The 55,906-nt window shown below is 45.7% G+C and carries 48 protein-coding genes, 1 tRNA gene and 1 pseudogene; 23 read left to right on the top strand and 27 right to left on the bottom strand.

The window, feature by feature from the left end; genetic code table 11:
• A partial coding sequence (locus NDA06_RS15090) for a UPF0758 domain-containing protein (protein ID WP_348251764.1) occupies positions 1-152 on the bottom strand: 152 nt, incomplete at its 3' end.
• 135 nt (positions 153-287) lie between these two features.
• Positions 288-1,238 carry a phosphoribulokinase gene (locus NDA06_RS15085; RefSeq protein ID WP_190986661.1) on the bottom strand — a complete coding sequence of 317 codons (951 nt, stop codon included), beginning with the start codon at positions 1,236-1,238 and terminating at the stop codon, positions 288-290.
• Between the two features lie 188 nt (positions 1,239-1,426).
• Here NDA06_RS15085 and NDA06_RS15080 point away from each other — a divergent pair, with 188 nt between their 5' ends.
• The 3 genes from NDA06_RS15080 (at position 1,427) to NDA06_RS15070 (ending at position 3,787) form a co-directional block, all read left to right on the top strand.
• Positions 1,427-1,594 (top strand): hypothetical protein, encoded by a 168-nt coding sequence (locus NDA06_RS15080; RefSeq protein ID WP_190986660.1) that lies wholly within the window; start codon positions 1,427-1,429, stop codon positions 1,592-1,594.
• 477 nt (positions 1,595-2,071) lie between these two features.
• The gene (locus NDA06_RS15075) at positions 2,072-2,554 is read left to right on the top strand and encodes a hypothetical protein (protein WP_190986659.1); all 483 of its coding nucleotides are present in this window, start codon (positions 2,072-2,074) and stop codon (positions 2,552-2,554) included.
• A gap of 75 nt (positions 2,555-2,629) precedes the next feature.
• Positions 2,630-3,787, top strand: a complete 1,158-nt coding sequence (locus NDA06_RS15070; protein WP_190986658.1) for an AIPR family protein — start codon at positions 2,630-2,632, stop codon at positions 3,785-3,787.
• 94 nt (positions 3,788-3,881) lie between these two features.
• On the opposite strand, the gene NDA06_RS15065 is transcribed toward NDA06_RS15070, so the two are convergent.
• Both NDA06_RS15065 and NDA06_RS15060 read right to left on the bottom strand, forming a co-directional pair.
• Positions 3,882-4,076, bottom strand: a complete 195-nt coding sequence (locus tag NDA06_RS15065; protein WP_190986668.1) for a type II toxin-antitoxin system HicB family antitoxin — start codon at positions 4,074-4,076, stop codon at positions 3,882-3,884.
• 280 nt (positions 4,077-4,356) lie between these two features.
• A tRNA-Val gene (locus NDA06_RS15060) sits at positions 4,357-4,429 on the bottom strand.
• Between the two features lie 91 nt (positions 4,430-4,520).
• Here NDA06_RS15060 and NDA06_RS15055 point away from each other — a divergent pair.
• The gene (locus NDA06_RS15055) at positions 4,521-5,135 is read left to right on the top strand and encodes a metal-binding protein (RefSeq protein WP_190986657.1); all 615 of its coding nucleotides are present in this window, start codon (positions 4,521-4,523) and stop codon (positions 5,133-5,135) included.
• 28 nt (positions 5,136-5,163) lie between these two features.
• Entirely contained in the window at positions 5,164-6,021 is an 858-nt protein-coding gene (mazG, locus tag NDA06_RS15050) for a nucleoside triphosphate pyrophosphohydrolase (protein WP_190986656.1), read from the top strand.
• A 4-nt stretch (positions 6,022-6,025) separates the two neighbouring features.
• Here the strand turns inward: mazG and NDA06_RS15045 are convergent, their stop codons facing one another.
• From NDA06_RS15045 to NDA06_RS15035, 3 genes are all read right to left on the bottom strand, one after another.
• Positions 6,026-6,307: a hypothetical protein gene (locus tag NDA06_RS15045; RefSeq protein ID WP_190430758.1), complete on the bottom strand. Its 282-nt coding sequence runs from the start codon at positions 6,305-6,307 to the stop codon at positions 6,026-6,028.
• A 210-nt stretch (positions 6,308-6,517) separates the two neighbouring features.
• On the bottom strand, positions 6,518-6,721 hold the full coding sequence (locus tag NDA06_RS15040) for a tetratricopeptide repeat protein (RefSeq protein WP_190986655.1): 204 nt from the start codon (positions 6,719-6,721) through the stop codon (positions 6,518-6,520).
• Positions 6,722-6,923: 202 nt separating this feature from the next.
• Complete coding sequence (locus NDA06_RS15035) at positions 6,924-7,604, bottom strand: hypothetical protein (protein ID WP_190986654.1); 681 nt, start codon at positions 7,602-7,604, stop codon at positions 6,924-6,926.
• Positions 7,605-7,862: 258 nt separating this feature from the next.
• On the opposite strand from NDA06_RS15035, the gene NDA06_RS15030 reads away from it, so the two are divergent.
• The 5 genes from NDA06_RS15030 to NDA06_RS15010 all read left to right on the top strand — a co-directional run bounded on the left by NDA06_RS15030 (position 7,863) and on the right by NDA06_RS15010 (position 12,425).
• A complete protein-coding gene (locus NDA06_RS15030) occupies positions 7,863-9,164 on the top strand; it encodes a glutamate-5-semialdehyde dehydrogenase (RefSeq protein WP_190527153.1) in 1,302 nt (433 codons plus the stop codon).
• A gap of 256 nt (positions 9,165-9,420) precedes the next feature.
• The gene (locus tag NDA06_RS15025; RefSeq protein ID WP_190440463.1) at positions 9,421-9,801 is read left to right on the top strand and encodes a group 1 truncated hemoglobin; all 381 of its coding nucleotides are present in this window, start codon (positions 9,421-9,423) and stop codon (positions 9,799-9,801) included.
• A gap of 51 nt (positions 9,802-9,852) precedes the next feature.
• Positions 9,853-10,776 carry a bestrophin family ion channel gene (locus NDA06_RS15020; RefSeq protein WP_190986653.1) on the top strand — a complete coding sequence of 308 codons (924 nt, stop codon included), beginning with the start codon at positions 9,853-9,855 and terminating at the stop codon, positions 10,774-10,776.
• Between the two features lie 29 nt (positions 10,777-10,805).
• Positions 10,806-11,177: a dihydroneopterin aldolase gene (folB, locus tag NDA06_RS15015; RefSeq protein ID WP_190410036.1), complete on the top strand. Its 372-nt coding sequence runs from the start codon at positions 10,806-10,808 to the stop codon at positions 11,175-11,177.
• 72 nt (positions 11,178-11,249) lie between these two features.
• Positions 11,250-12,425 carry a patatin-like phospholipase family protein gene (locus NDA06_RS15010; protein ID WP_190686716.1) on the top strand — a complete coding sequence of 392 codons (1,176 nt, stop codon included), beginning with the start codon at positions 11,250-11,252 and terminating at the stop codon, positions 12,423-12,425.
• A 41-nt stretch (positions 12,426-12,466) separates the two neighbouring features.
• Here NDA06_RS15010 and NDA06_RS15005 read toward each other — a convergent pair whose 3' ends face one another.
• From NDA06_RS15005 to NDA06_RS14995, 3 genes are all read right to left on the bottom strand, one after another.
• Positions 12,467-15,451 carry an EAL domain-containing protein gene (locus NDA06_RS15005; RefSeq protein WP_348251763.1) on the bottom strand — a complete coding sequence of 995 codons (2,985 nt, stop codon included), beginning with the start codon at positions 15,449-15,451 and terminating at the stop codon, positions 12,467-12,469.
• A gap of 278 nt (positions 15,452-15,729) precedes the next feature.
• Entirely contained in the window at positions 15,730-16,437 is a 708-nt protein-coding gene (locus NDA06_RS15000; protein WP_190986775.1) for a hypothetical protein, read from the bottom strand.
• 339 nt (positions 16,438-16,776) lie between these two features.
• Positions 16,777-22,461, bottom strand: a complete 5,685-nt coding sequence (locus tag NDA06_RS14995) for an alpha-2-macroglobulin (protein WP_190986778.1) — start codon at positions 22,459-22,461, stop codon at positions 16,777-16,779.
• 305 nt (positions 22,462-22,766) lie between these two features.
• On the opposite strand from NDA06_RS14995, the pseudogene NDA06_RS14990 reads away from it, so the two are divergent.
• The 3 genes and pseudogenes from NDA06_RS14990 to NDA06_RS14980 form a co-directional block, all read left to right on the top strand.
• Positions 22,767-22,856, top strand: a pseudogene (locus NDA06_RS14990) (Uma2 family endonuclease); the annotation flags it as partial.
• A gap of 132 nt (positions 22,857-22,988) precedes the next feature.
• Positions 22,989-23,219, top strand: coding sequence for a hypothetical protein (locus NDA06_RS14985; protein ID WP_190986774.1), 231 nt, complete (start codon positions 22,989-22,991; stop codon positions 23,217-23,219).
• A 34-nt stretch (positions 23,220-23,253) separates the two neighbouring features.
• Positions 23,254-23,796: a GNAT family N-acetyltransferase gene (locus tag NDA06_RS14980; protein ID WP_347277057.1), complete on the top strand. Its 543-nt coding sequence runs from the start codon at positions 23,254-23,256 to the stop codon at positions 23,794-23,796.
• Between the two features lie 235 nt (positions 23,797-24,031).
• Here the strand turns inward: NDA06_RS14980 and NDA06_RS14975 are convergent, their stop codons facing one another.
• Positions 24,032-25,345: a glycosyltransferase gene (locus NDA06_RS14975; protein ID WP_190986773.1), complete on the bottom strand. Its 1,314-nt coding sequence runs from the start codon at positions 25,343-25,345 to the stop codon at positions 24,032-24,034.
• A gap of 274 nt (positions 25,346-25,619) precedes the next feature.
• Between NDA06_RS14975 and pbpC the strand changes: the two genes are divergently transcribed.
• Positions 25,620-28,028 (top strand): penicillin-binding protein 1C, encoded by a 2,409-nt coding sequence (gene pbpC / locus NDA06_RS14970; protein WP_190986772.1) that lies wholly within the window; start codon positions 25,620-25,622, stop codon positions 28,026-28,028.
• 9 nt (positions 28,029-28,037) lie between these two features.
• On the opposite strand, the gene NDA06_RS14965 is transcribed toward pbpC, so the two are convergent.
• Positions 28,038-28,259 (bottom strand): hypothetical protein, encoded by a 222-nt coding sequence (locus tag NDA06_RS14965; protein ID WP_190986771.1) that lies wholly within the window; start codon positions 28,257-28,259, stop codon positions 28,038-28,040.
• A gap of 359 nt (positions 28,260-28,618) precedes the next feature.
• Between NDA06_RS14965 and NDA06_RS14960 the strand changes: the two genes are divergently transcribed.
• A complete protein-coding gene (locus NDA06_RS14960; RefSeq protein ID WP_190986770.1) occupies positions 28,619-29,056 on the top strand; it encodes a hypothetical protein in 438 nt (145 codons plus the stop codon).
• A 115-nt stretch (positions 29,057-29,171) separates the two neighbouring features.
• On the opposite strand, the gene NDA06_RS14955 is transcribed toward NDA06_RS14960, so the two are convergent.
• Positions 29,172-29,672 carry a GNAT family N-acetyltransferase gene (locus NDA06_RS14955; protein WP_190986769.1) on the bottom strand — a complete coding sequence of 167 codons (501 nt, stop codon included), beginning with the start codon at positions 29,670-29,672 and terminating at the stop codon, positions 29,172-29,174.
• A 215-nt stretch (positions 29,673-29,887) separates the two neighbouring features.
• Here NDA06_RS14955 and NDA06_RS14950 point away from each other — a divergent pair, with 215 nt between their 5' ends.
• Positions 29,888-31,339, top strand: a complete 1,452-nt coding sequence (locus NDA06_RS14950) for a YdiU family protein (protein ID WP_190986768.1) — start codon at positions 29,888-29,890, stop codon at positions 31,337-31,339.
• A gap of 142 nt (positions 31,340-31,481) precedes the next feature.
• Here NDA06_RS14950 and NDA06_RS14945 read toward each other — a convergent pair whose 3' ends face one another.
• Complete coding sequence (locus NDA06_RS14945) at positions 31,482-32,183, bottom strand: alternative oxidase (protein WP_190986767.1); 702 nt, start codon at positions 32,181-32,183, stop codon at positions 31,482-31,484.
• A gap of 287 nt (positions 32,184-32,470) precedes the next feature.
• On the opposite strand from NDA06_RS14945, the gene NDA06_RS14940 reads away from it, so the two are divergent.
• Positions 32,471-32,833 carry a helix-turn-helix domain-containing protein gene (locus NDA06_RS14940; protein WP_190410050.1) on the top strand — a complete coding sequence of 121 codons (363 nt, stop codon included), beginning with the start codon at positions 32,471-32,473 and terminating at the stop codon, positions 32,831-32,833.
• A 43-nt stretch (positions 32,834-32,876) separates the two neighbouring features.
• Positions 32,877-33,782, top strand: a complete 906-nt coding sequence (locus NDA06_RS14935) for an ion channel (RefSeq protein WP_190986766.1) — start codon at positions 32,877-32,879, stop codon at positions 33,780-33,782.
• A 99-nt stretch (positions 33,783-33,881) separates the two neighbouring features.
• On the opposite strand, the gene NDA06_RS14930 is transcribed toward NDA06_RS14935, so the two are convergent.
• From NDA06_RS14930 to NDA06_RS14900, 7 genes are all read right to left on the bottom strand, one after another.
• Complete coding sequence (locus NDA06_RS14930) at positions 33,882-35,861, bottom strand: TolC family protein (protein WP_190986765.1); 1,980 nt, start codon at positions 35,859-35,861, stop codon at positions 33,882-33,884.
• A gap of 108 nt (positions 35,862-35,969) precedes the next feature.
• Positions 35,970-37,133, bottom strand: coding sequence for an ABC transporter permease (locus NDA06_RS14925; protein ID WP_190428460.1), 1,164 nt, complete (start codon positions 37,131-37,133; stop codon positions 35,970-35,972).
• 135 nt (positions 37,134-37,268) lie between these two features.
• Positions 37,269-38,795: an efflux RND transporter periplasmic adaptor subunit gene (locus NDA06_RS14920; RefSeq protein ID WP_347277064.1), complete on the bottom strand. Its 1,527-nt coding sequence runs from the start codon at positions 38,793-38,795 to the stop codon at positions 37,269-37,271.
• Between the two features lie 30 nt (positions 38,796-38,825).
• Positions 38,826-41,525, bottom strand: a complete 2,700-nt coding sequence (locus tag NDA06_RS14915; protein ID WP_190986852.1) for a glucosidase — start codon at positions 41,523-41,525, stop codon at positions 38,826-38,828.
• Positions 41,526-41,582: 57 nt separating this feature from the next.
• A complete protein-coding gene (locus NDA06_RS14910) occupies positions 41,583-42,143 on the bottom strand; it encodes a sugar O-acetyltransferase (protein ID WP_190986853.1) in 561 nt (186 codons plus the stop codon).
• 211 nt (positions 42,144-42,354) lie between these two features.
• Positions 42,355-42,720, bottom strand: a complete 366-nt coding sequence (locus NDA06_RS14905) for a response regulator (protein WP_190410056.1) — start codon at positions 42,718-42,720, stop codon at positions 42,355-42,357.
• A gap of 106 nt (positions 42,721-42,826) precedes the next feature.
• The gene (locus NDA06_RS14900) at positions 42,827-43,090 is read right to left on the bottom strand and encodes a hypothetical protein (protein WP_190410057.1); all 264 of its coding nucleotides are present in this window, start codon (positions 43,088-43,090) and stop codon (positions 42,827-42,829) included.
• A gap of 137 nt (positions 43,091-43,227) precedes the next feature.
• Here NDA06_RS14900 and NDA06_RS14895 point away from each other — a divergent pair, with 137 nt between their 5' ends.
• Positions 43,228-43,401 (top strand): hypothetical protein, encoded by a 174-nt coding sequence (locus tag NDA06_RS14895; protein ID WP_190428456.1) that lies wholly within the window; start codon positions 43,228-43,230, stop codon positions 43,399-43,401.
• A gap of 20 nt (positions 43,402-43,421) precedes the next feature.
• Here the strand turns inward: NDA06_RS14895 and NDA06_RS14890 are convergent, their stop codons facing one another.
• A complete protein-coding gene (locus NDA06_RS14890; protein WP_190428367.1) occupies positions 43,422-43,655 on the bottom strand; it encodes a hypothetical protein in 234 nt (77 codons plus the stop codon).
• Positions 43,656-43,661: 6 nt separating this feature from the next.
• Here NDA06_RS14890 and NDA06_RS14885 point away from each other — a divergent pair, with 6 nt between their 5' ends.
• Positions 43,662-44,372 (top strand): gamma-glutamyl-gamma-aminobutyrate hydrolase family protein, encoded by a 711-nt coding sequence (locus NDA06_RS14885; RefSeq protein ID WP_190428368.1) that lies wholly within the window; start codon positions 43,662-43,664, stop codon positions 44,370-44,372.
• A gap of 251 nt (positions 44,373-44,623) precedes the next feature.
• Positions 44,624-46,276: a hypothetical protein gene (locus NDA06_RS14880; RefSeq protein ID WP_190986854.1), complete on the top strand. Its 1,653-nt coding sequence runs from the start codon at positions 44,624-44,626 to the stop codon at positions 46,274-46,276.
• Positions 46,277-46,478: 202 nt separating this feature from the next.
• Here NDA06_RS14880 and NDA06_RS14875 read toward each other — a convergent pair whose 3' ends face one another.
• Together NDA06_RS14875 and NDA06_RS14870 are read right to left on the bottom strand one after the other, a co-directional pair.
• Entirely contained in the window at positions 46,479-46,865 is a 387-nt protein-coding gene (locus tag NDA06_RS14875) for a nuclear transport factor 2 family protein (RefSeq protein ID WP_190533823.1), read from the bottom strand.
• 39 nt (positions 46,866-46,904) lie between these two features.
• Complete coding sequence (locus tag NDA06_RS14870) at positions 46,905-47,279, bottom strand: nuclear transport factor 2 family protein (RefSeq protein ID WP_190410063.1); 375 nt, start codon at positions 47,277-47,279, stop codon at positions 46,905-46,907.
• Positions 47,280-47,894: 615 nt separating this feature from the next.
• On the opposite strand from NDA06_RS14870, the gene NDA06_RS14865 reads away from it, so the two are divergent.
• A complete protein-coding gene (locus NDA06_RS14865; protein WP_190986855.1) occupies positions 47,895-51,398 on the top strand; it encodes a PAS domain S-box protein in 3,504 nt (1,167 codons plus the stop codon).
• Complete coding sequence (locus NDA06_RS14860) at positions 51,370-51,750, top strand: response regulator (protein ID WP_190410137.1); 381 nt, start codon at positions 51,370-51,372, stop codon at positions 51,748-51,750. The genes NDA06_RS14865 and NDA06_RS14860 overlap by 29 nt, the downstream gene beginning before the upstream one ends.
• 177 nt (positions 51,751-51,927) lie before the next feature.
• Here NDA06_RS14860 and NDA06_RS14855 read toward each other — a convergent pair whose 3' ends face one another.
• From NDA06_RS14855 to NDA06_RS14845, 3 genes are all read right to left on the bottom strand, one after another.
• Complete coding sequence (locus NDA06_RS14855; RefSeq protein ID WP_190410065.1) at positions 51,928-52,512, bottom strand: peptidoglycan-binding domain-containing protein; 585 nt, start codon at positions 52,510-52,512, stop codon at positions 51,928-51,930.
• A gap of 691 nt (positions 52,513-53,203) precedes the next feature.
• Positions 53,204-54,244 (bottom strand): M23 family metallopeptidase, encoded by a 1,041-nt coding sequence (locus NDA06_RS14850; protein ID WP_190986856.1) that lies wholly within the window; start codon positions 54,242-54,244, stop codon positions 53,204-53,206.
• Positions 54,245-54,741: 497 nt separating this feature from the next.
• A protein-coding gene (locus tag NDA06_RS14845) for an IS5 family transposase (protein ID WP_242047552.1) occupies positions 54,742-55,577 on the bottom strand; the annotation gives its coding sequence in 2 pieces (ribosomal slippage) (positions 54,742-55,187 and positions 55,187-55,577; 837 coding nt in all).
• Positions 55,578-55,906 lie beyond the last annotated feature (329 nt).

Raw genomic sequence — 55,906 nt, 5'->3', positions numbered from 1 at the left:
CCGACAGCGGAAAGTTTCCCGGCCCCTTGACCTGTGCCCAGCAAAATCGCAATTAGCTCAGCGGTTGCAAGATTTTTGGCTCCCTGCGCCATTAATCGTTCGCGAGGACGTTCGCTAAGGGGTATATCTGCAATTCTGAGGCAATAGGTCATAAATGCACCGGGAAAGACTATATCTAGTTTTCCCGATAGTGCCGTGAGAGTTGCGATCGCGCCAAGAACAAAACAATTAAGAATTAAAAATTAAAAATTGAGAAATTCAACTTTTAATTTTGCATTTTTAATTTTTTAATTCTTTACTGTGTGGATATTTGCAGCTTTGAGCATATGATAGGCAACTAGTAGCTGAGTCAGTGCCAGAGGGTAACTTTGGAGCGTTTCCCCAGTTGTCCCGACGAGAGTACCCAGATTGGGGGTGCCGTCCAAGCTACAGAAAGGCAGTAAATCGGGGATGTCGTTACACAGCATCCGCTCTAAATCTTTGACTTGTTCGCTGGTTGCTTGACCGTCAATTTCTAGCACATCAACCGGCTTGCCCATATCCCGCTCAAGTTCCAGGCGAATTGCCGGTTTGTAATTAGGACTGCTTGGGTTCAAAATCTCGGTCAAGCTTGGATGTGGAATCGTCGGTCTGAGTACCAATTGCACATTCAGGTGTGAACTGCTCTCCTCTGGCGCGTCTGTAGGTGGGTAGAAACTCACCACGATATCTGCCCATTGGCGCTGGGGACGGATGAATTCCTCTGAGTCTGGTTCGCGCTTTCTCAATTGTTCGCGAACCTGTTCTTCGTTATAGCCCCGTTTCATCGTATCTCGCTTGATCTTCCACTCAGCGCGTAGAGCTTCAGGCGGTGCTAGATAAACTTTTACATCGTGATAGTCACGGGTTTTCATGGTTGAATAACCGAGAAGCCCTTCAACAATCACAAACTTGCTCGGCTTGATATACTCAGGCGGATCGAACATCCCCGTGTCGTGGTTGTAAATCGGCTTCAGGATGGGCTGTCCGTTTTGAAGCAGGGACAGGTGTTGCTCCATAATATCCAAGTAGTTGCAGTCAGGATGCAGTGCTGAAATTCCCTTCTCTGCACGCTGAATTCGGTCGTACTTGTGATAATCATCGGTACAGATAATGGTGACATTGTCTTCACCTAATATCTGAGCAATTCCTCGTGTTAGTGTTGTTTTCCCAGCGGCACTGTCACCAACAATGCCTAGAATAATCGGACGATGGCTCATTTTCCCTCTCGCGCAAAAGCAAGTCCTGCTGGACATTCTGAATTGTTCAATTGTAGAAGGAATAGGGATCAACTCGATCGCAAGAATGCCTGCTGTTTGGGCGTTGGTTCTCAGTGCAGGTTGCGCCAAGCGTGTCCTTTTATCGGCACCCGCTGAGTAAAGTATTGTAAATTAATCGCGATGCCAGATTGCGATCGCAATCTTCAGCAGTCTCTTGCTGGATTAACTGCGATCACACTCATCAGGCAAAATGCGATCGCGCCCTCATCTCATACAAAACGCGATCGCCCAAACAGCAGTTACAGCAGATTGAGGAGTGGCAAGCATTGAGGTTAAAGTTGCGAGGGAGTGAATGAGCCATTCGCTAGCGCGATAGCTTCGCTTTACACTTCTCCATATGCCGAGTCGCCTTGCCATCGGATGGAGTGCCAGTTCAAGTCAACGCAGGGTGTGAGAGGCATAGGTTGAGGTTGTTATCGAGGTGTCCCAGGTATGAGCAAGATTTAAGATCCTGGTGTTGTGGGAGGATAGGTGTTGCAACTGGTGTCAGTTTCCCTTTAGAGGGATGACCGCCTATCAGAAAGCTCTTCAATAAAAGGATTTCTATTAATTAAAGTTGCCACTCACGAAACGCAGATGTTCTTCGCAATTTAGCGAAAAAGAAAATTTCGCTCTGATGAAGTGCGTTGGTTAGCCCATTCAGCACAAGGATTGTCAGTCAAAGACTGTAAACATTCTTAACGAATGTCCAAAGCGGTGGAAGCAACCTAAGACAAGATTCTAAAATGTAGCAGAAGCATAGAGTAGTTGTTATCAAAGCAGAATTCGGATTTATGGCAATGAATAATGGCGATAACAAATTCATAGTTAAGCAAATTCAAGGAGAAGTCCGAAATCTGTTTAAAAATTTGATTGATTTATCAGATTTAGATGGAACACGAATTGACAAGGATATTGCCTTATTAAGCCGAGGTCTTGCAGCATATAGTCTACACCTTTTAGCCGATATAAGTCCCAATGAAGCAGCACAATCAATTGTTGATGGAAACGGTGATAATGGAATAGATGCAATTTTTTGGCATAAAAACAATAATGTGCTTTGGTTGATTCAATCTAAATGGATTCAAAAAGGAAGTGGGCAACCAGACTATAGCGGGATAAATACATTTGCAACTGGTGTTAGAAATCTCATTAACGAGAATCTGGATAGACCTAATATTAAAATTATTAAGAAAAAGCACGAAATAGAAAAAGCTCTTTCAAGCATTGGGCTAAAAGTAAAACTTGTTATAAGCCATACTGGGCAGGGTCTTTAAAAGACAAGTCGAACATGCTTAGAAAATGTAGTTAAAGACTTAAATGAGAATGACGAAGGTGCTTTTAGTTATGAAGTGTTTGACAAAGATATAGCCTATCAGGCTGCTGTAGAAAATGCCAATAGGCTAAATATAGAAGCTGAGTTTAATTTATCAAATTGGGGAAAAATAGACGATCCACATACAGCTTTCTACGGACAAATAAATGCTTTAGAACTAGCTGAATTGTGGTTAAAGCACAAAAACAAATTATTTGCTAAAAATCTTAGAGACTTTATAGATCAAACTCAAGCTAATGATGAAATCATCCGAACTATAAAAGAAGAGCCATCATTGTTTTGGTACTTCAATAATGGTGTGACTGTTTTATGTCAAGAGTTGCAGAAGAAAACTAAGGGAACAAAAAGGCTGAGCGATGATTTTTTTGCTAAAGGTATTAGTATTATTAATGGCGCACAAACTATAGGTAGCATTGGTAGGGCTTATGAAGACGACCCAGAAGATTTAGAAGAAAAGTTAGAAGAAGCACAGATATTTATTAGATTAATTTCTCTTGAAAAGTGTTCTGATGACTTTGGAATGAAGATAACTAAGGCAACTAATACTCAAAATACTGTAGAAAGTAGAGATTTTGTAGCTTTGGACCCAACTCAGCAAAGATTAGCGCAAGAACTAAAAGCTTGGGATAAAGATAAAATTTATTTCTATAAACGTTCAGCGGAAATGGTTAGTAATGAAAACTCTTGTACGCTAAGTGAAGCTACAATAGCTTTGGCTTGTTTTAATCCAGACTTAGGACTATCCGTTATTGCCAAGAAAGATATCTCTGAAATTTGGGGAGATACATCAAGTACCTTGTATAAAATTATATTTAATAATAGTATTTCCTCTATTCAACTTTGGAGAGTTGTAGAAGTATACAGAATAGTTGAAAACGAATTGAAAGTCCGAAGTAAAGAGTCAAAATCATTTGATAAGATTGCAAATCATGCAAATTTATTTATTTTACATCTTGTTTTTCAATCCCTGGAAGAACAAAAAATTAATATTTTCAATCCGGACTTTAAAGCTGAAGACTACGAACTATTTTTACCTAAGATCATTACCAATATAACAAATGCAGTTCATGAGTTTATGCAGAAGGAACATCCTTCTACTAGGATAGGAATATTTTTCAAAAGTAATAATAAGTGTCAAGAATTAAAGCAAAAGATATACAACCGTTATAAATAAGTAGATACAAAGAAAGAAACTACCAATTAGCTTAACCCAGTGCAAAAGTGAGCGCGACGTGTACCTAAAGCATGCTCTCTCAACAAGGTTCAACCTATTCAGACAGAGTAGTTGCTTCGGGAATGGGTAAACCCTCACCTCGCAAACCATCTAAGTTAAAAACGCTCGCTTCTTTGATCTGCTGTTCCATCTCTTCAAGAGTTACACCTATTGCAACACATCCAGATAAATCTGGAACATAAGCTGAATAGTTGCTCTCCAGCTTTTCAATCACAATCGCATAGCGCATTACTCTTCTTCTCATACATCTTTGGAGTTCCTTCATGCTGACTCTTTACCGCTCAAAGCTTCTGATGTTCTTAAGGCAAGCACGAAGTGTGCGCGAAGCACATTAGCTCCAAGACAGCACAACCGACGACTCCAATCGCTCGATTCCATAATGTGCTATTGTGGTTCCGAAGTTCTCGCATCCCTTCGCTTCTCCAAAGGAATCTGGATGAAGCTGAATTTGGCTCAATGACATTCATCTGTCACCAACGACAGATAATTAGTCACTATACAATTTTTAATGGGCAGTACTGGACTCGAACCAGTGACATCCTGCTTGTAAGGCAGGCGCTCTACCAACTGAGCTAACCGCCCAAATTCAGACACTTTTTAGATAATAGCAGATTACGCTGCTGCTGCTACTATTCAAACAGAATAAATTTTAAAAAATCTCAAATTTTAACGGATGCCCTCTGGTCGGACGCACGATCGCATTACTTTATGGTGCCTGCCTTGGGTGGCTGGCATGACGTTCGGGCTGACTCGCAGTGGCGATCTGACGTTAATTGTTTCCGGAGGATTTTTATTCAGCGGGCTGATGTTTAGCCCAGACTTGGATCTAAACTCCCGTCCTTATCAGCGTTGGGGCTGGTTGCGGTGGATTTGGATACCCTACCAGAAGTGTTTACGTCACCGCTCGGTTTTTTCCCACGGGTTGGCAATTGGGACAATCGTGCGATCGCTTTATCTCTCCTGCTGGCTCTTTCTCGTGGGATTGTTGATATTAGGGATGCTACAGCTAGTCTGGGGTGTCGGGTGGACTTGGCAGGTGATAGCGAATCAAGTAGAGAGATCGCTTACTCAATACCCAGCTGAATGGATAGCGCTGTTTGTGGGTTTGGAGTTGGGTGCAATGAGTCACTCGTTCAGTGACTGGGGGGGTTCTGCCTACAAGCGGTTTAAAAAAAGTGGATTGAAGGCGGTGATGCCTAAGCGAGTGAAGACTCGGAAGCGAACCGGCAAAGTGAGTCAGCGTAGAGTCAAGAAACCAACCGCCAAGACGCAGAGGACGCGAAGGTAAGATCGAAAGACAAACTGAATTTTCGTTTATGCCAAATTCCCCAGAATCTGCTCATCCCATGCCTCAAACTGCACTAGAAGCCCTGCAACAGTTGATTGAGATTGTTGCCCAGTTGCGATCGCCCAATGGAGGTTGTCCGTGGGATTTAGCGCAGACTCCCCAAACCCTTACCCCGTATGTCATCGAAGAAGCTTATGAAGTCGTAGATGCGATTCGCACTGGGGATAAAGATGCGATCGCTGAAGAACTGGGGGACTTATTGCTACAGGTGGTGCTGCAAGCGCAGATTGCCAGCGAATCCGGGCAATTTAGCTTAACCGATGTCGTTCAGGGGCTTACTCAAAAGCTGATCCGCCGTCATCCTCACGTCTTTGGAGAGGTTGAAGTCGAAACTGCGGAGGAAGTCCACGAAAATTGGCAGAAAATCAAAGCCGCAGAAAAAGGAGAAACGACTCAAGACGCGCAACAGCTAAGTCGCAAACTGACTCGTTATTCCCGCACATTGCCGCCACTGATGGCAGGGATGAAAATTTCTCAAAAGGCAGCTGCGGCTGGGTTTGAGTGGGAGAATATTGAGGGCGTGTGGGCGAAGTTTCACGAAGAGTTAGCAGAATTTGAAGAGGCACTGCAACAGGAAGACGAAGCCCATCAGCAAGCGGAACTGGGAGATTTATTATTTACGGTGATTAATCTTGCCCGTTGGTACGATCTCGATCCTTCAGAAGCTTTACAGGGAACGAATCAGCGATTTATTCAGCGTCTGAAAAAAATGGAGGCTTTTGCCGACCGTCCCCTCTCTGATTACACATTAGATGAGTTGGAAACGCTTTGGCAACAAGCGAAAGCTCAGTTAGCAGCTTCGGGCGAATTAAACAAGGAACGCTAAATTTTTAAGCCGCGATTTGGGAATCCTGAATGAGGATGCGATACAGTTCTTCTTCCAGCCAGCACTCATCTTCTTCTGCTAGCACCAACCGTGCCTGCCGCCATATCCCAGCCATCTCTGAATCTGTGTACTTTGAAGTCAGTTTCTCCGATAGCTGTTCCAATGCTCTTGAATTCCGAGCGATCGCGATTGATGCCATTCTCCAGGAATCCCACCCATTTTTTGAAACTGCACTCATTTTCTGAAGCCCACTTCCTGACTGTTCTTTACCTAACTTAGAGGTCATTGGATTCGATTATCTTCCGTCAAAATACTGAATCTATGTAACTTCATATACTCTTCATAGGAAAACAATACTTATATAAATTTGCGATGAAATTTTCTAGCACCTGGTTTGCCGGTTTGAGTTCCTCAGCACCAAGAAGAAGGCGAACCGTGCGCTTGCAGTGTTCGCCCTTTTTGAAACTACAGGTTGGATGAAGAAAATTTCCGAAATTTAGAACAGGGATGGGAAGACAAAACCAAGCGCGATCGCTTTTTGGGTCTGCCCGCTCCCTTGATAAGCTTTCGCTAGCCCCATCAAACCTCTCAGGTAGTCTTTAGCGCGAGCATCGGAACAATGGCAGTATTGCCTGAGCAACGGAACTGCCTCTTGATATCGTCCTTGTTTGAGCGCGTCAAATCCGGCTTCGAGTGACATAATGCATCTCCCTGAAGAAGGAGCAGCGGTATTGGTTGACCAAATACTCGCTAGATACACGGTTTGTCACAGTAGTTTCGGAAAATTTCAGAAATTCATCTACCAAAAGATAGAACCATTGAAATGAAAAACCCGCTTTCTCGAAGAAACCGGGTTTATGGGGATGAAACTAAATAAAAAATTTAATCGCCGCCAGCAATACTCAAAGAGTATTGCTGGCGGTAGATTCATCATCTTCTGAGTAATCTCCGCTTAAATATTGAGCAAGAAATTTGTCAATAACTTTTACAATTTCTCCGCACTCAGGGCTATCGGAAGACTCTTGGAGGATATCTCTATCTAAGACATCTAGCTGCTGATTTTCTATCAACAGCTCTTCTTTCAGCAGAGATTTACCTAAATCAAGTGGAAATTGCTGAAGGGAGTCCTCAAGCGATCGCAAACTTTCTACTAAGTCTAACTGCAATCGATCTACCATTTGGAGACGAGTCTCTACGTCAGACTGCGATTGCACAAGCGCGTCGAAATACTCTAATGAATCTAAGGGCAAGTCTATCGCGGGGAGGCGTTCATCTAAATCAATGTCTAAATCAATGTCTAACAGCTCGACCGGAACACTTCTAGTTGAACTAGCCCGTAACTGCTGCGACTTTTGGCACTCTTCAGCACTATTAGCCAACAATTGCTGTAATTTTTGACAGGTTTTAGGCAAATTAGCTAGCAACTGCTGGGATTTTTGGCGCTTTTTAACGCCATCAGCTCGTAACTGCTGGGATTTTTGGCACTCTTGAGCCAAATCAATCCGTAACTGTTGTCTAGATTGCAACTGTTTATCTGCGGGTGGGCTAGCAGAAACTAACAGTTTTTTTTGATGTATACTCATTTAAGTTATATTTTGTAATTTTTCTGAAAATTTTATTTTCATACTACTTATATATTTTACAAACAACAATTAAGAATTTATTAAAATGAGCTAAAATCGAGCTAATAAATTTAATTTATAAATCAATTAAAAAGTAGTAAACCTATCTCTAGCCTTAGGTTCATCCGATTTAAACTCAGGCATCCCATCTATTAGAATTTAAACAGAAGCCACATTTTGCTAAACTTTGGCTTGAACGTAGGCGTTTGATTCAGAGCCATGACTTCCCAGATTGCTTCCATGTCCTTAAGTGCGATCGCTCAAAAAACTCGTCAAGCAGCGCGAAGCTTGGCAGTGTTGTCCGCAGAGGCGAAAAACCAAGCGATTGAAGCGATCGCGCAAGCGCTAGAATCCTCAGCATCAGAGATTGTGGCGGCGAATGCGGCAGATTGCAAGGCAGCGGAGGCGGCAGGAATTCCCAAACCGCTTTACGCTCGCTTGAAGTTAGATGAAACAAAGCTAAAAGGCGCGATCGCGGGGGTGCGAGATGTGGGGCGTCTGCCCGATCCCGTGGGCGCAGTGCAGGTTCACCGGGAACTGGATGAGGGATTAATTCTCAAGCGCGTTACCTGTCCTCTAGGCGTTCTGGGAGTGATTTTTGAAGCGCGTCCCGATGCAGTGATGCAAATTTCCACTCTTGCCATCAAATCTGGCAACGGTGTTATCCTCAAATGCGGACAGGAAGCGGTGCGTTCTTGTGAAGCGCTGGTGAAAGCGATTCGCCAGGGATTAGCGAAGACTGAAGTAAATCCAGATGTAGTGCAATTGCTGACAACGAGAGAGGAAACCTTAGAACTGCTGAAATTAGATCAATTTGTAGATTTAATTATTCCTAGAGGTTCTAACTCTTTTGTCCGTTTTGTGCAAGAAAATACTCGCATTCCTGTTTTGGGTCATGCCGAAGGGATTTGTCACGTCTATGTGGACAAAGCGGCGGATCTGCAAAAAGCTATCTCGATTACCGTAGATGCCAAAACCCATTACCCAGCCGCCTGCAACGCTGTGGAGACTCTGCTAGTGCATCAAGCGATCGCATCGGAATTGTTACCGCAAGTTGCGAATACTTTGCAATCAAAAAATGTAGAATTGCGAGGAGATGAAAGCACTTGCGAAATCCTGAACATTACACAGGCGACTGAAGCCGACTGGGCGACAGAATACAGCGATTTAATTCTCTCAATCAAAATTGTGGATTCTCTCTCAGAAGCGATTGACCATATTAATACCTACGGTTCTCGGCATACTGATGCCATCGTGACAGAAGATACTGCTGCTGCAACTAATTTTCTGGCACAAGTCAATGCTGCTGGAGTCTTTCATAACTGTTCAACTCGCTTTGCCGATGGCTTCCGTTACGGATTAGGCGCAGAAGTGGGAATCAGTACTCAAATGATGCCTCCTCGCGGCCCTGTAGGCTTAGAAGGACTGGTGACATACAAATATCAAATCGCAGGCGATGGGCATATTGCTGCCACCTACAGCGGTGCAGATGCCAAACTCTTTACTCATCGAGATTTGTAGACACCGAATCTAGGTGTAGTAGAAATACTCGGCGGAGAATCTCCCTAAATTTTCTCACCCCCGAAAGCAGCCCAGTGAAGGTCGAAGATAAATTTTTCCAACAGAAGCCCAGGAAAAATTTTATTCGCGAGTGCTGGGGTGTACTTTAAAGTAGGATTGAGGTTTTTTAAAACCTTAAAATGCTTACCGAGCGATCGCTAACCTTGCCAGTTGCCAAGGAGAATTCAGGAATTATTTAATTCAAGAAGAAGCCATTATGAACTCACAACTATCACTTTATGAGCGCCTGGGCGGTGTTTACAATATTGCAGCCGTAGTCGATGATTTCATTGACAGAATCATGGTTGACCCGAAATTGAATGCAAATCCTCTTGTAGATGAAGCACATCACCGAGTGTCAAAAGCAGGTTTCAAGTATCTGGTTACAGAAATGGTTTGCTGGGCGACAGGTGGTCCGCAACAATATACGGGTCGTTCAATGCACGATTCTCATGCTCACCTAAAAATTTCTCCTGAAGAATGGGAAGTATTTCTGGCGGATTTTCAACAAAGTTTAGATAAGTTTGAAGTTCCTCTGACAGAACAGAAAGAGCTATTTGATATCGTTGCCAGCACTCGGCAAGATATTGTTGAATGAAGGCGATAACGATGATTTAATCTTTTTCTGCTTCAGTGAATAAACAGCAGCATGACGATTGAGAATAAAAACTGGTTTGCAATGGCTTTACAGTTGAGGGGATCGGTCGCACCGACTATTTTTCCCCGCGTTCTTTTGTGTGGAGGGTTTGGTTTTTTCGTTTCTATTCTCGATTATTTTAAATTACCGATCGCTGGAAACCTTTTAGATAATCTGGTTACTAATGTTGTTTATAATCTGGTTTTAGGCTTATTATTGGTTTTCCGGACAAATACGGCTTACGAGCGGTTTTGGGAAGGGCGCAAATCCTGGGGGCTTTTGGTGGTGAACGTCCGCAATTTAGCGCGGCAAATTCAAGTATCGGTTGCGGAACGAGAATCAACAGATAGAGAGGATAAAGCAACAGCGATGCGGTTATTAGGAGCCTTTGCGATCGCAACTAAGTTACAGTTGCGACAAGAGGCTTTAAACGACGAGTTAGAAGAGATAGTAACTCCATCGCAATTTCTTCAGCTCAAAAGCGTTAAAAACCCTCCGCTAAAGATAGCATTTTGGATTGGGGATTACCTACAGCAGCAACACGAGCGGAACTCCTTAAATAATAATCAGTTAGCTGCAATGAATGGATTGCTAGATCAAATGGTAGAAGCTTTAACTGGCTGCGAACGCATTTTAAAAACCCCCATTCCTTTAGCTTATGCGATTTACCTAAAGCGACTGTTGCTGATCTATGGCTTCGCACTACCTTTTCAACTTGTCGATACTTCCGGCTGGTGGACAGGGCTAGGTGTCGGTATAATTAGTTTTATTTTATTTGGGATTGAAGAAATCGGTAATGAAATTGAAAATCCTTTTGGACGAGATCCGAATGATTTACCATTAGATGATATTTGCACCACAATCATTGAGAATCTTGAAGATTTAACGAAGATACCGGAGCAAAGTTTAGGAGAAATTTTGGCTCCTCAGGTTTGAAGTAGCAAGGAAATTAAGTTTTTGACAAAATGGATAGCATTCAGCTAACAGGAATTCGCTGCTACGGCTACACTGGTTACTTACCAGAAGAACAGGTATTGGGGCAATGGTTTGAAGTAGACGTAACTTTGTGGCTAGATTTGGCACCAGCAGGCATCAGCGATGCCATAGAAGACACTCTGGATTACCGCGCGGTGATTTCGACAGTGAAGGATTTGGTAAAAACCGCTAAGTTTGCCCTCGTAGAAAAGTTAATCAGCGCGATCGCAGATGCCATCTTAGAATTCAAACAAGTGTCACAAGTCCAAGTGCGGTTAACGAAACCGGGCGCACCGATTCCAGACTTTGGCGGCAAAATTACGATTGACATTACGAGGGCGAATCAAAAGGGCAATGGGTAGAAGACCCGTAAACAAGGAAGGATGAGCAATTAGCGATTAGATTTGACAGCAATTTTTTGTGGGGAAACAAGCGTGACTTTTCGCATTTTGAGCTTTGACGGGGGCGGTATCCGGGGTGTCATTTCGGCAACGATGCTGACGGAGATTGAGAAAATTATCGGTCAGCCCTTAAGCCAATACTTCCACTTAATTGCAGGAACCTCTACCGGGTCAATTTTGGCGGCGTCGATTGCTAGCGATCGCACAGCCCAGGACATCGTGGATGTGTACCAGAACAAAGGGACTCGAATCTTTCCCTACCGAAACCTTTGGTCGGCGCAACGGGTAGGGTTGCTTCTTCAGTACGGCCCTTCTGCCCCTAAATACTCAAACAAAGGTTTGATTGAATCTCTTAAAGAAGAATTTAAATACAAAAAACTGTCGGATATCACTTCAACAAAACTCTTAATTACTGCCTACGACACAATTAAGCGAGAACCGATTATTTTTAAAAGCTGGCGCAAAATATTTGCTGAACTTCCCTTATGGGAAGCGTGCCTCTGTTCTGCTTCTGCCCCAACTTTTTTTCCTGCCTATAGACTGGATAAAAAAGAAGAAGGGATTGCCCAAGGCGGAGATACAAACTCGATTACGTTAGGGCAAGAAGCCGCAGAAGACAATGGTGATTACAATCAAATGCAAATTGAAATCATCGGCGGGGCGGGACGCGGTCAGATTCGTAGCATCATTGGTTACAGAGGCGGGACTCGGATGGCGCTTGTGGATGAGCCGTGGAACGTAGTGCCTAATAATACTTCTGCTTACCGGATTACTAACGTATACTCGGTGATTGACGGTGGTGTTGGGGCAAATAATCCCACAGCTTGCGCGATCGCTGAAGCCCTGCGGTTAGGTTATAAACCCCACGAAATTTCAGTTTTATCCCTCGGTACGGGAAGTCTTACCCGCGCAATTCCGCTTGAAAGTGCCCAACAATGGGGTGCGATTCAGTGGGCACTCCCGATTCTTGATGTAATTTTTGATGCTTCGTCAGATATTAATAGTTACATTGCTAAACAGGTGATTGATGAGGATAGTCGTTACTTGCGCTTGCAATTTAAACTCGATAGCAAGTTGACTGGGAAACGATTGAGTGACGATATCGATGATGCGAGTCCGGCAAATGTCATGAATCTAATTGAAGCCGCCAAAGTCTACATCAACCTACCACAAGTGCAAAGATCGTTGAGGGATTTTATAAATAGTTAGCAGACTCAGAAAAATTAAAAATAAGATGATTTTGAATGGTCTTACCATTGGGGCATTGCGGCGATTAATGCTCTAGCAGATTCGCTATCTAGTGGCTTGGAAAAGAAGAATCCTTGCCCAGCTTCGCAGCGTAGCGATCGCAGTTGTTCCATCTGAGCCGCCGTTTCTACACCTTCTGCGATCACATCTAATCCCAGATGATGAGCCAGCGTAACAATCGTTTTTACAATCTCAGAATTTTCGCCTGCATCCATCCGGCTAACAAAGGAGCGGTCAATCTTCAGAGTATTGAGCGGAAAGCGGTGCAAATAGCTCAAAGAAGAATAGCCGGTTCCGAAGTCATCAATACTAAGTTGAATTCCGGAGTTGCTTAGTTGCTCTAAACTAGCCGTAGCGGCGGCAGCATTTTCCATCACCACACTTTCGGTAATTTCCAGTTTTAGACTTGGTGCTGGTAACTCGGTTTCTTGGAGAATTTGCTGAATTTGCTCGACTAAATTAGGTTTGGAAAACTGCCTGCCGGAAAGATTAACGCTGATGGTTAATGGCGCTAAGTCAGGAAATTCTTGTTGCCAAAGCCGCATTTGACGGCAGGCTTCGCGCAGAACCCACGCTCCCAAAGGGATGATTAAACCTGTTTCTTCTGCGATCGGGATAAAATCAACTGGGGAAATCAAGCCGCGAAACGGGTGAGACAAGCGTACCAGTGCCTCGAAACCAGTAATTCTGCCAGTCATGAAGCAGACAATGGGCTGATAGTGAAGCAGGAAAGAATGACTGAAGGATGCGGACTCACGACTGAGTGAAGAGTAACCAGAAGAATTGACAGTTTTTGTTTGAAGCCGGTCTTTTACCTCAGTTCTGGCTAGGGCTTGTCTGAGATCGTTTTCTAGTTGCAAGCGAGCCACCGCATGAGTGTGCATAGCGGTGGTAAAAACTTCGTAACGGGCTTTGCCTAGTGCCTTGGCTTGATATAAGGCGATGTCGGCGTCACGCAGAATGTCTCCGGGGTAGGGGCAAGTTTTGTAAGTGCCTGATGAACCTCGTTGCTCGATTGCACTTAAGGTAATGCCAATGCTGGCTGTCACAACGACCTCGTGTCTGTCTAGGTTGAAAGGATGCCGGAGGTCTTTTTGGATGCTTTTGGCGATCGCTTCTACAACGTCGATATCTTGAATTTCTTCTAAGAGGATGACGAATTCATCGCCCCCAAGCCGTGCCACAGTATTGCTGCCACACACAGAGGCTTGCAGGCAAGAAGCGACGCTACTTTGCAGTCGCTTTGCTAACGCAATCAGCAGCTGGTCTCCGATGACATGACCGAGGCTATCATTGACGACTTTGAAGCGATCGAGATCTAGAAATAAGACGGCAAACAGATATTCTGGCTGTCTTCTGGTTCGCGCGATCGCCTGGGACAGTCGCTCCATAAATAAGGCTCGATTGGGCAAACCTGTCAGCGGATCGTGAAAGGCATCATAGATGAGATGTTCCTCAGCCACCTTGCGGTCGGTAATATCCGTCTGCGATCCTGCCATCCGGTAGGCTTTGTCATTGGCATCTCGAATCGCCATTCCTCGACAAAGCATCCATCGGTAGGTTTGATCTTTATGTAACATCCGATATTCTTTCTCGAAGTGGTGAGTCAACCCTTCTAGATGGGCAGCGATCGCGCTTTTGACTCGCTCCAAGTCTTCTGGATGTACGCGGTTAAACCACTCCTCCGGGCTGTCGCCAATTTCATCCTCCTGGCAACCCAACATCGATTTCCAGCGCGGCGAAAAATAGAAGGTTTCCGCTTTCAGGTTCCAATCCCACAAACCTTCATTACTCCCGCGAACCGCCAGCGCATACCGCTCTTCGCTTTCCCGCAGCGCCTCTTCCGCCAGCTGGCGTTCGTTCGCCGTTGCCAAGACATTCGCAACCGCTTGCAAAAAATGAACTTCGTCTTCCGTAAACCTTCGGTAGTCAGGGGTGTGAACGCTCAAAACACCGAACGGGTTCCCCTGACTATGAATAATCACACTCATGCCAGCGATCGCGCGGTGGTTGTGCAGCAGTGGCGTTCCAGAAAAGCGCGTTTCGATCCGGAGGTCTTCCACAATCACCGGCTTCCCCGTTAGCAAGGTATATCCTGCTTGGGAACGATCGTGGGCACCGATGATTGCCGAACCCACCAACCCTTCCTGCCAACCAACGCCCGCTCGCATGAACAAAGCATTGCCTCCCGGCATCAGTTCCAGAACCTGGCAATAGGGCACTTCCAGGGTTTGGGCAACCAGCTTCACCGCTTCTTGCATCAGCGTATCTAGATTGGTGCCAGAGAGCGCCCCTTGCCCCAGTTGCGCCACGACTGCTGAAGCCCGCGCATGGGATTTTAGTTCGTACTCAGCAGCTTTGCGTTCGGTAATATCTCGTTGCACCGCTAGCAAATGGGTAAACCAACCCGTACTATCTGCTAGCGGTAAGATATTCAGTTCTACCCAAAAATCGGAACCGTCTTTACGGTAGTTAATCAACTCGACTCTGACTGGCTCCCATCGTGACAAAGCTTGACGAATTTTATCGAGTTGCGATCGCTCAGTTTTCGGCCCTTGCAACAACCGGGGAGTCTTACCGATTACCTCTTCCGGTTGATAGCCGGTCATTTGGGTAAAGGTCTGATTTACATAGACAATTCTGGGGCCAAGCGGCTCTTCCAATGGCTCAGCTTCTGTAATGACAATCGCGTCATTTGCATTGATAACAATGGATTCTAGTAGGCGCAGGCGCTCCTCAGAGAGCGTAAAGAAACGCTCCTGCTGTTCTTCCCCTCGTGGGTGCGATTGGGGGGCACGGGTTAAGCGGTTCAAACCACGGCGTAGTTCTTGTTGAGCCGCAACCTGACGAGCGATGATTCGCAGTGCTTCGGATTGTTTTGGGCTAATCTGACGCGGCACGAAGCTTATATTTTTATCAAAGATACGAGGTTGATAATTCGTATCCAGCTTAACTGCTTGATTCGCAGGCCGTTTTGGTTCGATCATTCATAAATGCTTTCGACAGGTTGGACACAGTAGGATGCAAACCCGTTTTATTAACCTTTGTTTTCTTATTTTGCCTTTTTTTTAAGGATCATTTTAATTTCTTAATGCTTCTCAATCCTCTAGGGAGGGATAACCGTGTTATAGGCAAGTTGTCGGCAAGCAGGTCCCCTAAAGACGGCAAAAGGCAAGGGATGATTCCCTTACCCTTTTTGCCCTTCCAAACTGAGCCTCTTTCCAGAAAATTTGTCTTTAACCTTGGAGCCGGTTCAGCTTTCCTTTTAAGACTCGGTTTCGATGGGAAAAAACAGCATACTGTCGGGTTCAAATCTCCAGGATATTCCTTCCGGATCTCGACCCTGGCTCCAATCTGCGAAGTATGGCTCACTTCTGCGTTTGTAAATGGTACTGGAATGAACATCCAGCCGCCTTGCCAGTTCGGATTGGATCAGCGCTTTAGAAGCCCTCTGTTCGTCAGTGGGTTCGTTTTCAGGTTCCTCAAACTCCTCGTCATCTGCTGATTCCTGTGGTTGCTGCTCTTTGCGGGCAGGTGCCACAGCTTCTGGAGCATCATTGACATAAGATTGGCGGGAAGGTTCGCTGTCATCAAAGATGCTACCTAAAGTGTTGGCAGTGATAAAGTAATACACTTTGCCTTTGTCTTGATAGTCAAGGGCACTTGCTCCAAATTCTTGGGCTTTTGTATCCAAGTACCGCTGCGCTGCTGCTCCAGAGAGATTCGCTTTCATTGCCAAGTCGAGTGCTGTAACGCGCCCTTGGGTTTCCTGAATTAGCTGATGGAAAAAGGGATTGACTTGCTGGCTCCACTTTTGCCATTGATAGTTTTGCCAAAGCCTTAAACAGATACCCACCAACACCAGTGCCAGCACTACAGGCCATGCTACAAACAGGAAGGCGATCGCAAACGCCAGTGGCAAGAGGACAACCAGAAAACCACTGGCACTACTATTTATTGTTTTTCCAGCCATGTTGCTTCCCTAATAAATTTACTTAGGTCTCGATCTCGCCATAACTGCCGTTGTGGCAAACAATCTAATCTTTGCAAAGAAAGGGCGATCGCGGCAAAACTAATCGGCAAACAAGCAAAAGTTAAAAGGCAAAAGTTACACAAAAGGCAAAACTAGGCAAAAATCTGGCTTGGAGAGTAGTGTCTTGGAACCCCACCCCCAACCCCTCCCCGCTTGCGGGGAGGGGAGCCGGAGCCAGCCGCAGGCGAGCGCAGGGTGGGGTTTCAGGGTATTTTGGGTAATTAGGCGGATTTAGATAAGAGCCAGGAGAGAGAACATAATGTCAATTTCCGAACTACTCTAATCCGACACTTTCAAAGTAGAAGAAGCTGAGCGTCCAAACTCTTCTGGGGCATACTGTAGATGAGCTTCTGCACCAGGCCATAGAAAGGTACCTGGAGTGACAGAACGGACGAGGTAGTGCAGGGAGTAAACTCCAGCTTCCAGGCGATCGCTATAGGCAACAATGCGATCGCGATAAATCGTCTTGAAGCCAAAGTTATCCTCTTTTGCCTGTAATGCAGCCGTAGAAGTTTGGAAACTCGCATCGACTGCCTCAAACCCGGCTGGGAGCGGATCGGTAATGACCACACGATCCACCGGACGATCGGTAATAATCTCCAAACCGATATCAAACACCTGACCGCTTTTCACCGTCAACGGCTCATCAGAAGCATAGAGGCTGAGCTTTCGCAACACCTTTTCTTCATTAGCGGGACGGATTTCGCGTGTCACCCGTAAGCCGTTAAATCTTCCCGGTTGATTTCCCTGTAGGCGATAGCGGTAGGCAACCAAGTAGTGCAACGTGCCTTGACCAGATTTTTGCACAATCAGATCGTGGCGATCGCGTGGCAACTGGGTCATCGGCACCTTAAGATCCTGGCTGGGGTTGGTGTATCCCTTAAACTGCGCCGATGTCAATTTTTTGCCAGCGAGTTTCACCGTTGCGGCAAAGTTAGGCGGTGTTGGCTGCGTCTGACTATATTCCACCAAAGCCGTGAGTGCTTGAGCGTTGTCGTAGGTATTCTGCCAAGTGCCGTTTCGTCGCAGTGTCAGGAGACTTTGCAACAACCGATCCAGGATTTCTGGGTTAGTCTTTTGCGCGATCGCAAGGCGTAAAGCTTGAGCTTGCGCTGTTGTTGCCGAGTTGAGCCAAGATAAACCTTGGGGTAAATTTACCGTAGCAGTGCGACCCGTTTGATAAATATTCTGCTGGAATTGTTTCGACAGAGTTTGAGATTCTTCTTGCCACTCTGGAAACTGAGATAGGTAACGCGCCAGCTTAATCTGCGTAACCGGATCGAATTGACTGCGTTGTGCGTAGATGTCTGCAAGAAAGTCATTACGCTTTTCTCCCAGTTCCGCCAAAGCAGAGAGTGCTTCTAGCCGCACCTGATTCTTGCAGAGTGGTTGCTTACAAAAATCATATTGACCGGGATCTGCAAGAATTTTCTTCAAGTAAGTCGTCAAGCGAGACACCATTCTCGGTTCCACCGTCAGTCCCGCTTTCGAGGCTCTTGCCAAAGCTTGAGCTGCGTAAGGAGATACTAACGGATCGGACTTCTGTTGACCAGGCCAAGCGGCGAATCCACCATCCGGTTGCTGGAGTTTTTGTAGGTGTTCTAGAGATTGGTTCGCTTGTTGAGTCGGATTGAATTGTGCAAAGGTTTGACCGTATTTTTGAGAAAGCGTTTGCAAGCTGGATGCGATCGCTAATTGACTCGCCGCTGGTTCCAAAAATGGCAATTGCTCATCCTGCAATACTTGACGCGCTGGTGCGGTAATTTCCGGTATCAGCGTACTGGCAAGGGAAACCTCCAAACCTCCCGCATCAGGGACAACCTTTTTATCCACATTCAGGGGAATTTTTACCTGATTCGTAGTTGTACCGCTTTCTACGACTTGTTCGGTAATCTCTAGCGCTTTCACCTCCAAAGGCACTTCAAACGCATCAGCGGTTCCATTCAACTGAGTGGTAAACTTCACCTGAGATTTACCTGCACTTCCTGCCACGATAGGAAAGCGATACGCACGAGTGCCAGATTCTGCTTTGGTTTGCAGATTAGCGGGTTTATTTGCAAACTGAAGAGAACCATTCGCCACACCATTGATTGCCAGATTTCCGGTTTGTTGGGTATTGTTCGTGACAGATAAGCCAGCTTCCAAGCGATCGCCCGGACGTGCAAATTGCGGCAAGATGGGGTTAGACAGCAGCGGTTTCGTCGTGATAAATGTCGCTTCGCCGTTGCCAAAGTGCAGATTACCATCGGTAGCAACTGCCATCACCCGCCATGTTGTCAAGTCATCCGGCAACTTAAATGTCACCTCTGCCTTCCCTGTCGCGTCTGTGAGAACCGAGCCGTTGTAGTAAGCTAAGGCTTGGAAATCCTTGCGGGTGCGGGTATTTGCTGCGCCTGCTGATTGTCCCCCGCCATAACCCCAACCTTTCGGTTTCGTCATTGAGGTTGGTTGCACCACCACATTAGGACGATTATCGCTAAATCGAGTTGAAATCGGCTGCTCTGCATAAACAGTCTGCACCAAATCCGGCGGACGATAACCGCTCAGTTGCAGCACCGCTTCATTTACCGCCATGACGGTAAACTGTCCTTGTGCTGGGTTGCCTTGTGCATCCTTGAGTTCTAGCTGTACGGTTTCTGGGACACCCGGTTCTAGTTGCGTTTGAATGGGGGTAACTTGGACTTTTAAATACTTATCATCCAAGTTAGTTTTAAAAGGAGCAAACCCAATCCGCACCAAGTTTTCTAAGCTTCCGGGTTCTACTTGGCTTAGGGGAACGCCTTGGCGAACTAATACCGCTTCTACTGCGGCATTTGGCAACATTTCCGGCGTTACTTGGAATTGAATCTGCGGCGCACCCCCTTTCACTTTGGTAATTGTCTTGTACAGGGGTTTGTCGCGGACGATAGCAAAGTATAACTCGGCTTCCGGATAAGGAGATTGAATTAAAGCGGTAGCCGTTTCACCCGGTTTATAGGTGTCTTTGTCAAGTTTGACTTCTAAGCGATCGCGATCGCTTTCTCCCCAACTCACCGCATTGCCACCCGTCGCCCAAATTTGCAAATCAGTTGCGGTAACTTCATCCTTGGTGTTTGCAAAGTTTGCTCTAATCCGGTAAGAACCCGATTCCGGAGGTGTAAGAGAGACAGATTGAGGACTGGTTCCAGATTTTACTTCTGTCTGTGAAACTGTCTTATATTCGACCTGATTTTTAGCGGTATTACTGCCTTCTACCACCCGCGTGACGCTGCTATATTTCATCTGTTGCAGTTCCACGCGCACCCGTTGCCCTTCCATCGCCTTGCCGGTAGGATCGGTGACGATAACTTGGACGGGGAAAGCTTGAAGCGCATCCGCGACGAAATTGGATTGTAAACCGATTAAGCGATCGCTTGGCAATACCGTAAACGTCTTAGAATCCGATACTGACAAATTCGACACATCGGAGACTTGTACATCCACCCGATAAGTCATCGGGTAAGGCACATCCTTCGCTATCTTGACAATTTGGCTGTTCCCCTTACCATCTAATACCTGGTTTGATTGCAACACATCACTGGAAACAGTCGGACTTTCCTCAGGCCAAAACCACTGTCGCCCAAAAGAAAATTGCTCCCACCCTTTCGGTTTAAAATCAGCTTGCGATCGCGTGACGTAATATTCTGCCTTCCCGCCTTCTACAGGCGCACCAAATAAATAATTGCTCGTGGATTTCGCTTCAACTTGCTGGTCTTTTAGAGCAAATTCTTTATCTAGATTTAGCTCAACCTTAAAATTAGGCGGTTTAAACTCGGCAACGCGAAAGTCACCCAAAACCTCTACACCACTTTTGCCTTTCGCTTGAATCGAATAATAGCCAAGCGGTTGATTAGTCTTAAACGGCATTTCTAGAGAAAAACTTCCAAATTCATTGGTTTTTTGAGTACCTAAATCCGTGTTTTTACCATCTGGATTTAGGAGAGTGACTTTATAACTAGCATTTTTGTCCTGCTGAATCTTGCCATTTTGTAAGTAGTAGGCAAAACCCGTAAACGATGCTTTTTCCCCTGGCTGGTAAAGCTGTCTATCCGAGAAGATTACCCCCCGTGAGACTGGCTTCCCATCATCCCATCCAGCATCAACGCCATAGCCATAAGCACCGCTATATTCTTCCGTGCGGACAAATGCCCAATCTTGATTTTCGCGGGCAATTACGAGCAATTTAGGCCCTTGTTCAAATCCAGAACTGGATTTTGTACATTGCTGCATATCCTCACGACGCAATAGTAATGTCCCCGCTTCATCCGTTTTCCCTGATGCACAAGGTACGGGTTGAGGACGAGATTTTGCCTCTAATTTCGACTCATAAATCTCTACAGGTGCAGATGCTACGGGAGAACCATCTGAGAGATGATGCACGCGAATCAATCCCGAATCTGGGAACCACTGTGCAAACACTCCCAAATTAGTCAATTCTACCATTCCATAAGTCGTCGGTTCGCGCCATTGTTGCTTACCATTTTCTTCATAACGATTAGTTCGCGCCTGAACCCCATAAGCTAACATTCCCGTACCTGTACCCAGTTTCTCTCGGATGGGAACAGCCACATCAATTAACTGATTTTTCTTACTCGATACTTTGACACTTTGCCAAGAATTGGGATTCGGTAATAAATCATTCCCATCGCCTTTGGGATAAGCAGAATCTACATAAACTAAATCTGTCGGCTGCAATACCCGATAAGCTGCTTTATACTTTGATTCTGGCAAGTTTACAGTAGAAAGATTTAACTGTAAATCTTTACCGGATGGGAATATATTTAGATTTGACGGTACCCAAATATCTCCAGCTACATCGCCTGTTTCGTATTTCAGAGTAACTGGCTTTTCCAATGTTTGCCCAAACTTATCCTTGAGTTTTTTACCGACAGTAATTGTATAAGTAGTGGCAGGTTCTAATGCCCAAGGATTGAGATTAACAAGACTTTCTCCATCAGGAACTTGAACCAGTTTAATAGCTTCTTTTGGCGCAGGAGTTACAGTAATATTCTCAATCGCTGAATCTGCGTCAAGCCCGTTATTAAATTGCAGTTGAGGGCTTCCTTTGACAAACCGACCATAAGTTCCTCCGGCATCGGGTACTCCGTAATATTTAATTATCAGTAATTTCAAAGGCGAATAAGTAGCTAGCTGACTAACATAAGACATCTCGCTGGGCAGATTACCCCGAGTAGGACGCAAACCCGGAGAAAATTCTAAGCGGTAACGAGTCGCTTTTTCTAAAGTCTGCTGCGGTACTAAATTATATGTCCAGTTGCGGGTTGAAGGGTCAAGTTTCTCCTGTGGCTGTTCATTCTCTGAGGGTGTCTCTTTTTTTTCTAAGTCAACTTTCAGCCGTATATCCTTCTGTTTTCCTTCCGAAATTAGCTTCAAATGCTCTTGGATTGAAGCGATATCCAGTTCTACATTTGAGTTGAATTTTATAGTTGGCTTTAGAGCGATCGCTTGATTATCAGGATTTTCAGGATTAGTAGTCGGTAAATTAGTTAGTTTAATCGGTTCGGTATTGAAAGTCCACGCTAAATCCTTATCCAAACGATGATTTTTTAGATCCGCCAAACCAGCTTTCAGAGTGACTCTGACTCTCGTTGCTTTCGGCAGTGCTTTGTCGGTTTGAAATCCCACCATTCGCGGCGTCAAAAATCGAAATTGCCCCGCTAGTGGTGGCAAAATCTCAAATTGTTTTAGCTTTTGCTGTTGATCGGGGCTATCAAGACTCTCAACAGGAATCAAAGCATCTTTAAATCGGATGCGAATCTGCGCTAAAGGTTCAACCTCCCCAGTCGGACTAATTTCTTCAATCCAGTCTGGTAGTTGCGGCGTCGCTAGAGAAGGAACTGCTGGAAGTGGTTCATTTCCAGAGAGATTAATCACGCCACATCCGGCTATTCCCAGTACGAATGCTACGACAACCAGAAACCGCATCCAAATTCTCACGATCGTGCCTATCTGTTGAAAGGATTTATCTGTACTATCATCTGCAAGACCGGAAGACAGCAAATTTGTATCAGGAATTGAAACTGGCATAACGTCTCCCCTCATTGCAGGTAATTCATCGGAGGGACAACCACAAGAGTTATCCCTACATGACCCACTAACAAGAGGTCTACATCTCAATGACTCAACCTTCCGGCTAGCTTAACAATTAAGCTTAAAATCTTTACTTTATGCTGAGCTAACGCTACTCACGCTCGGCTAAAATCCAGGCAGTCAGTCTAGGCAAAGCCGTCATGGTACAGTACGACCCGTTGCTTGATCTGCCATCCTCAACAGAACTACCTGATTCTGACGATACCTCTGCGGATAATAAACTACAAAACCAGGAATTCTGTAAAGTATTATAATATTATATGTAACATAGCTAATTTTCTAAGTCTTACATATTAAGACAGTAGGGATGTCACCAGCGTTGGCTTGCCATAACAAAGCAAGCATTTTAGGAGTTTAAAACTATGCTAACGCTTGTTAGAGCCGAAAAAAGTTGTGAATATAAGCTGAAGCATTGTGCTGCTATCTACCTTGTCTTCAGAAAATACTTTGAGACTTCGACTTCTAATAGAGAAGTTGCTAGCTCATATAACAATGAAGTTCTGGTACTATCTGAGCGCGATAGCGAGTTTTTCCTGGCAGTCATGGAAAATCCACCGGAGCCTTCTGAAGGTTTGCTCTCAGTATTTGAATAGATTTGTGGTTCAACGCAGGAAAAGCTGAAGCCTTGTGAATTGGATCGTATGTCCCATAAATTCTACAGGGCGTAGCCTTAGTAGCCTTAAGAAAGATCCCTTTAATTCTGGGGAACCAGAACTGGATAAATATCTCAAGCAATATGCGAAGAAAAACGATGAAAGTGGGATTGCAAAAACATTTGTAGCTCTCCCAGAGGATGAGACTGGGGTAATAGCTGGTTATTATTCTTGCAGCATGAGTGTGATAGATCCTCAAGGGATACCCACTGACCTACGGAATAAGCTTCCTAGCTACCCCACTCCTGCCATGCTTATTGGAAAACTTGCTGTTGATAAGTCGATGCAAGGAACAGGTCTTGGAAAGAAACTGTTGAGGCATGCTTTTGAAAATGCAATAGATATCTCCCAAAAGGTAGGAGTCTATGCTGTTAGGGTCGATGCATTGCATGAACAAGCAAAAGAGTATTACAAAAAGCGCGGTTTTCTCGAATTGCAGGATACCCCTGTTTCTCTTTTTCTTCCTATCGAGACGATAAAAGAAGCAATCAAGCGCACACAAGAAAAAAAAGCATAGCAAAGTGAAAATATCAGTATTTCAATAAAACTAGCTAACTAAATAGGAATTCAGTAGTATTTTAATGAGTTTATGCTGATGTGGGTGACAATCTCCCTACATATGAAGCCTTGAGAAGGCTGCTGCAAATTTTCCTAATGCAAAGGTGCGAACCGACAGGTCGGCGCTTCGCGATCGCGTCTATCCAAAATCGCTCTAATCTTCTAAAGCGCGATCGCATCTATCCACAAAATAGTTAAACAGGCGAGACGGACGCACTTTGAAGGTTGGTAGCGTTCTTATCTTTGTTCAATTGTGCTTCGATTGCATCGCAGGCAACTTTAACCCCGTTTTCTGCTCGTACCTTATTGCCAACTTCTGTAGCTTTAGCCTGGTAACGAGGTTCGCGCAACAGACGATCGAGTTCCTTAGCCGCACGGGAAGCTGTGTAGCGATCGCGATCGATAGTCCGTCCGACTCCTAAACGAGTAATGCGTGCAGCATTGTCTGGTTGGTCGTTGCTAAAGGGTACGACCAACATCGGGCGACCGGAACGCAATACCTGCGCGGTTGTGCCCACGCCTCCTTGATGCACAATAGCAGCAGCCCGATGAAACAGTTCCGAGTAGGGAGCGTAGTCAAAAATAGCAATATCTTTAGATTGCAACTCTTTTGGCAGAGAGGGGTTATTGTTGCCAACCAGCAATACAGCCCGATGACCCAACTTTAAGGCAGCTTTGGCACTTTCGAGGTAAAACTTGTCAGCAACCCACACGGCGGAACTTCCCAAAGTAAACACAATTGGCGGATCTCCCGCATCCAAAAATGACGCTAGTTCCGGAGATAGACCAGTATTGCCATTGCGATCGTAGAAAGTAAATCCGGTAACGCAAGTCTGTTTTGGCCAGTCGGGTTGAGGAGTTGCGAGAGCTTCTGAAAATAAAGCCAGCACTAAGTCGGGGGAGTTCATCCCTTCAAACATAGAATCAGCAAGGGGAGATAAACCAAGCTGTGTCCGTAACTGTCGCAGGGGTTCATCCCACGAGCTGAAACGATTTTTAGCGAGGCGGATGAGCGCTCCATTAAACCCAGGGCCAAGTATGCGTAGATTCAGCCAACTGGGGAAAGTCGCCACTACTGGGGGATCGTAGGCGGAGAGGAACGACATCGGAGACAGTACGCTGGAAACCCAACGAATTCCCGTTTTCTCAACAACGGGCGTTGCTGCGAAGCTGAGGGGGTGTGTCACCAACAGGTCTGCATCGCGCACTGCCGACATCAGATCCTCATAAGTTTCTTGGACATAGGGTAAGATTGCTTGGCGAAAGACGTATTCTGTACCGTTTTGCTTGTCCATGATCAGACGCACAAGTTCTCGTTGCTGTTCAACGTCTGTGGGAAAATCGGGACGGACTGGGTGGAACTCAAGACCAGCCGCTTCGATTTTGTTATGGTAGAACTCAGCGGTGGCAATTACTGCTTGATGCCCGCGTGCCTTTAATTCTAAGGCGATCGCTATATAAGGATGCAGGTCGCCTAGCGAACCATAAGTGTGCAGAACAATCTTCATAATGGCTACCGTATCTTTTTATAGATGAGTTACTTGTATTACTACAAAACTACGGCGGTTTAAGGGTACTTGCTTCATCCGATTGGCTGACCCTAGTGGGTGATTAGGAAGAATTACCCATCATTGTCTTGAGGTAGAAGCGTACCATCTGCCAGTTTCAAGCGCTTAGAGGGAAGATGCGATCGCGCATCCCCTAAAAACACCCTCATCCGGTAAAGGCGATCGCCACAATGAAGATAAGGGGGTAAGTCTTCGTTGGCGAAAGGGTTAAGCGATGAGACAACCCAAGCAGTGGCAAATCCAAATGCAGGAACTCTTTTGGCGTTGGGGGAGAAACAAGAAATTTCGCGGATTCTTGGCTTTAGTGTTGCTGGGTTTAACCGTGCGATCGCTTCCTTATCTGGCACCCGTTCGTGCCAAAGATATTGCCCAGGATACGCAAGCGATTGAATTTAGCGATCGCAATGGACTTCCTTTAGGAAGATTGCTGACCCGCGACCAAGAGCATACCGCTGTGGTGCCGCTGAATCAAGTTTCGCCCCACTTTATCAACGCGATTCTAGCTGCTGAAGATGGCTCATATTATCATCACGGGGCGCTGGATCTGAAGGCTGTAGCGCGATCGCTTAAAGATTCACTTCAGGCGAAAAGGATTACCTCCGGTGCATCCACGATTACGATGCAACTAGCGCGGATGTTAGATCCCGTTCCCCGCACCTTACCGGGCAAGTTGCGCGAAATTTGGCTATCTTGGCGCATCGCCGCCGGGATGAATAAAGATGCAATCCTCTCTGCTTACATCAATCGCCTGCCAATGGGGGGGAATATCTATGGGTTAGAAGCTGCATCCCGTAACTATTTCGATATTCCAGCAAGCGAACTTAATCTTGCCCAAGCAAGTCTTCTCGCTGCTGTTCCGAATAATCCCACTTACTTCAATCCCTACGACCATTGGAAACGCCTTAAAAAGCGGCAGATTTATGTTCTGAATCGCATGGTTGAAGACGGTTATATTACTCGCGCACAAGCAGATCGAGCTTACAAAGAAGAGATTTCCCTAGCACCGAGACAACAGGGAATTATTGCCGCCCCTCATTTTTTATTTTGGGTATCTAATCAACTATCTAATTCTTCAATTCAAAATCAAAAATCTTCGAGCAAAGCCCCAGAAAGCGCTATCCCCAATCGGATGTCCCAGATCCGCACCAGCATCGATCGCCCTTTGCAGCAATTTGTGGAAGCGCAAGTGCAGCAAGTGATTCGTACCCTCACCCCCAATAATGTTCATCATGCTGCTGCCTTAGTCATTGACAACCACACGGGGGAAGTTTTGGCTTATGTGGGTTCTCCCGATTACTTTAATGAAGCACAACTCGGTCGCAACGACGGGGTACAGGCATTACGTCAACCCGGTTCTACTTTGAAGCCTTTTTTATATGAATATGCCCTACAAAACCGCACGATTCGCCCGAATACTATCTTGGCGGATGTGCCAACACATTACGCGATTCCCGGCGCGAAACTCTACAGTCCTACAGATTATGATGAAACTTTTTTAGGGCCAGTACGAGTTCGCGTAGCTTTGGCAAATTCCCTGAATGTTCCGGCGGTGCGGGTATTAGAAAAAGTTGGCGTGCAAAATTTTCTAAATCATCTGCATCAATTAGGGTTTGAGCATTTAAATCGGTCGCCCGAACATTACGGATTGGGACTAATTTTGGGTAGCGGTGAAGTCAGTTTATGGGAGTTAACGAGGGCGTATGTTACTTTAGCAAGACGTGGAGAAGCCACCCCGCTAGTCACAACATTCTCCAACCTGCCATATAGCAACCGAAGACCTTCCAGGCTGCCATCTGCTAACCCTTCAACCTGGGGATTAATTGCGGATATGTTAAGCGATCGCCATGCTCGTGCAAGTGCCTTTGGGGTAGACTCGGTGCTAGCTTTACCATTCCCCGCAGCAGTTAAAACAGGCACTTCCTCGGATTTTCGAGATACTTGGACGGTTGGATTTACCACCGACTACACGGTTGCTGTTTGGGTGGGCAATTTCAACGGCGATCCCATGCGACAAGTTTCGGGGGTAACAGGTGCCGCACCCCTTTGGAATCGGATCATGCTACATTTACACGGAACGCGAGAACCCGCTGCCTTTCCCCCTCCAGAAAATCTCGTGCAACGTCCAATCTGCGGGATTTCTGGCTTACGCCCTACCCCAGATTGTCCCTCAGTCGTGCAAGAATATTTCTTTGCAGAAGATATTAGCAATTATGAGCGTCAGTCAGGGACTGCGAAGTTGCCTCCAGAGTACGATGAGTGGTTAGCAAGGCAGCATCAACCAAGTTTTGTCTCTAGTGGCGTCAAGATTTTGTCTCCTCACAATGGCGATGTTTTCTTATTGCACCCAAGTGAAAAAACGAATCTCAAAGGTACAGAGAATGCACAGACAGAAATGCAACAACTAGAGTTTAAAGTAGCTGGAACGCCCAGCCAGTCAGTAGAGTGGTGGTTAAATGGCGAAAAACTGGCAACGCAACCATCGAATTCGCTATTTTGGTCGCTGCGCCCCGGTCAGTGGACTTTGCAAGTTAAAAGTGGGGAAAAGACTGATACGGTAAGTTTCCAAGTGCAGTTAGCTGAATATCGGCAGACACGCCGGGGTTTCTCGCTCAAGTCAAATTAAACCGTAGTATTAACTGGGTGGTTCGGATGCCTTTCCCTCAAACACATCGTTAATGATGGCCAGTTTTTGTATTACACGCAGTAGCTGATCCTCTGACAAATTGACAAACATTTGGGCAATTTTGGCATGAGTTGTCTGGCGGAGTTGCTGAAGATATTCAAATCTAACCTGAGTCAGTTTTAGGTAGGGCTTACGCACGTCAACACGCTGTAGGGGCTTTTTGATTGCCATGCCCCTACGATAGAATCAGGCATTCACTAATTAACTGCGTAAGTCCTGTTAGGGAAAGGCTCTAGCGCTAAATCACCCGCAGGGCATTAGTCATAGCAAGTTTGATTGATTAGTCGTAATCTCAATCGACTTTGAAGAATACAAAATTTTTTGGTGCAATCTTGCCAAATTATGGAACGCCCGCCATTGACACCCTTGTTGTAACAGGTAGAAGATAGGGGCGATCGCTTCCCCCACATTAACTATGCGCTTAAGTTTTTCTTTATAAGAGTTTGTAACTGTGATAGCATTTATTCTGTTTTTTCCCTAAACAATTAGTGGAATCAAAATCCAGCGCTTTTACACTTAGGAGGATCGAAATGGCACTTAGCGACCAGCTCTTGAACCCAAACAAAAAGGCTGAAGTTGTAGATGACTTCTGCAAATTGATCGATGAGGAGGTCGCTTCCAAGTCAGGTATATCTGGTCTTGCCATAAAGGCAGGCTACAGTGCCGTCAAGGGTATAAAGCCAGGGTACATTGGCTACGCCGTCGAGCAGTTCCTTCCAGGATTGTGTACAGCACTCGATCCCATTTGGAGCGAGAGTGTCCAGAAAGGAGATGCAGTCGCGCACTTCGTTGCCAGCCGCTCTCCCGCAGCAGATGCTATCCTGAGCGTTACCGATGCCAGGATGGAGAGCGTCAGAAGCAGCCTCGCGTTGGGTACCTATAAAAAATTGCGCGGCTCGGCTAAGAAAAACGTGGAGGAAGGGATACCGGGATTGGCTAAGCTTCTCGAAAAACACACCTTGGTCTGAACGAGAAGGGAAGGGTCACACTCTGGTGTGGGTCGCTGTCCAAACAAGAGTGTGGAGTACGGTAGAGCTGTTCAACCCGATGCCCTTACTTACAAAATAAGCCGTTCTCTTGGTATCAGCCTAATTCAATCAGCATTTCTATCGTACTGATCCGAAAGCCACAGGAAGAGAACAATCGCCTCGCCGCCTCGTTAGCAACAGTCGTATCGAGGCGAATTTGTTTGACTCCGATCGCGTTCAATCGTTCAATAGTCTGCATCACCATCGCCTTAGCAATTCCAGCTTGGCGATATTCCTCTTCAACCCAGAGGTCGTGAAGAAAAGCATATTCCTGTAAACGGTAAATGGGGATTTCCCGTTCTACGGTCGCCACCAGAAACGCCACCACTTGCTTATTTTCAGCCTCAGCGACTAGGAAGATATTGCGATCGCGTTGCGGTGGCGCATCCAGCGATGCACTAGACGCTATCCTACCCAACCACTTCTCATAACGCAACTCTGGATTCGGCAAGAATCCATACTTTGCCGAATCCCAAGCTTCATGCAAGGCACAAATCTTGGCAACCATTGGGAGGACAGATGGCACGTCAGCAGGTGTAGCAGGACGAATAAGCATATTTCAGTCTTTTGATGCTGAAACTGTATACTTGCTTATCCGTAGCATAGAAATGAAACATCTGGCAAAGGTGCGCGCACTTCGTGCCGCTTCGCTAACAGACTAAAGTCTGGCGCTATACAAACAAAGACTGCCTACGCAATCTTTATAATGTTTGTTTCAGTCCGTATGTTTGTATAGGCACGAATTACATTCATTGGGTATTTTAGTAACTTATGACTCCTGAAAAATTTTCCAATCCTTTTTTAAATCTCAATTATGAGTCTGCCTTAGAAGCTTTAGGCGATGATTATTTTGATCGAGTAGCAGCGGCAGACTTTCCTAAATATATTCTGCGCTTTCGCAACGATGAATTATTACCAATATTGGGACTGAAACCAGACACGGTGACAGACGATGATTTTATCGAAGCATTTGGGATGTTTCAAGGAGTTAGACCATTTTTAGCTTTGCGTTATCACGGCTATCAATTTGGAGAATATAACTCTCGCTTAGGCGATGGCAGAGGATTTCTCTACGGACAAGTGCGCGGTACGGATGGCGAACTTTATGACTTTGGAACGAAAGGGTCTGGTACGACTCCGTATTCTAGAGGCGGCGATGGTAGACTCACGCTTAAAGGTGGTGTCAGAGAAGTTTTAGCTGCTGAAGCACTTCATTATTTAGGAGTTCGTACTTCCCGCTGTTTATCAATGATTGAAACGGGAGAAGGACTCTGGCGAGGCGATGAACCTTCTCCAACAAGATCCTCGGTAATGATTCGTTTCAGCCGTTCCCACATTCGTTTTGGAACATTTGAGCGATTGCACTTTTTTGGACGCAAGGATTTAACTGAAAAGCTTTTAGACCATGTAATTGAACAATATTATCCTCACCTCAAAGATAAGCAAGACCGCTACATTCTGTTTTATGCAGAATTGGTCAAGCGGGTTGCGGAACTTGCTGCGCAATGGATGTCAGTGGGATTTTGTCATGCGGTTCTAAACACCGATAATATGTCTATTACTGGGGAAAGTTTCGACTATGGTCCCTACGCTTTTATTAACACCTACGACCCCAAATTTACTGCTGCCTACTTTGACTATTACGGACGGTACAGTTACAGCAATCAACCAGGGATCTGCCAGCTCAATTTAGAAATGCTCCAACAACCCCTATCTGCGGTTATTCCTATGTCAGAGATGGAAGTTGCTCTATCCCAATTTGCCGAGCATTATAACCGAACTTACACCGCGCGGATGATTGGTAAATTGGGATTCGAGAATCTGCCCAATTTAGCCGCAGAAGAATTAGTGATGCAAACCCTGAAACTCCTGGTAGAAACACAAGTAAGCTATCACGGTTTCTTTTGGGAAGTAACAAATCAGTTTGACCGCAATTGGCGTGACGATGCGACAAATATTCTGAAAGCAGATGGATTTTTGAATGCGCCTGAAGCTACAGCATTATTGGAAGACTGGAGAAATATGTACTTACAAATTTTACTCAGTTTTCCAGACAGCGAACTGGATAACATAGGGAATCGGTTGCGTCGTCATAATCCTAAAACTGCATTAGTCAGACCAGAAATAGAAGCGGTTTGGGAGAAAATTGACCAAGAAGATAACTGGACGCCGTTTTACGAATTGATTGAGCGACTGAGATTTCACAAGAATGCGATCGCTTAATCTTCATTACTTGGTTTTCCTCTGTTTGTAAATGGCGTTAATCTATTGACATAAAAGAGATATAGCCATTTCTAACTCCTTCAAAAAAACAAAAGGAGAGATAGTATAAATATCTCTCCTTTTGTTTTTTCATCAGCACATTCTATTGCACGACAACCGATTTCACTTCTTCATTAGGGGCGAGAAATGTTGCACCTACTTCTATAGTATGGGGACTCTTGAAGGTTAATTGAGCATCAGGCTTCTGACAAGCTATCATTGTCTTGACGTGTTCCGCTTCATCATCTCGAATGTTTACAAACACATCGTAGAGGTTGTTGATGACGGGACGGCGTTCTTCCGGGACTCCTCCAGTTTGAAACTCATCGAACATATACAAGTCGCCGTCTCGATAGTAATTGATAGCAAGTTGTGGGGCAGATGTAGCTTTTAATTCTGATTCATTTTCTTGCAAAAATGTATCGTAAGTATGATAAGCGTGTCCTTCAACTAATTCCATGAAATTGTAGGCAGAACGAGGCGAGAGAATGTAAAGAACAACGATCACCCAATAATAAAGTAAAGCAGTATGTTGTGCTAAAAATCTATCGAACCACTGCTGATTACCCCCTAAAGATTCCATAATCAGGAGGTGATGGAGTTCGTTCCAAGATTCCGCAAAGTGAACTTTTAACCAATCTGCTCTGCGCCACATTCCAACTGTTTCGTAAAGGTGCAAAACTGATAAATAGGCAAAGTAAGGAACACGAGCAACTGTTTCTAGGACGTAAAAACGGGGATAAGGGCGATCGCGGTAAATTGTGTTGATAACAAAGACTAATACACCGACAAGTAATCGAATCATTTGAAAAACCCCAAATATTTTGATTTATTGAAGAAGTTGAGCGGAAAGGAAGGCTGTTCGTTCTTTCTATTTGCATCCTACTCAACTTCTAAAAATAGAAAATCCGTAAATCTGACAGTGGCTGGAAGGACACTATAGTTACCAAAAGTAAAAGATTGACCCGTTGCAACTTGTCCAGAGCTTTATTAAGAAAGATTAAAATATTTGGCGGGAGCTAACTTCAGCGTCCCTCTGTTCAGAAGATTGGTCAGAATAAGCAAAGAAAAGAGCGATATCTAGAGGCATCAATGCTTAACAGCAGCCAGTGCATAGAGACAAAATGCCCAATCCAGTTCACCGTGGACTTAATCGGCAGTAAATGGTCTATTCTGATTCTCAGAGAGTTGTTTACAAGCGATCGCCGTACCCACGAGTTCCTAGAAGCATTGCCTGGAATTAGCACCAAAACGCTGATGATACGGCTCAGAGAACTAGAAGAGTATGGTTTAGTGGAACGCCGAGTCTACGCAGAAATTCCTCCCCGCGTAGAGTATTCGCTCACCCAGAAGGGGCGAGAAATTCAACCCGTGATGACAGCGCTAAAGCAGGTGGGAGAACGATGGCTCAACCGAGATGCTTGTGTTTGTCCTCTTGATGGGATAGCTTTCTAGGAAAGGTCGCCTGCGTGACGCCGATTCCTAATAACAACAATCTATGGGCAAAAGATATCGTTCGCCCTCATTAACGCGCTTTGTGAGCCGGGATGGGCAGTTGAACATCGTGCGGCGAGGGGTATCGGGATTTCATCGGGGCGATTTATATCATTTGCTGCTTACCCTTTCCTGGGGATGGTTCTTAGCGCTGTTCAGTCTGTTGTATCTAGTCTCCAACGCGGTGTTTGCCCTCATCTATCTAGCTGGAGGAGATTGCATCCAGAACGCTCAACCGGGTTCCTTCCTTGACGCCTTCTTTTTCAGCGTCCAGACGATGGCGACTATCGGCTACGGTGCGATGTATCCGCGTACGCCTTACGCGAATGCGGTGGTGACAGTCGAAGCGCTGGCGGGTCTTTTCGGAGTGGCAATGGCGACGGGACTGGCGTTTGCGCGGTTCTCCGTGCCAACGGCAAGCGTGCTTTTCAGTCGCGTGGCAGCGATCGCTCCCTATGATGGGGTGCCGACTCTGATGTTTCGGACGGCTAACCAGCGGCGCGACGTAATTGTAGAAGCGCAGATCCGGGTGACTTTAGTTCGCAACGAAGTCAATCGGGAGGGAGAATTCATGCGTCGGTTTTACGATCTCAAATTAGTTCGCAGTCATACATCCATGTTTGCATTGAGCTGGACGGTGATGCATCAGATTGACGAGACGAGTCCGCTTTATGGGGTTACGGTAGACTCCCTGGCTGAGTCGGAAAGCGAGATCGTCGTGATGCTGACTGGGTTAGACGAAATCGTTTCACAGACGATCCATGCCCGTCACTCCTTTGCCACGTCCGATATCCTGTGGAATATACGTTTTGTGGACATCTTATCTAGGATGCCGGACGGGCGGCGCTCGATCGACTATACCCGCTTTCATGATGTGATGCCGATAGAATCTGTCAGGGCTAATAAGTAGCTGGAAAAAGATAGTTTTCCCTTCGCCTAAGTTCAGCAAACCCTATTGGAGACAGAGACTCAGGTAGTTTAACAATGGTTTTTTTCCTGAGACTTAATATCATTTTCTTTCAATTGTCACCTGCCAAGTTTCCAGTGTGGTACCGACAGATTGATCGAGATTTGTCAAGGCATTGAGATAATCAATCGTTGCATCTAGTTCTCGGTTTCTTGCCTCTACTAAATTATTCTGAAAACTCACAACCTGAAAAATTGACCCTCTTCCCAATCTCAGTTTTTCTTGTTCTATTTGTAGTGTTCTCTCAGCCAATTGCCTTGCTTGCTGGGCAAGTTGCACCTGTCGAAGACTTAGATTTACATTTCTAACTCTATCTGTTACTTCAATATCGATACTTTGACGCAGACTTTCTAAAGTATTTTCTGCTTTCTGGAAGTTTACTTGACTTCGTTGATAATCTCGTTCCACAGTGAGATCGCCGAAGGTACGGGACAAGATTAACCCAGCTGTTAGTTGGGTTGTGTCATCTAAGGAATCGCCGTAACCTGCATCTAAGTCTAAGTTCCAGCGCCGGTTATTATCTGCAATTAATTTTTCAAATTTTGTTCTTTCCAAGCTGAACTGTGCTTGCAAATAATCCGGTCTGTTTTGAAATGCAATTTGTTTTAGATTATTTAAATCTAAAGACTTCGATTGCAATACTATTTTTTCTACAGGTTCAATATTAAGAGTTTGCTCGATATCTAGAATATCTAACAAAGTTAATTTGACAGACTCCAGATTATTCCGAGCCTCTAACAAGCTGACTTCTCTATTTGCAATGTCTGTCTGGCTTTGAACAATTTCAACTGGCGCGAGTCGCCCAGCCTCAATCAAGGCTTGGTTAAATTCTAAAATTTGGCGGGCGCTTTCTAGAGAAATCTGCTCAATATTCAGTCTTTCCTGCGCTCTAAGTAAATTGCGGTAGACTAAGATAGCTTCAGTGATGGTATTAATGAGAGTTGATTTTAAACCTTGAATATTTGCTCTTTCATCGAGTCGAGCAATTTCAATAGGAGCTTGATTAACTGCAACACCAGCACCTCGTAATAGAGGTTGAGTTAAACGTAGCTGAAGATTTGAGCCAAATAGATTGTTATCTCTATCAACATTGAAATTATTTATATTTGACGTTTGACCGTTCGTTTCCCAACCGAAACTTAGCCTGCCTCCTGTAGGAACCGTGACCTCAACAGTGGCACCAACACCAAGATCGCTATTCGTGCTAGTGTTTCCACCCGAACCAAAGCGATCGAGATTAAATGATAATCTAGGCGTAAAATCAGGGACAAATCTATCTTCTGCCACTGCTAAGTCTTGTCTTTGGGCGATTCTTTCTAAATAAGCGTTTTTGATATCTTTATTGTTTTGCAATACCAAGATAACAACATCAGCTAGGGTTAATTGAATCCCCCGCCCAGTTGTTACGGTTTCTTGTTGGTTGGGTTTTGGTTGCGCTTGAGCTAATAAAGCGGCTGGTTTCCTGGCTTCAGAGAACACCTTTAAAATTGACCGGGATGTGGCAACGGGAGGCGAAGATTGGGGGTGAATACTTTTTGCCGATGGGGGGATACTAGATCCCTCCAACTCTCCTTGTAAAGGCGGGCTAGTAGTCGGAGAGGGTGGGAATTGTCTTGGCTGGGTGTTAAGCGTAAAAGTTGGACTGGTTTTAGTTGCGAGTGGGGAAAGAGAAGAAGGAGCGATCGCATTCTTTACACCAGTTCCCCCTAAAACTATTGCTTTGCCTATGTTCACCCCCGGACTTTCTGAGACTGGAGCCGTTTTGAGCTTTGCTCTATCCGTTGGCGGAACCATAATCGGGCGTGCGAGTTCCGGCGTCTGTGTCTGAGCCGCTGTCCGAGCATTAGCAGTCGTCGCTCTTACCGCCGTTGAAAGAAGCTTAAGAAGGACGGCTAACGTTAATGTCGTGCCTAAAGTTGCAGTCACAAGCAGAACCACACCCCCAAAAGAAGAGCGGATAGGGGGTAAAAACCTACCGCTAGAAACTGGAGGTTGGGCATTTGGGTTGTCGTGCTTGTGCATGATCGCGGGTAGCTTTTAGCTGGTTGATTTTAGATTTTAGATGGAACAATTGCCCATTTAATCCAAAATCTGAAATTGGGCAGCTTGACACAATGCCTATTAGTGAGGCTAAGAGTTACGCAGTGCTTTCACGGGATCGAGTCGGCTAGCTCTCACAGCAGGTAAAAACCCCGCGCCTACTCCCACCAAAAGTGCAGATCCTAAGGACAAGGCAGCCGTCTTGCTTTCAAATTCGTAAGGTAACTTAAAAGTTTCGGCGACAACCATCGTCAAGCCATGCACCGAGATAATAGCGGCAGTTCCCCCCAATAAACTCAGGATTGCCGCTTCCAGAATAAATTGCAGCAAGATGTCCCGCCTTTTTGCCCCAATTGCCCGCCTCAGCCCAATTTCTGGGGTACGCTCCATTACTGCTGCGATTGTGATATTGGCAATGCCGACGCCACCGATGAGTAGCGAAATGATTCCCACGGCTGTCAGCCCATTGGATGCCATTTCCAAGGTTTGCTGCTGCGCCAAGATTTCGTCTACGTTGTTCCAGGCATAAACCTCTTTGCCTGGGAAGCGCTGCTCCATCAGTTGCTTGGCTTTGTCTGCCAAATCTTCTAAGTCTTCTATTTTGTAAGGGCGTATCTTGAAGGAGCCAAGGTCGCGGCTACCCGTCAGGGCGTAGTAAAACGACATCGGTATCAATACCTCACCTTCAGGTTCCCCAAAAGATGGGGTAACGGTTGGCACGACCCCGACAACGACGTAGGGTCTTGAATTGGCATAAATGGTTTCTCCAACAGCTTTCTGACCTTTAAAAAGTTTGTCTACTAAAAATTGATCGAGCACCACGACAGGGCGATAGTTTTCAAAATCGGCAGGAGTGAAGAAGCGCCCCGCTACCAATTGCTTTCCCGACGTGAGCAGAAAGTCTTGAGTAACAGACCTCATATTAGGTTGGGCTTCTTCATCCTGAAATAAGGTTTGAGGATTCGGATAGAACCCACTAGAGGCACTGATTGCCCGCACGCCCTCTAGCCGCTGTCGCAAGTATTCCATGTCTTCTGACCGGAGTTCCCCATTCATGTAGACAGAGACTTGAGGGGCGTCTCTCTCAGCGAGTTGCTTGGCAATTACCGCTCGACTGATGCTGCCCACTTGAAGCGTGGCGCTGACTGCTGCTACACCCATAAAAACGCCCAAAGTGGTAAGGGTTGAACGCACAGGGTTACTGCGTAGCGAGTTACAGGTGAGTGCGAGGAGGTCGAAGGGGGAGAGGCTCATATCAACTTAAAAATTAGGAATTACCAATTACTTCTCATGTTTCTTTTTTCTGTTTCCCAGGCTGAGCATGAGAGCAAGGATATTAATTACCAATTACCGATTACCAATTACCAATTACCAATCACCAATTACCAATCACTTTTCATCTTTCTTTTCTAATTTCTCTTGAACAATAACCGGCGTTCCTGGCTCTAAGGAAGCATCCGGTGGGGGCAGCACCACGGAGTCCCCCGGTTGCAAACCTGAAGTCACTTCTACGGTTGTTAATCCCTCTAGCCCCAAAGATACGTCCCGTTTTTGCGCCTTGCCTTGATCTCGTACCCAGACAAAGGGTTTAGAACCAGAGCGCTGTATGGCTTCCGTATTCAAAACCACGACGTTCTGGCGCTGCTGCAAAATAATTTCGACGCTGACTTGGCTGCTAGGAATTAATCTGCGGGTGGGTTGGTCAAGCTTGACAGTTGCAGGCACCGTGGCTTGTCCGGATTGGCTTTCCTGCTCGCTGCTGCTAGAAGTGCTAGCGATCGCTTGGGGATACAAGCTTTGCACTCGTCCGGTAAATTTCTTCGCATCGGGACCAATCACACTAATGCGGACACGTTGATTGCTCTTCACTTTGGCAGCATTGAGTGTGGAAAGATTGAGTTTCACCAACTCTTGTGTCGGATCGCCTAAAGTCAGCAGGTCATTCCCAATGTTGACGCCATTCTCATTCTTAACCATGATGTTAAGAACTTTCCCTTGAATGGGTGCAGTGACGATGTTGTTTTGGAGTTGCTGCTGAAGATTTTTGATTTCCAGCACCTTCATCTGGATGTCCCGACTGGTGGTAGCGACTTCTAATTGTGCCTGCCGCAGTTCAGTTTGTGCAGTCGCCACCTTGTCTAAGATTTCTTGCTGGTCAGTTTGACGCTGCTGCTGAAGGTTCTGGAGTTCTAAGTTACTTGTACTCGCTTCTAACTGAGCATCTCGTAAAGCAGACTGGGCATCGCGGACTTGTTCTTGCTGATTCTGGAGTTCGTTGGCTGGAATGAAGCCTTTGTCAGCGAGGACTTGCAGCTGCTTGAGTTCCTGTTGGGCAGCCGTTAGCTTTTCCTGAGCTTCGGCAATCTTCTGCTGATTGCGTTTGATGCTAAGTTCCTGTTTCCGAATTGCCGCCTGCTGATTGACACGATTTTGAAGTTCTCTTCGGGCAGTTGTTAGCCTTTCCTGGGCTTCTTCAACTTTCTGGCGACTGCGTGCCAAAGTGAGTTCCTGTTTAGTAATCTCCAACTGCTGGGCGTCGAGGCTTGTTTCTTGCTTGGTGTCGCGCAGAACGATGAGTTTTTGACCGGCTTGAACGCGATCGCCAAGTTGTACTAACACCCGTTCTACAGCGCTTTCCGCTGGGGATTTGAGGGTTTGCTGACCGCCTAATTCAACCACGCCACTTTCATTGATCGTGTTCTCAACGGTGCCTCGCTCTACTTTTACCAAACGCACCGCCACCGGATCGCTGGAGCGATTTAGCAGCAACCCATAAACTAGCCAACCTCCTACGCTTGCTACTGCTAGACCTGCTGACCAAGCTAACCATTTGACTCCAGCCTTGAATTCCGGTTTACCCAGTTTTCCAATTCCCAACACTTTGCCCGTCCAGTTTGCAGTAGTAAGCTGAATCACCCTGCTACTGATAATAGTTCACCGTTCAGCCTATTTTTGAGCAGGTTTGGAAGCTTGATTTTGTCCGCCGTATTCGCCGCATTGCTGAATGAGTTTAGCGACTACACCTGTCCAGCCAGTTTGATGACTAGCGCCCAGTCCTGCGCCATTATCGCCATGAAAATATTCGTAGAACAGAATTAAATCGCGCCAATGGGGATTATTTTGAAAGGTTTCCGAGTCGCCATAAACCGGACGTTTACCTGATTCATCCTGAAGGAAAATTCGGGTTAGCCTTTGCGACAATTCTGTGGCGACTTCCCAGAGATTCATCATTTGACCAGAACCTGTGGGACATTCGACTTGGAAATCATCACCCAGGTAGTAATGAAATTTTTGAAGCGCTTCAATAATTAAATAATTAATCGGAAACCAAATAGGCCCGCGCCAGTTGGAATTCCCCCCAAATAAGCCGCTCCTGGATTCTGCCGGTTCGTAATCTACCCGGTATTCTTCTCCATTTACCTCAAAAATGTATGGATTACTCGCATGAAATTTTGAAACGGAGCGAATCCCATAGGGGCTTAAGAATTCATTTTCATCGAGCATTTTCTCTAAGATCCGGCGGAGTTTATCTCGATAAGCGATCGCAAGTAATCTTCTAGCACCAACCCCTGGCGTTTCCATACACGCAACATTTTGCTTCAGGTTAGGGCGATTTTGGATAAACCATTGCATTCGTTGTTGAAAACCTGGAAGTTTCTCCAACATTTCTGGTTCAATCGTGGCAACTGCTAATAGGGGAATCAGCCCAACCATTGAACGCACTTTTAGGGGCAAATAGCGACCATCGGGTAAATGCAGCATATCGTAGTAAAAGCCATCAGCTTCATCCCACAGAGATGTCTCCGCATCGCCCATACAGTTCATCGCATCAGCGATATAAAGGAAGTGTTCAAAAAATTTGCTAGCGATATCTTCGTAAGCGGAATTTTCTTGCGCTAACTCTAGCGCGATCGCTAGCATATTTAGACAGTACATTCCCATCCAACTTGTACCATCAGACTGTTCTAGGTTTCCGCCTGTAGGAAGTTCTACATTTCTGTCAAAGACACCAATGTTATCCATTCCTAAGAAACCTCCCTGAAATACATTTTTCCCTCCGATATCTTTGCGGTTCACCCACCAGGTAAAATTGAGTAGTAATTTTTGAAACACGCGCTCTAAAAACTTCTTATCAGCGCGACCATACATTTTTTGTTCAATCTTGTAAATGCGGAATGCTGCCCAAGCATGAACTGGCGGATTACCATCGCTGAAATCCCATTCATAGGCTGGTAATTGACCATTGGGATGCATATACCATTCCCGCGTCAACCTGTCGAGTTGCCGCTTAGCAAAATCCGGATCGATTGTTGCTAAGGGAATGACATGAAAGGCTAAATCCCAGGCTGCAAACCAAGGATATTCCCACTTGTCCGGCATGGAAATAATGTCATCATTGAAAAGATGAATCCACTCAGAATTTCTAATGCTTTGCCGCGACTTGGGTGATGGATGAATCGGATCGCCTTTTAACCATTCTTCTACAACATAGTAATAATATTGCTTATTCCACAACATTCCCGCGAAAGCTTGGCGTTGCACATTTCGCCTGTCTTCTGTTAGAGAACACGAAGAAGTAACTTGTTCGTAAAATTCATCAGCTTCTCGTTTGCGATTTTGGAAAGCTGTGTCAAAATCCGCACCAAATGGTTCTGCAAAGTCAGGTGAATCAGTTAGTCGTAGTCGAATCACCTTGGTTTCGCCCGCAGCAATTCTTAATCTATAATTGGCAGCAAATTTAGTTCCTGTTTGGTTAGGATTTACAGCATCTTTTTGACCGCTGACAATATAATTATTAATTCCATCTTTTACGTAGGGCGAGGGATTATTTACCCCAAATAATCTTTCCTGATTTGTTTCATTTTCTGTAAACAACAGTAGGGGCGGCGTTTCCGCACCCTGATTCCCCTCACAATAAAGCCAGCGTTCGCCCAGCGTTGCTTCAGTAGCTTCTAAAATACTTAGATTATCGTCACTTTTGAGCTTTTTGATTTTGGGCTTATCTTCAGAATTATTCCAAGACCAAGTATTACGAAACCAGAGAGTCGGGAGAAGATGCAGCGTTTTCTCTTCAGTTCCTCGGTTGATAGCACTGATTTGAATTAAAATATCCTCTGGTGAAGCTTTGGCATACTCAACAAAAATATCGAAATATGCATCGGACTCAAATACTCCAGTATCAAGTAATTCAAATTCTCGATCTTGATAACCTCTACACTTATTTTCTTCAACGAGTTGAGTATAAGGGAAGGCTTGTTGTGGATATTTATAAAGACATTTCATGTAAGAATGAGTGGGAGTATTGTCAAGATAAAAGTAATATTCCTTGACATCTTCGCCATGATTTCCTTCCTTCCCAGTTAAACCAAAAAGCCTTTCTTTTAGGATCGGATCTTCTCCATTCCAAAGCGCGATCGCAAAACAAAGTCGCTGATGGTTATCCGAAATTCCGGCAATCCCATCTTCTCCCCAGCGATAAGCACGAGAACGAGCCTGATCGTGAGTAAAATAGTCCCAAGCCGAGCCATCAGGACTATAATCTTCTCTCACCGTTCCCCACTGTCGTTCGCTCAAATAAGACCCCCATCGCCGCCAATGAGCTTTGCGATCGCGGTCTTCTTGTAATCTAGTTTCTTCTGGAGTCATCCTACTGTTAAATGATTAAAAATTTTCTAATGAATTCTAATTAAACTCAACAAAAATTTAAGTTGCTGGTCGAATAATGCGACAGGGATTTCCAGCAGCCACAACATTTTCAGGAATATCTTTAACAACAACACTTCCAGCTCCAATTGTGGTGTTGTCGCCAATTGTTACCCCTGGACAAATGATAGTGCCGCCTCCAATCCAGACATTATTGCCAATTTTAATCGGTGTAGCGAGTTCTAGACCCGTTTGCCGAATTGCAGGATCGGTCGGATGATAGGCGGTGTAAATTTGCACGTAGGGACCAAACAAAACATTGTCACCGATATGAACGGTATTGCAGTCTAGAATTACGCATCCATAATTCATGTACAACCCGTTGCCAGCGTAAATATTGCTACCGTAGTCACAGTGAAATGGCGGTACAATTTGAACCGTTGAGCCTACCTGAGCGAACAAGTCGTTGAGAATTTGCGATCGCAACTCTAGCTCTTCCTCAGTTGTCGCATTGTACATTCTTAATAGACGAGACGCCCGTTTGCTTGCAGCAGCAAGTTCCGGATCAGACGCTCGATATAGCTCACCTGCCAGCATCTTCTGTTTTTCCGTTTTTTCCACGGCGTTGCTTCCTGCACTCTCTCTACAAGTATGCGTTGAAAGTCTATAGGCGTGATGAGAAAGCAATGAGAAATAGCCGCTTGTTCATGCCAAACTTTCCTCATTTACTGGCATCTGCCTAAAGACAAAAAAAGAGAGGCTCCGCCTCCCCCTTTAGTCGTAAATTTAAATACACATTCCCAAGCACCTGCTTAAGAATAAGAAAGTCGGATTATTTTCTCATATGAGTAGCGATCGCTTCTAGAAGTGAAGCAGTTGTAAACGGTTTAGCAAGATAACCGTTTGCACCTAAGAGTTGCCCTTGGTGAAAGAAGTTTTCAGTAGTATCAGCCGTGAGAAAGATGAAGGGAATTGGAGCTGTAACCGGATCGGAACGAAGCGCCCTGAGAACTTCGTACCCATCAAGTTCTGGCATTCTCACATCACATAAAATCAAATCGGGACGCAATTCTTTTGCCAATTGCACTCCGATGCTGCCATTTTCAGCACCAATGGCAATAAATTCTCCTTCAATCAGGATGTCTAGGATGCTCTCACGGATGACTTCTTCATCTTCAATCACCAACACTTTTGTCATCAGTTCCTATCTAGCCATTCAATGACGCTTTGACAACAAAAGGGGTATTCAGCAATTCCATTGCTCAACTGGCTTGTATCAGTTTTATAATGCGACTCTCTAAAAACTATCTTATTTCTGAGGGTCGATCTCCACCAATCGAGAGTGCCTTCTTGCTCTGTTTCAACTGTTTCCAGAGACGCTTCACTTGTTCATATGCCTGTTCGGGAGCAAGCTTGCCTCCGGTCTCTAGAGCAGAAATGTAGCCAACTTTATGAGCAAACTCTTGCAAATTGGCATTAAAAGCGAGTTGTTCGGGCGTAAATGAGCCGTAATAGCGGCTTTGAGGGTAAAGAAAGCTGTTTTTGCTCGCTTGGTCAGGATTAATCATGGCTATCTTTTTATGACATTGAGTCTTAATTTCAAAATCTCTTGTAGATGTTACCTTAACCTAAATTTAACCTAATTTGATTACCCCCTAGGGAATATTCACAAATATCAACTTTCCTGAATTACTAAACAGCAGGGATGATGTTCTGGCTTGGCTTCACCGATGCAGAGTTTACGGCACGTTGCACCCAACAAAGGCGATCTAAAGGCGATCGCGTCTCCCTCGAAAATTCAGCTACTTTCTCCTTGCCTCCATACGCTGTTGAAATTCCCAAGACAGCACAGCAAACTGTATTGCCTGCGACACGCTAAATCTGCAAAAACAGTCATGCTTAAGGGGAACTCAGCCTAAGAATGCAAAGACGGCGATCGCTCGTTTGATGTTGCGGTAGATTTCGCAATTGGCTACCTTGCACAGACAGCGATCGCTCTTTATTGCCGGAAGCTACTTTCAGGATGGAGACTGAAAGCAATAGGAGAGATTTTGCGATTCCCCGCATCAGGGATAAAATCTCGCAATGTTGAGGTTGCGGAGCCAGAGCGATCGCCCGATCAACTGCTAACATCAGAAAATGAAATCTAAGCCGCCACTCATTGGAATTACTACCGCTGGTCAGCTGGATACGCGCCTGTTTAGCATCAGAGGCGACTATGTAGAGGCAGTGCGCTTAGCGGGTGGCTTACCGATGTTGCTGCCCCCAGGAGAACCCGATCCCGCAGCCATCTTAGAAAGAATTGATGGATTGATCTTTTCTGGCGGGGGTGATATTGACCCCGCGATTTACAACGACTCATCCCATCCCACAGTTTATAACGTCGATCGTCAGCGCGATACCTTTGAGCTAGCTTTAGCCAAGCTGGTTTTAGAGACAGATATCCCAATCTTAGGGATTTGTCGTGGCTTGGAAATTTTGGTAGTCGCAACAGGTGGCAATTTGGTGCAGCATCTGCCGGATGAATTTGGTGACGCGATCGCGCACCGCACCCATCAGTCTCGCTTCTGCGAACATCATGTGCAAATTGACCCCGATAGTCGCCTAGCAGCGATGATTGGCATTACAGAGTCGGAGATAGTCTCGTGGCATCATCAAGCGGTGCGGACAGTACCACCAGGGTGGAGGGTTACGGCACGCGCTTCTGATGGCGTAATTGAAGCGATGGAACACGAACAGCATCCTTGGGCGATCGCACTTCAGTGGCATCCAGAACTCGCTCTCCAAGATCCCTATCAGCAACGCATCTTTCAGGCGTTAGTCGAGACAGCACGTAAGCGCACAATTTAATTTTCAAGAGATCCACGTGTTCTCGACTACAAGGCACGGACACATCTCGAAAAGGCTGAAACGGGAAAAAAATCTGTTTTGTAGACCTTTAATAAACGTTAGCGAAAGTGTTATTTAAATAAGCTTTTTTCGCACCCTTACTTATCGGGAAATCCAAAAACGAAGATTGTATCTATCTCTATCGTGTTCATCTGTGTTTAGACGTGATTTCCCTATTAAATGATTTTTCCAAAAAGAGAAAAAACCTCTCGATGAAGCGTCTCGTGGCAATTTTCGGTATTGTTGGAATTCTCAATGCCTGTGCAGCTCAAACTCCTCAATCACCTCAGGCAATTGAGCAAGCAACTAATTCTACTAAATCGACGGCTTCAAACTCAAAAACGACTTCACAAACTGACAAAAGTTCCCAGATAGCGAATTCGGATAATTCAGCAACTAAATTGCCAAAACTGGTTTCCGATAAAGATGAATTGCCTTCTCAGCAATTTGATTTTCACATCCGCAACATTGTGACTGCTGGCGATACTGTAAAGTTTCAATCCCGCAAGTATGATTTTGTTTTTGACAAAAATAGTAGTAATTTTTCTGTGCAACCAGGAAGCCTCCCCAAAAATTTTGTTTCTCAGCCAGAGAAGCATCAAAAAGCACTGGGAGGAGAGTTAAATCTGCCTTCTCGTTACGAAACGATTGAACATAAAGGCAAGACTTATCAATATCGGGTAAGTCGTGAAGGGAATTCAGAAACTCCAGATTGCCAAAAAGAAGCAAAAGTCGTAATTACGCTAATTACGCCCGAAAATAAGCAACCAAAAACTCAAACCCTATACACAGGCGGTTGTCTGAGCTTTCCTTACATTACCGCCGCTAAAATTGTAGGCGATCGCTTGTGGTGGTCGCTTGCCTTTCCGCAAGGAGAAGGGTATACCGGCAAAACAACTCTCGTTGGTTATCAGCCGCAGCAGCAGAAATGGACAGTTATTCATCCACAAGGGATGGATAGACAGGAGATTCTCGATTTCGAGATTGCAGGAACTCGCGATCACCCAACATTCTGGATAGCAACAAAAATTAGTGGAGAAGGCAACAACTATTCACCAGGAATGGGATTAGTCGCGTACCGTCCCGACTCTTCTGACCTGCAATCTGGTTCTGTGACTTCGTACCGCGTAGACAACAGCCCGCTCATCGGTGTAATTCCCGATCGGTTATTGCTGGAATCAGATCGGCTTTGGGTTGGTACAGGCAACGGGGTCTGCCAGTTGCAATTGTCAGTTCCCGATAATCCTGATTGGAAATGCTGGCGATTTGCCATCACCGCACAACTACCGACCGCGAAAGTGCCTCTCTACAGCGCATTGTTGAACGACACCCCTGCGGCTACTCTCGATACGACTGCGGGAAAAACCGTTGAAGTTCTCTGGTGGTTGCCTACAGACTATACCAGTAACGATCAACCTCTGCCGCGCCGGAAAGGTCGTTACGAAGTCAGATATGAAACAGGCTTCACAGTGACGCTGGATGGGCAGGGGGCAACTTCTTGGTCTGAAATTTTTGGATCATCGGAAAAGCCGCCGGTGTGGTTTTCTCCTGTCTCCTGGCCTGGTAATGACTGGCATTGGGACGGTTCGCGCTTTGTCCGAGGATTTGATGAAGTGTGTGAGTGTCACTCTGGGGGAGGTCCTAGAGGCATTGGTTCTATAGAGCGCAATCCTAGCGGTGGCATCAACCTTAATGCCATGCGAGGCGATTTGGATTTAGTGAATTTGTCGAAGAATTCTACTAGCGTCAAATATTATTCCGGCTGGGTTGATGAGGCTTCGATCAATCCTTACCCCAGGGTGGTGCCGCAATATCCAAAAAATGCTCAACCTAATCCTCTTGAATCTATCGCTAAGCAACTCTAGTCCGGGGTTCTGTAAGGTACAACAGAAACTTTAGGAGACGCTGTTATCCACTTCAGAAATTGAGGGACGAAAATCACTATTTAGATGGATCGAATTATTTGTAGTTCCCCATCCTTATCTCTGTGTCAGCATTAAGTTTCGTTCCTCAAACGCCACGTCGCAAGAGTGGGGAAGCCTCCGTTTTCAGGTGGCTTCCCAACCTTTAACGCATTAAAGGACTCCCGTGGTGATGGACTAAATACCACTTTTGGGCCATTCGCTCAAAAATATTCGTTGCCATCGACTGGGCTTTAACTCTTCTGCCACCGCTGACTTGAAACACATTTTCGACAAGTACAACGTAGGCAATATTATCTCGAATCTCTGTAGTAACAATCTCTGTTTCTATTTCAATGTAACTGGTGTTTTTAAATATCTGTTCCCAGGAAGAGCGAATTTCCTTGCCGCCTTTCAGTGCTTTGCGTCCGGGGTGTATACAAAGAGTCCCGGTTCCTTGCGAACAGATTGCACTCATGGCTTCGATATCTTTTTTCTCGAAGGCTCGATAGAAAGCCTGATTTGCGGCTAATACCTCTTGCTCATCGCTCATAGTTTCCTCACCTCATTTAAATTTTGACAGAATTAATTATCATGTTCTTAACTTAGGTGTTTCAGTATCAAAATATTCACGCCAGCGAGTAATCCAACCCTCTTTGAAACTAATAACAATAACATCATCGGCTTTGTTACGACGACCAGTTGAATTTTCAGTATCTTCGTAATACCACTCAACGACTGCGCGATCGCCATCAACGATAACCTGCTGAATCTCAATTCTTACATCTGAATACTGCTGAGCAAAATGAGCGACTTCTTGCCGAATTCTCTCTTGCCCCTGCCATCGTTGACCCGGTACGATGATTTCACCGTTGGGCGTAAACAGTGCCGCTAGAGCCTCGCCGTCACGCGCAATCCAAGCGTCTCTAGCTTGCGCGATCGCTATCCGAATGTCTTCTGGATTCATAGACTGATTGGCAAACGCAACTTTGCTAAAATCTGTATTTAATAATATGAGGCTTAATCCTACCTATATAAACCATTTTAAATGAAAAAGATATATTAATAAAATAATAAAGGCTATTGTAATTACATTTAGCTTTAAAAATGTTGTTTTTTACGAACCGCAGAGGCGGCAGAGAAAACAAATACAGAGAGAATTTATAAGTTAGGCTAGGAAAGCTATGCATCCCTCCACCAGCAGAATGAGTTGATAGCAAGTTTACTAAATGATTAGAAGGCGAGCTACCCGACTTCTCTAAGAAGTCGGGTAGCTGAACCTCTAGCTCATAACTAAAATCTGATTGCTATACTATTTTGGATTGTCAAATACTTACGATTTTCCTTGTCTCTACCAGTCCGTAGCTTCAGAAAATCAAACTCAGAAAATTAAGTATGGTAACGGTCAAACAAAATGGGATTACCAACGAGGGGAATGGAGGTTATTAAAGCCTTTTCTGAGAGTATCTTATCGCCCTGCCAGAAAATTTACTTTAAGGTAGACTCAGGCTGCTAAGGAAAGAAGCTTGAGGCTGGAATTTTTAAACGTCTTTTTTACTTCAAGGGTAAGGAAAGAAGCTGGATGCTGGAATTTTTAAATGTCTTTTTTAGTTCAGGAGGGTTTATCCCTCACGGTCATTGTTACCTATGGAAGCCTGGTTTGGTGTGGCTTCATATCGTGTCCGATTCTCTAATTGCCCTTGCTTATTATTCGATCCCGGTGACGCTGTTCTACTTTGTCCGGAAGCGTCAGGATCTTCCATTTGACTGGATTTTTCTACTATTTGGCTCATTTATCATCGCGTGTGGTACCACCCATGTCATGGAGATTTGGACGCTTTGGCATCCTACCTATTGGCTGTCTGGGTTCATCAAAGCAATTACCGCTTTAGTCTCGGTGTACACGGCTGCGTCTCTGGTGCCCTTGGTTCCTCAAGCGCTTGCTCTCCCAAGCCCCGCAGTGTTGGAAGCAACGAACCGAGAACTGGAAAACCAAATCGCCTACCGCTTGCAGATAGAGGAGGCGCTGCAAGCAAGCGAAGAACGATTTCGGAGTGCCTTTGACTATGCGGCGGTGGGAATGGCGCTGGTGGCAACAGATGGACGCTGGCTGGAAGTCAATCGTTCTTTATGCGAGATCGTTGGCTATTCGGAGCAAGAATTATTGGCTAGGAACTTCCAAGCGATTACGCATCCAGACGATTTAGAAACCAATCTGGAATATATGCACCAAATGCTGGCTGGCAAGATTCAGCATTACAACGTGGAGAAGCGATACCTCCACAAACAGGGACACATTGTATGGATTTTCTTGAGTGGATCGCTAGTGCATAATGCCAAGGGTGAACCGTTGTTTACTGCTCAGATTCAAGACATCACGCAGCGCAAGTTGGCAGAAGAGGAGAGAAAGGCATCGCAAGCGCGACTGGCTGGGATTTTAGATATTGCTGAGGATGCAATTATTTCCGTAAACGAAACTCAACAAATTACCTTATTTAACCAAGGGGCGGAAAAAATATTTGGCTATACCGCCAATGAGGTAATTGGTCAGTCCCTGGATTTGCTGTTGCCAAAGCGGGCTGCGATCGCTCACCGTCAGCATATTCGCAATTTTGACACTTCTGTGGGTACCGCCCGGAAGATGGGAGAGCGCAACGAGGTTTTTGGACAGCGTAAAAATGGTGTGGAGTTTCCAGCGGAAGCTTCCATTTCTAAGCTGGAATTAGCTGGGGAAAAAATATTTACCGTAATTTTACGAGACATCACCGAACGCAAGCGGGGGGAGGAAGCTTTATCCCAACTAGCCTCGATTGTTGAGTCCTCAGAGGATGCAATCGTGGGCAAAACACTAGATGGAATCATTACCAGCTGGAACTCAGGGGCTGAACGAATCTATGGCTATACCGCCCAAGAAGTCAAGGGACAGCCAATCTCGATTCTGTTGACACCCGACCGCTTCAATGAGATGCCGTCAATTTTGGCAAGAATCAAGCAGGGAGAACGCATCCCCCCTTATGAAACCGTGCGCCTTAAAAAAGACGGTAGCCAAATTGATGTTGCCATTACGATTTCTCCAATTAAGAATCGGGTGGGTCAGGTGACGGGTGCCTCAGCGATCGCTCGTGACATTAGCGATCGCCGCGCCATAGAACGCCTCAAAGATGAGTTTGTCTCTATCGTCAGTCACGAACTGCGGACGCCCCTAACCTCGATTCGCGGTGCCCTCGGCTTGCTGGCAGGGGGTCTGCTGACTGCTAAACCGGAAAAGGCTCAACGGATGCTGGAGATTGCCGTCTCGAATACCGACCGCTTAGTGCGCCTGATTAACGACATCCTCGATATTGAGCGCATCGAGTCGGGTCAGGTGGCGATGGAGAATCAGATTTGCGATGCGGCAACTCTAATGCTTCAGGCATCAGAGGTGATGCGGGCAATGGCTGACAAAGCTGGAGTCACCCTATCCGTGTCTCCCCTATCCGCCCAACTGTACGCCGATCCTGACCGGATCATCCAGACCCTGACGAACCTACTCAGCAATGCCATCAAATTCTCCCCTCCTAGCAGCAGCGTCTATCTCAGCGCCGAAATTCAGCAGACCAGGGAGCCGCTTGTAGAGACGCGATTTCCCGCTTCTGGAGTCGGGGAGGGTGGAACAGGGAAAGAATTTACCCCCTCACTTCCTCAACCTCTCACCCTCACAGTATTGTTCAAAGTGAAAGACCAGGGACGAGGGATTCCCGCACAGAAGCTGGAAAGCATCTTTAACCGATTCCAACAAGTTGATGCCTCTGACTCGCGCGATAAAGGTGGCACAGGTCTGGGGTTAGCAATCTGTCGCAGCATTGTGCAACAGCATGGAGGTCGTATCTGGGTCGAAAGTACGCTGAATGAAGGCAGTACCTTTTTCTTTACACTGCCCCTTTTGAGTGGTGAGACACGAATGCTGAATGCTGAGGATGAACGGGAGAATCTGTCTTTGGGAGATGTGACGACAGCCCAAGCCGAATACTCCCCTGTGGATACTCAGGACAGTGCCGTGCCCTTACCTTCGGATGCTGAGAATGCACTAGGTACGCCTCTCGTGCTGGTGTGCGATGATGAGCCTGCGGTCTGTGCTGTAGTCCAAACTTTATTAGAACAGCGCGGCTACCAAGTCAAGACGGCTTTCTCAGGTCAAGAAGCGGTAGAATTGGCGCTACAGGAGCAACCTGCGGTGATTCTGCTCGACCTGATTATGCCCGGTATGAACGGCTGGCAAACAATGGCGGTTTTGAAACAGCGACCCGATACAAGGGAAATTCCCATCGTCATTTTCAGCGTTTTATCCCCAGAGCAGAGTAATCTCCTCAAATCTTCTTTAGAGAATCAGACCTTAAGTAGCCTGCTAGATGGAAACCTTCTGCAAACCGATCTGGGTCAGTTGCAGCCGTCTGAGTCTTCAGATGCGATCGCTACCAATGCAATTGCAATGGAAAATGCAGCCAGTTCTAATATTGACAGCGTGGATTCTACAATCAACGACATTCTGCCTCAGGTATCGCTTCCACCAAACTCAGATGATGACAAGCCGCGCCCTCCTGATTTTACCGGCTGGGTTCGCAAACCCTTAAATGAAGCATCCTTATTTCAAGCGCTAGAGCAGTCGTTGCAACAGGCAAAGGTTGCTAGAGTTTTGCTGGTGGAAGACGACCTGGATCTGGCGCGGGTACTGATTGCTCGGTTTGAGCGCCACGGTTTGGAAACGATTCACGCGAAGAACGGACGCGAGGCAATTCAAAAATTAGCAAATATCAATCCCGATCTGCTAGTGCTGGATATCGTACTGCCGGAGTACGATGGTTTTGCTGTAGTAGACTGGCTGCGTCAGTGCAATCGCCTGCGCCAAATTCCAATCGTGGTATATTCTGCTAAGGATTTGAACAACGCCGAAAGAGAGCGGCTGCGGCTAGAACAAACCGAGTTTCTCACTAAAGGTCGGATTACTCCAGAACAATTTGAAGGGCGCATCATTGCCTTGCTGAATCGGATGGTTCCCAACAGGAAGGAAAACTGCAATGGTGACAACGAAGCGCATCCTGGTAATTGATGATGAAGAGGATATTCGGGAAGTGGCTCAGCTAAGCTTAGAAATGGTCGCCAGCTGGGACGTTATGACAGCGAGTTCCGGAAGGGAAGGGCTTGCCAAGGCTGAAGTTGAACCACTTGACGCCATCCTTCTAGATGTGATGATGCCCGACTGGGACGGTACAACGACTTTTCAACAGCTGCAAGCCAATCCAGTAACCCAGCACATCCCCGTGCTGTTGTTGACGGCTAAAATGCAGGCTGCTGACCAACGCCGTTTTGCTCAACTAGGAGTAAAGGCAGTAATTGCGAAACCTTTCGACCCGATGACTCTGGCAGATCAAGTTGCGAAGTCTTTAGGATGGGATATTTAACTGAGTTTTGCTACCAATCGACTGCAAACTCACCCCATCCCAAATTTGAGTGAAACCCAAAAGAATAGGGCGCAGTTGTGCGCCCTATTCTTGTTAAACAGTAAAATCAATTCGATGAAATGAGGTTAACTCAGCTCGTTCTAGGATAGATAGACCAGCTTCTTAGCTAAATCTTCTCTATACTCCCAGCGCTCTGCGAGTTTGCGGTCCCACTACTCCATCTGCACGTAAGCCATTTCTCGACTGAAAATTCCGGACTGCTCTTTGAGTCACCGAACCATAATATCCAGTCGGTGAAACCCCTAAAGCAGATTGAACTTGTCGAACAGCAGAACCTCTAGAGCCTAGGCGGAGAAAGGAACCGCCAACACCAGAACCAGGATTAGAACCAGAACCTGGTCTCGTGCTGATATAGTTAGCAGCAACATAACGGCCCGTAGAAAGCTTTGCATACCCGTTGCGATAAGCCACAACTGGTGCAAGTGCAGCTCCATTACGGACGCAGCTATGCACTCCGTAACGTGTGCTGGGACCGTAGCGAGCATTGAGACAACTGCCGTTTGTATTTACAAAATACTGTGCTGCGTTAGCTGGTTGGATCTCGCTGAGACCTCCGAACAAGAAAGCTACACCAAGTAAACCCAGCCAAGCTGAACTCGGTGGTTGCTTCCAGTTCAGCGAAAAGTCACGCAGAGTATACTCGATACCAGCTTCTGCCTCTTCATAGGTATTAGAAACATGAATGTAAGCAAGAGTTTCCATGATTTTTCTCCGTATGGTTGAGAAACACTTTGTGATGCTTCAGGATGGCTGCTGAGTTTTTCGGAAACATTTTTCGGAAACTCAGGTGATTTTTTATGAATTGTTGAGTTTCAGCCACATTAGAGGAACCTAATGTGCAATTTACTTTCTAAATGAGACGTTCAACTGTAGCCGTTCCAAAACATACAGACAATTCAGCAATACACAAATAATGTGAACTGACAGATGGCAATTCAATCAACGAGTCAAGTTCCAGAAATATCTGGTCTATCCCCGCTTTAGAATAAATCGTTTGCTCAGTTGTCCGATCGCTGTTTTCCCGCACTGACGCACCTTCAGAAAAGTTGCATCGATGCGAGATGGTAATGCTCGTGTCGGTCAGAACGCTTTGTCTATCTGGTTAATCAATACTGTAAGGCTTTAACTCCTCACAATAGTCAAACAATAAGGTAGACATTATCGCAATCTTAAAATCTTAATTTTTTATTCAGAAAAAAGTGAAGAAAAATAAGTTTTATTAAGAAGAAGTAAAGAAAAGGCGATCGCTTTGTCACCTCCCTTGGAAAATCAGGGTAGAAAGAGCGATCGCCTATAGAGAACCTGATAGTCTATCTAGAGAAGAAATCGGGTAGCACTTTCTCTTAGCACGTTCTTTGAAGATTCGTAACCATCAGTCGTCAAACCAAAGCTTTTAGAACCGTGAAATCTTCAAAGAACCGTTAAAAGGCTCAGAACGGAGCTGACGACCATTTCGCCAAACTTCTACTCCGCGTGGACTAATAAAATAAGAATAACTGCCGTTATCCGCTTGATACCGATCCTGCCCAACACGCCAAGCAGCAAGCTGCATCGAAGCGCTCGGTTGTTGCTTTAATTGCCCCATATAAAACAATTGACCATTTTCCCGACAAACTTTCACCAGAGAGCTTGCCGTCTCACCTTCAATCAAGGGGTTGCCGCATTGATTGAAAGTCGCAGCAACAGCATAAGTCGCTGGTGCCGGAGTCACTGCAATCGGTTGCAGTGGTTTGGGTGCGATCGCGCGCGGTACTGGAAGAGAGTTCCCTTGCTGACGACCCCCAGGATAAACATTTAGATTCGGGTATGTGGGGTTGTTGCCTCTCGTGTTTGCATTGTTGCGTACAGCCTGAGAGGCTGGAAGCGGTACAATGGGTTTCGGCGCAGCGGTTGCAATTTGCAGTGGTGGAATCCTGCCTGCGACTAAAGAAGGCAATCCGGTAGCTGGGTCAACCGCTAGACGACCATCAGGATGATATTCAAAGTGAAGATGAGGACCTGTACTATTGCCTGTCGAACCCATCTCAGCAATTACTTGACCCTGAGTAACTTGTTGACCCTTGCTTACCAAAAGACGACTATTGTGACCATACACTGTGTGGCTTCCGTCGGGATGCTGGATTTCTATTACATTGCCTAGTCCCCATCCCGAATCATCACGACCAGCTTTGATGACTGTACCCGATGCGGCAGCAACAATCGGAGTTCCAGTGCTATTAGCAATATCAATTCCTTCGTGATAAGTATTAAAGCCTTGAGTGAGATTCCCTTGAGTGGGCCATATTAAGCCAGAAGCAAGGGAGGGATGACCTTGAGTAGCGGAATAGTCTTTTGCTTGACTCAAGAGGCAGAAACTTGTCCCTAGCATGGTGGCGCATGAGATAACGCCAATTAAGCCATATTTACGGAATTGAGAAATAGCGAGTTGTTTCATTAGATCAGAGCCTGGAAGAAGAAGGGTCTAGGAAGCCTTTTTGTTATCTGTTGGCTTCAGCTTTGAGCTAGCTATATCAGGACAATCGCTATGTAGATTAGGGATACCCGTTTAAGGGGGACAGTAGAACCCCCTCCTCTTATCTTCAGAGGCAAACCTGCATCTCCCAATCCCTCCCGGCGACGGTGAGGGGCGCTCGGTTTGATAACCTACGCTGCTAGCGAGTCACTAAACCTGGCTGACAAGTAGTTATATTTTGTGCTGTTCGCTTGGAGTTGAGCTTTCGGACAGGTCTATAGATGAAGGAGCTTGCTATTTAGTTTAAGCGGATATTTTCTCTTAGAAGGGTTGCTTAGAAGTATGTTCCTTGTTTGGAGATAGATCCAAAAATGGTCAAAAGCATTAATAAATGGCTTAATTTGTGCAGATTCGCTTTAATTCAGGAATTAGCGCTTTTCATTTGAAGCGAATACGGCAGAATAGACCTCTTGCGTGAATCAGGCAGATTGGGAACGGAGCAGTTCAATATTAACGATCGCGGCAATGAGGTTGAAACGGAATCCAAATCGCCGACGACGATTGCGGTATTGTTCTCCCAGAATGCGGAAAATTTTCAACCGTCGATTGATGTGCTCCGCAATCACTCTCAATCGAGCCAAATGGCGATTGTGCTGACGCTCACTCTTATCTAATTGGCGTTTGGGTGGCTTTTTAGCAGGAATGCAACTATTAGTATGTAGTTTTGTCATCCCCTGATATCCTTTATCTGCCAAGCAGAGTTGCTCCGGCAGCAAGGGAATGGGATGGCGTTTAAACAGGCGAAAATCATGCACTTGTCCTTTGCCAAAGGCAGTACAGATAATTTGTCCATTCGCCTGGTTAACCACCACTTGTGCTTTCAAAGTATGCCGCTTTTTCTTGCCACTGTAATAGGCTCGTTGTTTTTTTTGGGGCGTTCAATCGGACTTTCAGTCACATCCACCACCACCACCTCCCAGAGGTAGGCATTTTGGTAAAGCTGATGCTTACCAGGTAGCCGAAACTTGCCGGAATCCATCAACAACCGTTCAACTTTTTGAATCAGTCGGCAGACCGCAGACTCACTCAGACCCCAACTACTGCCGATATGGAATTGGGTGCGGTACTCTCGCCAGTATTCCAGCACAACCAACAGTTGGTCTTCCACACTCAATTTACACTGTCCACCGCGCTTGCCGCGTCGATCCACGTGAGGTCGTAGCACCGCGACCATTTGCTCAAAGGTTTCAGGATGCACCCCACATCTACGTTTAAAGGCGCTTGGTTTGAGTTGTTTGAGTTGTTCGTAGGTCATACTGGCTTTCCCCCTTAACCTACTTTTACTCACACTCTCGCTATTCACGCAAGAAGTCTAATAACCTAACCTTCTAGCCTTCCTTCCCTAAGATGGCTATCCTTTACCCATCACTGCGGAAACAGAGTTTATTTTTTTTGTGTTCTGTAAAAAAGTTCAGATAGCTCCGATAGTGACAAAGGACTCTCTCAATCTGACACGCAAGCAGATGGGCATTATCCAACTTTAGTCTGCTCGTGCTGCCCTCCACTCTCCGACAGCTCAAACAGCCTGAGTGCAAAGAAGTGTTAGATATTTGGCTAATCCTTATTGAATAAATCTATCGGATT

The organism is Trichocoleus sp. ST-U1 (genome assembly GCF_039961835.1).
In the GTDB taxonomy this organism is placed as follows: Bacteria; Cyanobacteriota; Cyanobacteriia; order Cyanobacteriales; family FACHB-T130; genus FACHB-T130.
Note: the sequence above shows the minus strand (reverse complement) of the source record. Positions and strands in the feature narration are given on the sequence as shown.

What these genes read in the sequence shown, in the direction of transcription:
- NDA06_RS15085 (WP_190986661.1), bottom strand. Translation starts at nt 1,238, where the DNA reads ATGAGCCATCGTCCGATTATTCTAGGCATTGTTGGTGACAGTGCCGCT.
- NDA06_RS15075 (WP_190986659.1), top strand. Translation starts at nt 2,072, where the DNA reads ATGGCAATGAATAATGGCGATAACAAATTCATAGTTAAGCAAATTCAA.
- NDA06_RS15065 (WP_190986668.1), bottom strand. Translation starts at nt 4,076, where the DNA reads ATGCGCTATGCGATTGTGATTGAAAAGCTGGAGAGCAACTATTCAGCT.
- NDA06_RS15055 (WP_190986657.1), top strand. Translation starts at nt 4,521, where the DNA reads ATGCCCTCTGGTCGGACGCACGATCGCATTACTTTATGGTGCCTGCCT.
- mazG (WP_190986656.1), top strand. Translation starts at nt 5,164, where the DNA reads ATGCCAAATTCCCCAGAATCTGCTCATCCCATGCCTCAAACTGCACTA.
- NDA06_RS15045 (WP_190430758.1), bottom strand. Translation starts at nt 6,307, where the DNA reads ATGACCTCTAAGTTAGGTAAAGAACAGTCAGGAAGTGGGCTTCAGAAA.
- NDA06_RS15040 (WP_190986655.1), bottom strand. Translation starts at nt 6,721, where the DNA reads ATGTCACTCGAAGCCGGATTTGACGCGCTCAAACAAGGACGATATCAA.
- NDA06_RS15035 (WP_190986654.1), bottom strand. Translation starts at nt 7,604, where the DNA reads ATGAGTATACATCAAAAAAAACTGTTAGTTTCTGCTAGCCCACCCGCA.
- NDA06_RS15030 (WP_190527153.1), top strand. Translation starts at nt 7,863, where the DNA reads ATGACTTCCCAGATTGCTTCCATGTCCTTAAGTGCGATCGCTCAAAAA.
- NDA06_RS15025 (WP_190440463.1), top strand. Translation starts at nt 9,421, where the DNA reads ATGAACTCACAACTATCACTTTATGAGCGCCTGGGCGGTGTTTACAAT.
- NDA06_RS15020 (WP_190986653.1), top strand. Translation starts at nt 9,853, where the DNA reads ATGACGATTGAGAATAAAAACTGGTTTGCAATGGCTTTACAGTTGAGG.
- folB (WP_190410036.1), top strand. Translation starts at nt 10,806, where the DNA reads ATGGATAGCATTCAGCTAACAGGAATTCGCTGCTACGGCTACACTGGT.
- NDA06_RS15005 (WP_348251763.1), bottom strand. Translation starts at nt 15,451, where the DNA reads ATGATCGAACCAAAACGGCCTGCGAATCAAGCAGTTAAGCTGGATACG.
- NDA06_RS15000 (WP_190986775.1), bottom strand. Translation starts at nt 16,437, where the DNA reads ATGGCTGGAAAAACAATAAATAGTAGTGCCAGTGGTTTTCTGGTTGTC.
- NDA06_RS14995 (WP_190986778.1), bottom strand. Translation starts at nt 22,461, where the DNA reads ATGCGGTTTCTGGTTGTCGTAGCATTCGTACTGGGAATAGCCGGATGT.
- NDA06_RS14985 (WP_190986774.1), top strand. Translation starts at nt 22,989, where the DNA reads ATGCTAACGCTTGTTAGAGCCGAAAAAAGTTGTGAATATAAGCTGAAG.
- NDA06_RS14975 (WP_190986773.1), bottom strand. Translation starts at nt 25,345, where the DNA reads ATGAAGATTGTTCTGCACACTTATGGTTCGCTAGGCGACCTGCATCCT.
- pbpC (WP_190986772.1), top strand. Translation starts at nt 25,620, where the DNA reads ATGAGACAACCCAAGCAGTGGCAAATCCAAATGCAGGAACTCTTTTGG.
- NDA06_RS14965 (WP_190986771.1), bottom strand. Translation starts at nt 28,259, where the DNA reads ATGGCAATCAAAAAGCCCCTACAGCGTGTTGACGTGCGTAAGCCCTAC.
- NDA06_RS14960 (WP_190986770.1), top strand. Translation starts at nt 28,619, where the DNA reads ATGGCACTTAGCGACCAGCTCTTGAACCCAAACAAAAAGGCTGAAGTT.
- NDA06_RS14955 (WP_190986769.1), bottom strand. Translation starts at nt 29,672, where the DNA reads ATGCTTATTCGTCCTGCTACACCTGCTGACGTGCCATCTGTCCTCCCA.
- NDA06_RS14950 (WP_190986768.1), top strand. Translation starts at nt 29,888, where the DNA reads ATGACTCCTGAAAAATTTTCCAATCCTTTTTTAAATCTCAATTATGAG.
- NDA06_RS14945 (WP_190986767.1), bottom strand. Translation starts at nt 32,183, where the DNA reads ATGATTCGATTACTTGTCGGTGTATTAGTCTTTGTTATCAACACAATT.
- NDA06_RS14940 (WP_190410050.1), top strand. Translation starts at nt 32,471, where the DNA reads ATGCTTAACAGCAGCCAGTGCATAGAGACAAAATGCCCAATCCAGTTC.
- NDA06_RS14935 (WP_190986766.1), top strand. Translation starts at nt 32,877, where the DNA reads ATGGGCAAAAGATATCGTTCGCCCTCATTAACGCGCTTTGTGAGCCGG.
- NDA06_RS14930 (WP_190986765.1), bottom strand. Translation starts at nt 35,861, where the DNA reads ATGCACAAGCACGACAACCCAAATGCCCAACCTCCAGTTTCTAGCGGT.
- NDA06_RS14925 (WP_190428460.1), bottom strand. Translation starts at nt 37,133, where the DNA reads ATGAGCCTCTCCCCCTTCGACCTCCTCGCACTCACCTGTAACTCGCTA.
- NDA06_RS14915 (WP_190986852.1), bottom strand. Translation starts at nt 41,525, where the DNA reads ATGACTCCAGAAGAAACTAGATTACAAGAAGACCGCGATCGCAAAGCT.
- NDA06_RS14905 (WP_190410056.1), bottom strand. Translation starts at nt 42,720, where the DNA reads ATGACAAAAGTGTTGGTGATTGAAGATGAAGAAGTCATCCGTGAGAGC.
- NDA06_RS14900 (WP_190410057.1), bottom strand. Translation starts at nt 43,090, where the DNA reads ATGATTAATCCTGACCAAGCGAGCAAAAACAGCTTTCTTTACCCTCAA.
- NDA06_RS14895 (WP_190428456.1), top strand. Translation starts at nt 43,228, where the DNA reads ATGATGTTCTGGCTTGGCTTCACCGATGCAGAGTTTACGGCACGTTGC.
- NDA06_RS14890 (WP_190428367.1), bottom strand. Translation starts at nt 43,655, where the DNA reads ATGTTAGCAGTTGATCGGGCGATCGCTCTGGCTCCGCAACCTCAACAT.
- NDA06_RS14885 (WP_190428368.1), top strand. Translation starts at nt 43,662, where the DNA reads ATGAAATCTAAGCCGCCACTCATTGGAATTACTACCGCTGGTCAGCTG.
- NDA06_RS14880 (WP_190986854.1), top strand. Translation starts at nt 44,624, where the DNA reads ATGAAGCGTCTCGTGGCAATTTTCGGTATTGTTGGAATTCTCAATGCC.
- NDA06_RS14875 (WP_190533823.1), bottom strand. Translation starts at nt 46,865, where the DNA reads ATGAGCGATGAGCAAGAGGTATTAGCCGCAAATCAGGCTTTCTATCGA.
- NDA06_RS14870 (WP_190410063.1), bottom strand. Translation starts at nt 47,279, where the DNA reads ATGAATCCAGAAGACATTCGGATAGCGATCGCGCAAGCTAGAGACGCT.
- NDA06_RS14865 (WP_190986855.1), top strand. Translation starts at nt 47,895, where the DNA reads ATGCTGGAATTTTTAAATGTCTTTTTTAGTTCAGGAGGGTTTATCCCT.
- NDA06_RS14855 (WP_190410065.1), bottom strand. Translation starts at nt 52,512, where the DNA reads ATGGAAACTCTTGCTTACATTCATGTTTCTAATACCTATGAAGAGGCA.
- NDA06_RS14850 (WP_190986856.1), bottom strand. Translation starts at nt 54,244, where the DNA reads ATGAAACAACTCGCTATTTCTCAATTCCGTAAATATGGCTTAATTGGC.